This window comes from Megasphaera sp. NM10 (genome assembly GCF_000417505.1).
Lineage (GTDB): Bacteria > Bacillota > Negativicutes > Veillonellales > Megasphaeraceae > Megasphaera > Megasphaera intestinihominis.
Window position 1 is genome coordinate 1 of record NZ_APHY01000009.1, and the last position, 57228, is coordinate 57228.

Below are 57228 nucleotides of genomic sequence, written 5' to 3' on the forward strand. Positions count from 1 at the left end.
TTATGCCGGTTTCGTCTTTGCCGGCAAGAAGCGCCGCGTCAGCGACGACCAGGCCGCAGCCTCGCGCAAGGCCCTGGACCCGTCTATCCCGGCCGTCGGCGTCTTCGTCGATGACAGTCTGAAACACATAGGGCAGCTGGTGACGGCCGGGACCATCCAGATCGTCCAGCTCCACGGATGCGAAGACGACGCGATGATCGAAGCTGTCCAGCAGACCTTGAAGGTACGGGTCATCAAAGCCTTTTCCATCGCCAGCGAAGCCGATGTCCGGCAGGCCCGGTGCAGCCGGGCCGACTACATCCTGCTCGACCACGGCGCCGGCGGGACCGGGGACTGTTTCGACTGGGCCCTGCTGGCCCATATAGACAGACCGTACTTTCTGGCCGGCGGCCTCAATCCCGACAATGCCGCCCAGGCGGCAGCGCTCCAACCCTTTGCCCTGGATGTGAGCAGCGGCATTGAGACAGACGGCGTGAAAGACAAAGAAAAAATGAAACGATTCATGGCACAAGTACGTGCTTACAGGAGGTAACTACATGAGTACAGGAAGATTTGGCCCCTTCGGCGGTCAATACATACCGGAAACATTGATGAATGAAATCCAGCGCTTGGAAAAAGCGTACAGCCATTATAAGAGTGATCCCGATTTCCAGGCTGAATTGAAAGACTTGCTTGACAATTATGCCAACCGTCCGTCCCTGCTCTACTATGCCGAACGGATGACCAAAGATTTGGGCGGCGCCAAGGTTTACTTGAAGCGCGAAGACCTGAACCATACAGGCGCCCATAAGATCAACAACGCCCTGGGCCAGTGCCTGCTGGCCAAGAAGATGGGCAAGACGCGGGTCATCGCCGAAACCGGCGCCGGCCAGCACGGCGTCGCTACGGCGACGGCAGCGGCTTTCTTAGGCCTGGAATGTGAAGTATTCATGGGCGAAGAAGATACGATCCGCCAGGCCCTGAACGTCTACCGTATGGAACTCCTGGGCGCCAAGGTCCACGCCGTCACGTCGGGCTCGCGGGTCCTCAAGGACGCCGTCAACGAAGCCATGCGCGAATGGGTCAGCCGCGTCGACGATACGCACTACGTCATCGGCTCGACCATGGGTCCTCATCCCTTCCCGATGATGGTCCGCGACTTCCAGTCCGTCATCAGCAAGGAAGCGCGTCAGCAGATCCTCGAACGGGAAGGGAAACTGCCCTCGGCTGTCCTGGCCTGTGTCGGCGGCGGCAGCAATGCCATGGGGATGTTCTACCACTTCATCGGCGATAAAGACGTCAAGCTCATCGGCTGCGAAGCTGCTGGCAAGGGCATCGACACCAAGATGCATGCCGCTACTATGGCCAAAGGGGAAGTCGGCATTTTCCACGGCATGAAGTCCATTTTCTGCCAGAATGAAGACGGTCAGATTGACGAAGTCTATTCCATTTCGGCTGGCCTCGACTATCCGGGCATCGGGCCGGAACACGCTTATCTCCATCAGACCGGCCGTGCTCAGTACATCCCGGTCAAGGACGACGAAGCCGTCGAAGCCTTTGAATACCTGGCCCGGACGGAAGGCATCATCTGCGCTATCGAAAGCGCCCACGCCGTCTACGAAGCCATGCAGATAGCACCGAAGATGAGCAAGGACGACATCATCATCGTCTGCTTGTCCGGCCGCGGTGATAAAGACGTCGCCGCCATTGCAAGATATAAAGGGAGGGACTTACATGAGTAAGATTGGCAACGCCTTTAAGAACGGCAAAGCTTTTATCGGATTCTTGACAGCCGGCGACCCGTCGCTGGACAAGACGTATGAATATATCATGACCATGGAAAAGGCCGGAGCGGACCTCATCGAAATCGGCATCCCTTTTTCCGATCCCATCGCCGAAGGCATCGTCATCCAGGAAGCGGACCTGCGGGCTTTGAAAGCAGGGACGCGCATTGACGACGTCTTTGCCCTGGTCGAACGGGTCCGCAAGGAAACGCAGATTCCCCTGGTCTTTTTGACCTATCTCAATCCCGTCTTCCATTACGGCGCTGAAAAATTCTTTGCCCGCTGCCAGGAAACCGGCATGGACGGCATCATCATCCCCGATATGCCCTTTGAAGAACGCGATGAATGTGCCGCTGCCGCTAAGGCCCATGGCATCGACATCATCTCCATGATCGCGCCGACGTCGAAAGACCGTATCCAGAAAATCGCTAAAGTCGGCGAAGGCTTCCTGTACATCGTTTCCTCCCTGGGCGTCACGGGGACGCGGACGGAAATCAAGACGGACCTCAAGGAAATCATCGATACGGCTAAAGAAGTCACAGACGTACCGTGTGCCGTCGGTTTCGGCATCAACACGACGGAACAGGCCGAAAAAATCGGCCGCGTCGCTGACGGCGTCATCGTCGGCAGTGCCATTGTCAAAATCATCGCTAAATACGGCGACGATGCGGCTCCGCACATCTATGACTACGTCAAAGCCATGAAAGAAGCTACCATTCGCGGCTAACAGTTATGCTAGCCCCTAACAACTAAAAAAAACCGCCGTCTTTAAGACAGCGGTTTTTTTACGCTCTTAATGCTGAGCCGGTGCCGGCTGGGCATCGAGTTCAGAAGCTAAGTCGTGGTCGGTCATGGCACAGACGGCCGAGTCGGACCAGACGTTTTCGGCTGTTTCGATCATGTCGATGATGGTGTAGATCGGCAGGATGATACCCATGATGCCGATAGGCGCACCGATGCCGGACATGAGCGACAAAGTCAGGAAGTAGCAGCCCATGGGGACGCCGGCGTTGCCGATGGCAGCCAGGACGGCGACGAAGAGCCAGGCAATCATGGTGCCCATGGAGAGGTCGAAGCCGCCGTTCTGCATGAGGAACAGGGATGTGACCAGGATGAAGGCGGCACAGCCGTTCATGTTGATGGTCGTGCAGATCGGCAGGACGAAGCGCGATACCTGGGGATGGACGTTGAGGCGCTGTTCAGCCGAAGCCAGGGTGACCGGCAGGGTACCGGCCGAGCTCTTGGTGAACAGGGCGACGGCAATGGCCGGAGCCATCTTGCGGAAGACGTAAATCGGATTGAGGCCGCGGAGGACCAGGAAAATCGGCAGGACGATGAAGAACTGGATGAGGTTGCCGCCGAGGATGACCAGAGTATATTTACCCAGGGCACCGACGATGACCCCGGCTTCAATCTGAGCCGACAGCTGTGCCGAGAAAGCCAGGATGCCGACAGGCAAAATCCAGAGCAGGGCACGGATGAGGGTGAACAGGACTTCCTGTAAGCCCAGGAGGCCTTTCAGGAGGACGGCGCGGTTTTCTGTCTTAGGCATGAAGGCCAGGGCCAGGCCGACAGCAGCAGCGATGAGCATGACCGAGAGGACGTTGCCCGACAAGAACGGCTGGAGCATGTTATTCGGGATGACCGACAGGAAGTGGTCGTAATAGGTGACTTTTTCCAATTTCTGCGGGACATTGGAAACGCCGGAATTGATGAGGTCTACCGGCAGGTTGCCCGGGGCAATCCAGAGGTAGAGTGCCAGGCCGATGGCGGCGGCACAGATGGTCGTCAAGAGCGTGTACGTGACGGCATGGGCGAAGATGCGGCCCGTTTCTTTTTTGGCTCCCAGCGCCGATAAAGTAGTAATGACGGCTAAGGCGATAGTCGGTACGGCAATGAACTGGAATAAGCGCGTGAAAACTGTTGCAATGAAATCAAATAATTGGTTCAGTGCCGGAATGCCGAGCCAGCCTAAGATGGCGCCGATGATCAAGGCGCCCATCCACAAGGCGAATTGACGGCCGCGATGCTGGCCCTGGCTGCCGCGGATGGCTTCCCGGGCTTGTTCTTGGACCCGGTCTTGAGATTCGTTGGACATAATTGTCTCCCCCTTTGATAAATCTAAACGAATTCTATAGAATACCGTTTTAGTATATTATAGAAGAGGGGACGGTTTCTGTCAATGGAGAAGGGACAAGTCAGGTAAAAAAAACACGTAAAAGGACCGATACACACGCGACATATGTCTACCGGTCCTCTACGTTATAGGATTCATATTCATCTCGTTTTTGGTTCTGGTTACTTTAACCTCGTACAAAAATGTTGAAACAATAATCGTTCGTTGCGCTTGGATTTACTAGACTAACCTATTTGAAAAACATCACACCCATTCGAAAAGTTCGAAGCACTTCAATCAAGATAAGTTAATTCGTAATGTTCATCGACGAACGCTTGCTGATCCTATGGACATTATTTAGTTGTTAATGATCAACGCAATGAAAACTAAATCGTTCTGACTTTTGTTTTCCAAGCTGTGACCCTTACCATCTGATGTGTAAGTAACGTCTCCTGGTTTAACGGTCCGGATTTCTCCGTTGTCGTCATATTCTCCCTCTCCGGAAAGGATGTAATATGCTTCTGCGTTGTCACTGTGAACGTGATAGCCTAAGGAACATCCAGGTTTCAATGTGATTTCGGCGAACATACCTACCTTGTCTTTCAGCTCGGTGGCGCTCAGAAGTTTTCTCTTCAAGATGTACCCCTTACCGCCGGCGGCATGTTCTACTTTCTCTATTTCCACTGGACTCCCCCCTTTCTAATGCGCTTACAAAGGAAGCAACTTACTTGCGATTCCTTTCGCATCTCTTGGCTATATTATAGCATAGGATTTTACGCTTGTCATGAGGTATACGAAAATATATTATGTTATTTGCGCATTAAATAATAGATGCGTATAGCCTTTGGGAATAATGGGGGGGGGCGCGGTCCGCAGGTCGCAGGTCGCAGTCCGCAGGCCTCCCCTGATAGGGGAGGTGGCCTGAAAGGCCGGAGAGGTTGCATTTTCGAACCCGCTTGTGAAAATCCCGTAACCTGCACGGTGATTCAAAAAGCAATCTCGCAGTCAGCTGCGCTGACAGCTCTCCTATGAGGAGAGACTTGGGATAGGACATCAAAAGGCGCTGTCGCATAAAGACAGCGCCTTTTTGAGTATTAAGTTTGTAGTTTTTAGTGAAGGCTTTTAAATTTAAAGCCCTCTTCTACAAACTCTGTACTACAAACTTTCAGGAGAAAGGGGCCTTTCATGATGGTAAAAGCCTTCGTGCGCCCCCTACGGGTTATGGAATTAGGCGGGACGCCCAAAGGACGTCCCCTACGGGACCAATAATGAGGTTATTTGTCCTGTAAAATCGGCATGATTTTGGTGGCATGGGGCATGATGTTGATGGCGTAGTCCTTGTCTTTGCCCTGTTCTTTCAGTTTCTGCTGTGCCAGGTCCCATGCTTCCTGGACGGTTTCGACCGGAATCTGGCCAGTGCGGCGGATGTCGTTGAAGTTACGCGGCAGTGTGACCAGGATGACCGTGTCCTTATGAGTCAGGCAGAAGAGGTTGAAGGCGACGAAGAAGGGGATAGTGAAGTGTGCCCGCAGGGCTTTTTCCATGTCTTCCATCGTGTCGTATTTGAAGCTGTCCATGTAGATGGCCGGTTCTTTGATGTCCCGGGCTTCCATGATGGCGATGATGATGCCGCCGTCTTTGACAGCCATTTCAGCCGGATCGTAGCATTTGCAGCCCTGGTAGAGGCTGACGTCGCTGGGATAACCGCCGGCGCAGGCGATGACGACGTCCGATTTTTCTTTCATCGGGACGCGCTGGATGTCGAGGACGGCTTCCGTGCCGGCCCGCCATGCTTCGTACCAGTCGCCGCCGACCATGCGGCAAATTTCACCGTCGCCGTTGATGACGGAATGGACGAGGAAGCACGGATTGATCTTGCTGCAGGCTTCGACCATGTCATCGTTGAGCGGGTTGCCGTCGATCTTGAGGGCCCGCGTCTTGGGATTGATGCCGTGGCCGAATTCGTCAGCTAAAGCGTGGCAATGGTTGCGCTGGATCGTTTCAAAACCGGAGACGCCCGGCAGGATGAGCTTGCGGCCGCCGCCGTAACCGGCAAAGAGATGGGTCGTAATGCCGTCGACGATGATAACTTTGTCGGCGTCGACGACGTGTTTATTGAGTTTCAATGGTGTGCCGAGCTTGGTCGTACCGAAGTCGACGAGAGTCGGATCCATGCAGTCGTGCTGATAGGTCTTGATGCGGCGGACGACTTCTTCGCCGCAGACGAGGACGTCTTCTTCCGGCGTCTGGGCGCGGTGCGAGCCCTGGGCAAAGACGATGTAGATGTCGTCATCGGGGATGCCGGCCAGGTTCAGTTCGTCGATGATATAGATAAGGAATTGATTGGAATGGTTCCACGTGCGGGTGACGTCGGCGACGACGAGGCAGACCTTATCGCCTTTCTGGACTTTTTCCTGCAACGGGGCGCTGCCGATAGGATGACGCATGCAGTCGATCGTCGCCTGTTTGACGTCGACGGCAGGGACGTGTTTCCCTTCCATGACCCCGACAATGTGTTCTTCCGGGAGCTTGACAGTCTGCGTAGTTTCACCAATATTAAAAGTAAATTCCTTTAATGCCATTCTTTACCACCACTTCTTTTTAAAAATTAAAAATAAACTGTAACTTATTATATCATGTTCAAAACAGTGCGCAAGTTTAAACTTTACGATAATCGTTTAACGTACAAGGGATAGCATCAGCTAGACATTGCCTAGATAGACGTAGTGAAGATAAGGAATGGCCGCGGCCTGCAGCTTCTTCAGCGTTTCTACAGGTGTCACCGGGGCAGACCAGTGGTACTGCGGGAAATAGCGGGTCAGATGCAGGGGGATGTCCGGTAAAATGGATGCCAGCCAGCGGGCTTCGGCGTCCATCTGGGCCGGGTCATCGTTTTCGCCGGGAATGACCAGCGTCGTCACTTCGACATGGCTTACGGCAGCGGCCGCTTCGATCGTGTCCAGCACAGGCTGGAGAGATGCTCCGCAGAGGGACTGGTAGAAGTCCTGGGAAAATCCCTTGAGGTCGATGTTCCAGGCGTCGATATAGGGAAGCAGGGCCTGGAGTGGTTCTTTTTCGATATAGCCATTGCTGACCATGACGTTTACCAGGCCGGCTTTGTGGACGAGGCGGGCCGTCTGGATGATGAATTCATAGCTCAAGGTCGGTTCGTTGTAGGTGTAGGCCAGACCGATGCTGCCGTCGGCCCTATAATGCCGGGCCAGGGCCAGGGCCTGCTCCGGTGTCAGTTCCCGAAAGGCGCTTCCTGCTGGGAAATCTGCCAGTTCTGACAGAAGGGGCAGGTGAAATTGCAGCCCCACGAACCCAGGGACAAGATGGCAGAACCGGGATGGAAGCGATAGAGGGGCTTCTTTTCGATAGGGTCCAGGGCGATGGCCGTGCATTGGCCGTAGTTCAGGGCCTGGAGGTTCCTGCCATCGTAATAGCGGGTCTGGCAGCGGCCGCGATGGCCCTGGGCGATGTGGCAGTGATGGGGACAGAGACGGCAGCGCGCCTGGCCGGACGGGTCGATTTCATAATAAGCGGCTTCCATGGTCTCACCTACTTATAGCGCGTGACTGTGAAGCGGTAGAGGTCAGGCTGGACCTGAGGCGGGATGCCGGCTTTTTCCTTGGCAATGGCGATTTGCTGCTGGACCGTGTCGACGCCTTCCAGGTCGGGCAGTAAGAGGCCCGTCTGGGCATGGCTCATGACGATGACGCCGTACTTCTTGGAATCCAGGTCGGCTGGTGAAGCTACGGCTTCGGGCTGGCCCAGGACGTCGACGGAAATATCGATGTCTTTCAGTTCGTCCAGGCTGACCGGGTAGAAGCGCGGGTCCCGCGTCGCAGCCGATACGGCGTTGTGGATGATTTCACTGGCAATATTCATCTGCATGGGCAGGAAGGTGCCGATGCAGCCGCGCAGGCGGCTTCCCTTGTGGAGGGACACGAAGGCGCCGGCCTTGTCCTGCAGGTCTTCAGGCAGGTATTTGGGTACGTTCATGAAGGCATGGTGCGTCAGGTAGTACGAGATGCTTTCCCGGGCCAGGCGGACGCGGATGTCGGCGACAGCCGGTTTTTCAGCCCGTTTTTCCTGGCCTTCCGGCAGGTACAGGGCGACGCCATAGCCGACGCCGAAGGGCCCTTCATAGGAATAAATCGGCATGACCGGGCGGAAATGGCGCAGGGCGCCGAAGAGGAAATACACCGACGGCAGGCCGCACATGCCGGCTTCGTCGATGAGGCTGCGGCTCATAGTCTTTAAGATGGCCGGGTCCTGTTTTTGCAGGGCCTCCATGACGGTCTTGTCGAAGATGGCCCCTTTCGGCGTGTAGCCGTTCGGCGAACCGGGCAGGAGACGGTGCGACAAGTCGCCCGATGCGATGATGGCGATGCGCCGGCCCAGTCGGGCAGCGGCCTGGACGACGAGATCGCCTAAGAGGCTCATGCTGTCATAGTCGTCGAAGCGCGGCGCCATGAGGACGACCTGGCCCGTGAAGCCGGCCTGGCGAAGGTAATATAAGGGGACGAAAGTGCCCTGGTCGACGTAGAGGGGATGGCCGAAGCGGTCGCTCCAGGCGGCATCGAGTCGGTATACGTCGGTCTTGGGCGTGGCTGTTTCAAAGATTTCTTCGGCCAGGTCCATATCGGTGCGGACATCCATGGCCAGCTCCGGATAGCCGAAAGCGTCGAGGTTGCCGTAGAGGCGGGGCGTTTCCACGAGCGTTGCCCCGTCGGGGAAGACGTAGTTATGAGGCGACATGATGACCAATGTTTCCGGTTTCTGGCTGATGATCAAGCGGGCAGCCGCCTGTACGGCCCGGACCGTGGCGTCTATCTTTCGCAGTTCATCGCCGCCGATTTCCGGCAGCATAATCGGCGGATGGGGAAATAACCCCGCTGCGACACAAGCATGTTCCATAAAAAAACCTCCCTCATAATGGTATATGTCTATTATACCATTATGAGGGAGGTTTGACTAAAGGGCTTGTCGCACGACGACAAGCCCTTTAAAGTGGTTAGCGGCTAGCAGTTAGTTGTTAGCAGATGGCTTTAAATTTAAAGCTATCGCTTCAAACATCATACATCAAACATTAAAGAGAAAGGAATCATGCATGATGGCAGAAACCTTCGTACGACAGCGGCCTGTGAAAGCGGTTCAGGGGATTCCCGCAAGCGGGACGCCCTTTGCGGCCTGCGAACTGCGGGCCGCCTTAACAGGCCGGCCCCTACTAGTATTCCGTGTCTTCCATGAGGCTGGTCTTGCCGAAGCGGGTCTTCAGGTCTTTCCGTTCCATGCTCCATTTGGACGAGGCGATGGACATGGTCGGGTCGTAGTTCGGCGATTCCATGTTGAGGACGCCGCAGATGAATTCGTATTCCAGGTCGTTGGTGAAATACTTGTCCTTATTGGCCTTGATGGCTTTGACGACGTCGGGATTGCGCTGCTGGTAGCCTTCAGACAAGTAGCAGAACATGGGGATGCGCAGGACTTTGAAGCTGGCACTGTCTGGCTGGCGGGCGACGTCGGGATCGCTGCCGTGATCGGAGAAGTAGATCATGGCGTCGAGGTTGAGGTTATCCCGGGCGTAGTCGTAAATCTGCGACAGGACCCAGTCCGTATAGAGGACGGTGTTGTCGAAGTCGGCTTCCTGGTTAATCTTGCCGTCGTTGAATTTCTGGAACTCTTTCGGGTAGCGGTTGCGGTATTCGATGTGGCTGCCCATGACGTGGAGGACGACGAAGTTCTTTTCCTTCGGATCGACGCGTTTGAGGAACTGCAGGAGCGCGCCGTCCAGGGTCGATTCTTTCAGGTCCCGGTCGACCCATTCGGAGACGTCGGCCGTGTTGGCAACCAGCGTAATCGGTGTATCGGCGACGCCGACGGAGCCCTGGTTGCTGAACCAGTAGGTCTTATAGCCGGCCTTCTTGGCCATGTCGATGATGGAAATGGATTCGTTGAAAGGCTTATCGTTGTAGAAATTCGATTCCGTCAGGGCGTGTTCCAGGACGGGGACCGTGTACCAGACGCAGCTGTAGGCGTTGGTGAACAGCGTGAAGTCCGGATTCGATTTCATCGCCGTCAGCCACGGTGTATTGGGCACGTGGTCCGGATTGTAGGCATTCATCAGCGTCCGCGTTTCCGATTCGCCGATGACGACGATGACCGTGTTGGGATAGTCGGCCGGATGGAGCTGGACGGCCTGGAGGGCATTGTATTTTTCGTCGTGGTTTTCGGCATATAAAGCCGAGCGCTGCATGTAGTCGTGCGTGTCGATGAAGGTCCGGATCGGGAAGGCTTCCGGGAAGATTTCTTCGCTCAAGGCGCCGACAGACGGGGCGATGATGAGCAGCAGCGAAGCCAGGGGGATGATCTTGCGGTAGACGTGTGTCCGGGGCAGGATGTTCTGGCGATAGTTCAAGAGGAACAGGGCTCCCAGGATCAGGGCCAGGGCGACGGCGATGGCGGCTACCTTGAACAGACCCAGGGAGTGGAAGTATTCCAGCGTTTCTGCCGGTCCCGTCTGGAAGATGAGCAGGGCGCCGGACGTGGTGATCGACGAATTGTAGAGGAAATAGTAGACCCACTGCAGCAAAATGATGAAGAACGCTGCGAACTGGACGAGGGTCATGAAGACGGCCCCGATTTTGTGGGGGAGATACTGCCGGACAATCATGTTCAGGCAGAAAAAGATAGCAAAAAAGTATAGTCCTACATATATATCATATATATTGTTCAAGTAAATCGTATTCGTATTGATCAGGGAAATGTAACTCAAGTAAGGGCCCGTAATGATCCAGCCCAGGCCGATGAGGGCCGGCGGGATGATGGCGCCTGGTGACAAGTGCTTCCAGTACAGGGCCAGGGACAGGACGACAGCACCGACGCCGGGCAGCAGGCCGAACGTCATGTCTTCGATATTGTCGGGACCCATGCCCAGGGAGACGAGAAACTGCCATTCAAAGCAGAAGCCGTAGACTACGGCGAAGATGATAAGCAGCGGCAGGAGCCGATGACGACATTTGCTGATTGCCTTCGTTGCATGAACCATGTTGTTTGTTCTATCCTCTCTTAATCTCTTTGTAAAAACGGTGTAAACAAAGCATACCGGCTATATTATACATCAAATGTAGCCGATAACATAGAGGGATTTTCGGAATTATTGGAAAAAAAGATAAAAAAAGACTTGCCAAAAATGCCGTGTCATGGTAGAATAGTTTTCGTTGAGGCACTCCGTGCTGATACAATGGTGAAACGGCCCCGTGGTGTAGCGGTTTAACATGTCGCCCTGTCACGGCGAAGATCGTCAGTTCAAATCTGATCGGGGTCGCCACTTTTTTTGCTCAGGTAGCTCAGTCGGTAGAGCAGGGGACTGAAAATCCCCGTGTCGGCGGTTCAATTCCGTCCCTGAGCACCAACATCAATTACCTATCATGCGGTTGTGGCGGAATGGCAGACGCGCTACTTTGAGGGGGTAGTGAGCGAAAGCTCATGGGGGTTCAAGTCCCCCCAACCGCACCATAGCTTCTCACAAGAGGAGCGCTGAATAGAAACGGCCCCGTGGTGTAGCGGTTTAACATGTCGCCCTGTCACGGCGAAGATCGTCAGTTCAAATCTGATCGGGGTCGCCATATTCTTTTTTTAACAATTTTATATGCGGTTGTGGCGGAATGGCAGACGCGCTACTTTGAGGGGGTAGTGAACGAAAGTTCATGGGGGTTCAAGTCCCCCCAACCGCACCATGTAAAAAGGGCTTGTCGTATGACGACAAGCCCTTTTAAGTGATTAGTGGCTAGTTGTTAGTGGTTAGCGGATGGCTTTAAATTTAAAGCTTTTCTCTGCAAACTACAAACTCCGAACTATAAAGAGATAGGGACCACGCATGATAGCAACAGCTTTTGTGCGACAGTCCCTTTTTTAGCAGTTCGTGTTTCGTAGGGGCCACGAGCCACGAACCACGAGCCACGAGCCACGAACCACGAGCTACTGCTTACTATAAAATCAAAAAGGGGAATCCCTATGGATAAGGAACATATATTTTTTGAAAATTATGCCAGGAACTGGGACCGCGACCGCAAGGCCGACGCCAAAATCTTGTCGTCTTTCATGGAGCTGGCAGGGATACGGCCCGGTTCGGTCATACTCGATGCCGGCTGCGGGACAGGCGTGCTCCTGCCGTATTTGTCGGCGGCTGCCGGTGATGATGGGACCGTCGAGGGCTTCGATTATTCCCAGCAGATGATTGATGTGGCCAAAGAGAAATTTTCTTACCTGGCCAATGTCACTTTTACGACAGGCGATGTCCTGAAATACCATTTCCCGGAAAAACATTATGATGTCGTCTGCTGCCTTAATTTTTATCCCCATATCGCCAGTCACAGCCGCGACGTCATCCGTCGCCTCTATAAGGCCATGGTGCCGGATGGGACGCTGCTCATCATGCACGATATGCCCCGCAAGGCCGTCAACGCCATCCACGGCGGCCAGCCTGTGCTGCCGCCGGTCGATGTCCTGGAAGAGAAATTGATCAGCGCCGGGTTTTCCGTCGTCATCGCCATGGATACGGACCGGTTCTATCTCATCAAAGTCGTCAAGGAGGCTGACGAAGCCGATTTCGTCTACGACGACGAGGAACAGCCGGCCGGCGTGGCGTCCCATCCCCTCCATCACGGCCATCACCATACGGAAACGAAGCGTGTCCTCAACCGCCTGTCGCGCATTACGGGCCACGTCGAAGCCATCAAGCGCATGATCGAAGACGGCCGCGACTGCAGCGACGTCCTGGTCCAGCTGGCCGCCGTCCATTCGGCCGTCGCCGGTGTGAGCCGGGTCATCCTCAAGGACCATATCGACCACTGCATCATCGATGCCATCCGTGAACACGACGCAGATGCCGTAGAAAATCTCAAGAAAGCTATTAATACCTTTGTCAAGTAATGGTATAATAAGACCAGAGTATCCATTTGGAAAGGGTGTGACCACGATGCAGTTTCGTGTAGTATTAGGTGATTTATCGGAGTGGAAGGCCGACGGGATCGTATATTCTGCCAGCTCGACCCTCTTGCCAACGAATAGCGTCAGCAGTAAGATTCATCAGAAAGGCGGCTTGTCTTTTTCCGCCTCGTGCCGTACGATCGGCATGTGCCACGTCGGCAGTGCTGTCATGACCAAGGGTTATAAATTGAAGGCGCCTTTCATCATCCACGCTGTCGGGCCGTACTGGGTAGGCGGCAAGCGCGGTGAAGAAGGGGAATTGTTGTCGGCCTATAAGAAGGCCATCCATCTGGCCGATGAAAAGCATTTGAAGCACGTCGCTTTTGCTTCGCTGAGTACGGAAGAAAAACGCTACCCCCTGCAGCGCGCTGCCGCTGCCGTCGTCCCCTTGCTCCTGACCGACGGAACCGGCTTCGACCGCATCGACATGGTCTGCACGAGCCCGGAAGAACAGGAAGCCTATACGAAAGCGGCTGTCTTCTTCTGGCTCCGCCATCTCGGAGACGCTGCCGGCAATGAACAGGCGGCCATGATGGAAGAAGCCGGCGCTGCCCTGGCCCTGCTGCAGAGCCGCGATGATGCACCGGACCCGATTGCCTTGTCGGAAGAGGTCAAGAAAATCGAAGCCATCGTCCATCCTTTCTTGAAGTTGAGGAAACGCAGCCTCGTAGACATCGAACAGGCTGCATCGCAGATCATGGCCTTGTATCCGGCCAGCAGTGCGGAAGGAGTGTAACCCATGGCAAAAAGAAACGGAACCCATGATCTGGACGTCACCGTCCAGTGCCCGGCCTGTCATGAATACGGCGTCTTCCATACGTGGGATGTCATCGACACGGCTGATGCGAAATTGAGCGAACGCGTTCATTTCGACGAAAATCTATTTTTCTACACGTGCCCTCATTGCCACGCCAAGATCCACATGGAAAGCAAGTGCCTCTACATCGACCGGGACAAGAAGCTCCTGGTCTGGCACATCCCGGATCCGAAAGAACGGGTCACGTCGAAGGAAGTCCAGGATGCCCTGGGTTCGCCGTCCTTCACGACCTATACCTGCCGGGCTGCCCTGACCTGGGGCGAATGGCGGGAAAAGATCATCGAACTGGAAGGCTCTTATGATGACCGCCTCTATGAAATTATCAAATACGGCGCTTATCAGCTCCTGAGCCAGGAAGACAAGGAACGCCTGCCCCTGGAAGCCTATCACATCGACTATGCCGACGATAGCCACGATCCGGACAAGCTGGCCCTGGTCTTCATGCAGGAAGATGCCAAGGGTATGGCCTATGTCTATCCCATTACAGAACATTTGAAAGAAGTGACCAAGGATATCTTCCTGCCCATCATCGAACAGATCGCCGATGCCAACCGCAAGGCCCAGTTCGACCGTTTCGGCTATTCCTGGGCCCGCCAGTTCACGACGTACATCATCAAGGCCGCCGAAGAAGACAAGAACCGCGAAACCTATGGCAACCTCATCGGTTTCTGGGTCAAGACCATTGGCGACGAAATCTTCCGGGCCGAAGTGAAGCCGGAAAAATAATGGTTTGCGGCGGGCCGCCTTGACAGGACGGCCCCTACAAGCCACTAGCCACTAAAGAGGCTGTCGCATGACGACGGCCTCTTTTTATTGACAGATGTTTTAATTAAAAATATAATAAAAATAATGGGTTATTGTAGGATTTGTATTCCCTGGCAATTCATAATTTTGTTAGATAGGAAGGAGACATTGGATGTTTTCTATTTTAAAGCGTATTATGCTGACGACGGTCATTGCTGTCGGTTTTATGATTGGCTCCATGACGGTGACGGCTCAGGCCGATATGCCGCCGACGATTGCTGAATCGGCCTGCATGATCGACGTCGATACAGGTAAGGTATTATATCAGGTCTATCCGACCAAGTGGGTCCACCCGGCGAGCACGACGAAAATCGTCACCCTCATTACGGCCCTGGACCAATATAAGGATAAGCTGGACCAGCCCTTGCAAATTTCCTGGGAAGCTGCCAATACGGAACCTTCCTGCCTGGGGATTGCACCGGGCGATCCCATTTCTATCCGTGAAGCCCTGCGGGGCATGATGGTCGTTTCCGGGAACGATGCCGCTGTCGCCGTCGCCCAGACTTTAGGGGGTTCTGTCGCCGGCTATGCGGAAAAGATGAACCAGGAAGCGGTCAAAATGGGAGCTACCCATACGAATTTCGTCAATCCCAACGGCTTGACGGCAGCCCATCACCACACGACGGCCATCGACATGGCCAAGATGGCTGCGTACGGGATGAAGAACTTCCCTGAATTTCGTTATATTGTAGGACTCAAATCCTATGATGTAAAATACATGGATGGTCGGGAACCGAAGCACGTCACGACGACGAACCATTTCCTGACCAGCGGCTATCCCGGCGCGAACGGCGTCAAGACAGGCTTTACCAATGCTGCTGGCGAATGTCTCGTTGCTTCGGCAACGCGCGACGGCCATACGCTGGTCTTGGTCCTGTACAACGACGACAACCGCTGGACCGATGCACCGACCATTTTAGATTACGGCTTCCGGAGATTGCAGACGGGGAAATAGCCTGACCGGGAGCGCAACGAGGGGGTATAGTTATGGCGCACGTTTTGATTATTGAAGATGACAGTATGATCGCTGCCATCGAACGGGACTTTCTTGAGGCCAACGGCTTTGAAGTATCCGTAGCCATGACGGGAAAGGAAGGCCTGAAGATCTTTGATGGCGGAGCCATCGAAGCAGTCCTGTTGGACATCGGCCTGCCTGACACGGATGGCTTCCTGTTGTGCCGCAAACTGCGGGACATCAGCAACGTCCCCATCCTTTTCATCACCGCTCGGGGGAGCGACGACGATAAGATCAAGGGATTGGGACTCGGTGCTGACGATTATATCGTCAAGCCTTTCAATCCATCGGAAATGATGGCCCGCCTGAAGGCCCATCTGGAAATCCATCAGAGACTGTTAGGGGTACGTTTCCAGGATGCCGATGACAACAAACCGGATATCCAAGTCGGCGACTTGCGCATTTTCATCAAGCGCCACCAGGTTTTCCGGGGAAAAACAGAAATCAATCTGACTGGGAAAGAATTCAATCTGCTCTTGTTCCTGGCCCGTCATCCCAACCAGGTCTTCTCCAAGAAGTACCTCTTCGAGATGATATGGCATCTCGATGCCCTGGGCGAACTGGCGACGGTGACGGTCCACGTCAACCGCCTGCGGGACAAGCTCAACGAAGTCGAACCGGAATTCACGGCAATCGAAACCGTTTGGGGAAACGGTTATCGCTTCCGCGTAGAAGAATAAAAAAAAATAGGCTGTCGCAAATGCGACAGCCTATTTTTTACTGTAGGGGTCGCCGCGTGGGCGACCCGCTGGATATTTGGTGACAACCTCTCTGGCCGGAAAATCGCTCATGTTCTGGGGCGGGCTTGCCACGTGCAAGCCCCTACGAAGCTAGTCACCAGCCAGAGCTGCCAGCCAGAGCTACTAACCACGAGCCACGAACCACGAACCACTAAAAAAGGAGCTGTCGCAATGCGACAGCTCCTTTTTTCACTATTAGTAATTAACGTTGCGGAGTTCGAAGAAGGACTGGGGATGTGCACAGACCGGGCAGACTTTCGGAGCTTCGACAGCTTCTACGATGAAGCCACAGTTGCGGCAGATCCAGGTCTTCTTGTCGGATTTCTTGAAGACTTCCTGTTTTTCGACGTTAGCCAGGAGAGCGAGGTAGCGTTCTTCGTGGTGTTTTTCGATTTCAGCGACTTTTTCAAATAAGAAGGCGATTTTGTCGAAGCCTTCTTCACGGGCTTCTTTAGCGAAGGTCGGGTACATTTCCGTCCATTCGTAATGTTCGCCGGCAGCAGCGTCTTTCAATGCGTTGATGTCGTTGGGCAGTTCGCCGCCGTTGAGGAGTTTGAACCAGATTTTAGCGTGTTCTTTTTCGTTGTTAGCCGTTTCTTCAAAGAAAGCTTTGATCTGTTCGTAGCCTGCTTTTTTAGCTACGCTGGCATAATAGGTGTACTTGTTGCGGGCCTGGGATTCACCTGCAAAGGCAGCCTGTAAGTTTTTTTCTGTTTTCGAACCTTTTAATTCCATAATTCATTTCCTCCTTGATAAAAAAGTCATATTTGAAATTATTTTTTAGCACCTCTTTGGGTTGATTTCATTGTAGCACTTTTTAACTCTGATGTCAACGGATAATTATTATTCGTTAGTAGAAAACTTTTAACGGGCCCGGTTGTTGTCGTGGCCGTCTGCCGTATGGTCCCGGTCGCCAGCATGGCTGCTGTTCTGACTGCTGCTGCGGCTGTTCTGGCTCTGGCTGCTCCGGGAAGACGACGACTGGCTGCTGCGGCTCTGGGATTGGGAGCGGCTGTGGCTGGTGCTGTCGTCGCGGGTATAGGAATCCCACTTCGATTTGACCGTGTCGCCGGCATCTTCGGCCGAGTCCTTGAGGCTGCCGTATTTCGCCTTGAACTGGGCTTCAATCTGGTCCGCTTTTTCCGGGTACATGGCCTTCAGTTTAGCCAGGAGTTCGGCCTTGCTGGCATTTCCCTTATCCAAGGCACCCTGGATTTCTTTATACTCTTTATAATAGGCCATCCAATGCTTCAACGGGCCGTAATCGTTGCTCATGAAGGATGTGTAGCTGCCGAAGGCGCAGGCCAGTGTCAGGATGAGGAAGATGAGGACGCGCTTCATTTACTGCGCCCCCTTCCCGCGGGCTGCGGCGTGGCAGGCCTGGCTGGCCGAGCTGGCCGTCATGGCGGCGAAGAGGACCGTCAGGACGACGAGGACCCGCGTCACCAGGGAGAGCGTCGGCAAGGGCAGGAGGTCCGTATAGGCATAGGCCGGGATGAAGGAAATGCCGATGGCTGCCAGGATGACGATGGCCAGGGCCAGGTAAAGGAAACCGCTGAGGATACCGAAGAGGGTCCCCAGGACGTCCATGAAGGGGCTGGCGACGGCTTTGGCCGCTTTGCCCATCTGGCTGTCGCCGTCGTTCCAGTTGAAGTCCTTGCCCGTCTTGGCGGCTTCGGCGGCGTAGCGCTGGCGCATGACCTGTTCCCGGTCGTAACGGCGCTGCTGCTGGGCCAGCTGCTGCTGACAGTAGTATTCGTCGTCCCGGTCTTGGTCATAGAAGACGCGGTCTTCCACGCCCGGCCCGAAATCGCCGTAGGCGCCGTATTCGTTGCCGGGCATACGCGGGTTGTCTTCGGGGACGATGGGTTCGCCGATATAATAGCGGTAAATGTTCTTGGGATGTCCCAGTTTACAGCAGATTTCTTCTTCCGACCTGCCTTCTTTGGCACCGAGGCGGAACTGTTCTTCGCAGTCTTCGATGATGCCTTTTAAATCATTTTTGTCGCTCTTGCGAAAATAGTAGCGCAAGAGGTCCATAAATTCATTCTTTCTCATGCTTTACTCTGTCAGGCCCTTCCTTTCCCGTGAGTGCTTCATAGCGCTGGTGAAACGTCGCCCCGTACTGCCAGGCAGCGACGCTGATGGCGGCGATGGCGATGATGACGATGAAGATGGCAAATACCGGCATGTCCGGCAAAAAGGCGACCGATGCCAGGGGCTCTTTTTCCAGGGCGATGCAGATGGCCACCCAGGCCAGGAGCGCGATGGCGCAGACCGTGCAGATCGTGCCGATGATGTAACAGCTGAGATAGGACCGGCGCAGGCTCTGCCGGCTCATCGATGATTTCAAAGCAATTCCTCCTCTTCAATTCATTACCTGTTATCTTAACACAGGCACTATAGCAGGTCAATCACGGCGGCCCATTCCCTTGCGAAGGGGGGCCTGGGGCTATATAATGATATATAATTCTATTTGTCTTTTGAAGGAGGAATTTTGATGGCTGATTTTGTCCGTTATTATGTAGGTGATGTCGTTCAGATGAAGAAGGCCCATCCCTGCGGCTGCAATGAATGGGAAGTGCTGCGCATCGGCGTCGATTTCGTCATCCGCTGCACCGGGTGCGGCCACCGGGTCATGATTCCCAGGCCAAAATTTGAAAAGTCTGTAAAGGAACGATTAAAATGCGCTGGTGATGAAAGTGAAAAAGCGTAAAAAGTTAGAAAAAGGTATTTTTATTTTTAGGACTTTGTGGTACAATATTCAACAGCCAATATTTTAATGCTTTACTAGAATAAAGAATTAAAGAAAGGGAGGTCATAGGATGAACAACAATACCTTGGATGGAGTGAAGATGCTCCACCATGATGAAATGCGCAATTATGACCGGATCCAGGGGAAAATCATTTCTGTCATTATGAACCACGGCTGTAAGATTATTGAAACGCCGAGTTTTGAAGATTACGATGTATACCAGCACTTCTTTCCACAGCTCCGCCAGCAGATGGTCAAGACCATCGATACCGATGGCCGTGTCCTGGTCCTGCGGCCGGATGTGACGCTGCCTCTCGTCGAAACGGCAGCCCGCGAATTCCCGCGCTCGAACCAGCTGCTCAAGTTCGGTTATGTCAGTACAGTCTTCCGCGAATACTACGGCCGGTCGACGTATGGCAAGGATTTCCTGCAGGGGGGCATTGAAATCCTGGGCGACTCCAGCCCCGAATGTGACGGCGAAGTCATCGTCACGGCGGCTGAGATCCTCAAGGCCGTCGGCGTCGAAAACATCCGCATCGACATCGGTACGGCAGCCTATACGCAGGCATTGTTCGATGGCCTTCCCATTTCGGAAGAAGAGAAAGAAACGCTCAAAGGCTATATGGCCGACCGCAACCTCGTGGCCTGCAAGTCCTATATCGCCGCCCTGCCGGTATCGGCCGATGCCCGCAAGGCCCTGGAAGCCCTGCCGGTCCTCTTCGGGCCCTATGCCCAGACCCTGAGCAAGGCCCGAGATTACTCTATCAACAGCGGCATGCTCAACGCCCTGTCGCGGCTGGAACGGGTCTATGACTACATCCTTTATGCCGGCTATGCCGATAAGGTCCAGCTCGACTTCGGCTTTGCCAGCCGCCTGGGCTACTATACGGATACGGTCTTCAAGGTCTACGTCGACGGCGCTCTGTACGACATCATCGACGGCGGCCGCTATGACCAGCTGTCGTCGCGGTTCGGCGTCGACCGCCCGGCCTGCGGCTTCGGCATGAACATCAATTTATTGTATGAATACATGAACGATGCCGGCCTGTTGGAAGATACGGAACCGTCGTTCCAGATGGCCGTATCCTATACAGCCGGCGACCAGACCCTGGTCCGGGACCTCATGAACTGGCGCAGCCGCGGCTTCCGCGTCGCCGCCTATCCCGATTCGTCCTTCATCGACAGCGGCGATTACAGTATCCACGCTATTTACCGCAACGGCTCGTACTATAAGGACGGCAAGGCCATGACGGCCGAAGAATTGGAAGCACTCATGGGGAGGTTGTAACATGGCGATTCATATTGCACTGGCCAAGGGCCGTATTCATAAAGTGGTCATGAAGTATTTAGCCGAAAGCGGCTATGATTTCCCGACGTATTCCGAAGAGAGCCGCAAGCTCATCTTTGAAGACGCCAAGGGCCAGCTCAAAGTGACCCTGGTCAAGTCGCCTGACGTCGCTGTCTACGTCGAACGCGGCGCCGCTGACGTCGGTATCGTCGGCAAGGACGTCCTCATCGAAGAAGCGCCGGGCGCCGACGTCTACGAAGTCATGGACCTGGGCATCGGCCGCTGCCGCATGGCCGTCGCCGGTATCGCCGGCAAGAAGGTCGACATGACCAAGCGCATCACTATCGGCACGAAATATCCGCGCATTGCCCGCAGCTATTTCGAGGCCAATCATCACAGCGTCGACATCATCAAGCTCAACGGGTCCGTTGAACTGGCACCGATCGTCGGCTTGTCCGATGTCATCGTCGATATTGTCGAAACGGGCAATACTTTGAAGGCCAACGGCCTGGAAGTCCTGAAATACTTCATGGATTTCAGTGCCCGCATGATTTGCAATCCCGTTTCCTTTAAGATGAAATATAACGAAATCCAGCAGCTCATGGATGTCATCCGTGAACACAGCATGAAGGCATAACTAAGGGGGAGTTAGAGTGGAATGGATAGATGCACCCAGTGAAGGGTTGACCTTACGCGACATTCGCCGCATTACTAAACGGGACCAGGCAGAAAGTGAAGACATCCGCAAGGCTGTCGAAGCTATCCTGGCCGACATCGAACAGCGCGGTGACGCCGCTGTCCGGGAATATACGAAACGCTTCGATGGCGTCGACCTCGACAGTTTCCTCGTTTCGCCGGAAGAAATCGACGATGCCGTCGACATCGTCGGTCCCGATTTCATGGCCATTCTGGAAGAAGCGGCCGCCAACATCCGGGCCTATCATGAACGCCAGGTCGAACAGACCTGGATCGACACCTTCCGTCCCGGCGTCCGCCTGGGGGCCAAGTTCACGCCTATCCAGCGCGTCGGTGTCTACGTCCCCGGCGGCACGGCGGCCTATCCGTCGACGGTCCTTATGGACACCATCCCGGCCCACGTCGCCGGCGTCCCGTCCATCGCCGTCTTTACGCCGCCTGCCAAAGACGGGTCGGTCAATCCCTACATCCTGGCTGCGGCCCATGTCGCCGGCGCTACGGAAATCTATAAAGTCGGCGGTGCCCAGGGCATTGCCGCTGCCGCTTACGGTACGGAAAGCATCCCGCCGGTCTTCAAGATCGTCGGCCCGGGCAACGCTTACGTCGCCATGGCCAAGCGCCTGGTCTTCGGCACTGTCGGCATCGACATGATCGCCGGCCCCAGTGAAGTCGGCGTCCTGGCCGACCACGACGCCAATCCGGTCTGGGTCGCTGCTGACCTCCTGGCCCAGGCCGAACACGACCGCCGGGCCGCCGTCTTCCTGGTCACGCCCAGCGCCGCCTTTGCCCGCGAAGTCGAAGCTGAAGTCCGGCGTCAGCTGGAAGAACTGCCGCGCAAGGACATCGCTGCCGAATCCATTGAAAAACACGCCAAGTTCTTCATCGTCAAGGATAAGGACCAGGCCGTAGATATTATGAACCTCATCGCGCCGGAACACCTGGAAATCGCCTTCAGCGACGCCGAAACGTGGGCCAAGAAAATCGTCAATGCCGGTGCTATCTTCATGGGGCCCTATACGACGGAACCCCTGGGCGACTACTTCGCCGGCCCCAACCATACCCTGCCGACTATGGGGACGGCGGCTTTCTCGTCGCCCCTCGGCGTCTATGATTTCGTCAAGCGCAGCAGCCTCCTGGAATACGATAAGGACGCTTTCACAGCTGTCGCCGACAAGGTCATGCGCTTCGCCAATGTAGAAGGATTGCAGGCTCACGGCCTGGCTGTAAGGAGGAGAATCGATGAATAATAACTGGCTTCGCAATACCATCCGCTCTTTTGAACCCTATGTCGTCCCGGAAATCCGGGAGCATACGGTCATCAATGCCAATGAAAGTCCGTACAACCTCTTTGATTTCCCCAAGGTCAAAGCCGATTTCCTGGAACGCCTGGCCAAGACGCCGTCGTACCACTATCCGGACCCCTTTGCCGAAGAACTGCGGGCAGCCCTGGCGAAATACGTCGGCTGCCAGCCTCAGGAAGTCCTCGTCGGCAATGGCGGCGATGAAATCATCAGCCTCATCATGAATACCTTCCTCAATCCCGGCGATACGCTCCTGACCCATACGCCGACCTTCGACATCTACGGCATCGACGCCGAAGTCCTCGGTGCCAAGGTCGTCACCGTGTCCGACCTCGACGGCTACCGCCGCAATCGCGACGGCCTCCTGGCCAAAGTGAAGGAACTCCAGCCGAAAGTGACGGTCCTCTGCAACCCGAACAACCCGACAGGGGAACTGCTGCCCCTGGATTACGTCGAAAGCCTGGTCCAGGCTGCCGACAATATCGTCGTCGTCGATGAAGCGTACTTGGAATTTGCCGGCGCGCCGAGCATCATTACCAAACTTGCCCAGTACGACAACCTCATCGTCATCCGCACCTTGTCCAAGGCCTTCGGCCTGGCCGGCTGCCGCGTCGGCTATGGTGTGGCTCAGAAGGAAGTCATCGACGCCCTGGGATTGACCAAGCTCGTCTATAACATGAACATCCTCTCGCAGAACGCTGCCCTGGCCGCCATGGACTATGCCGATGACATCCTGGCCCACAACATCCCGCCGACCCTGGCAGCGCGCCAGCATTTCATGGACGCCTTAAAGGACGTGCCGAATCTTACGGTCTATCCCAGTGCGACCAACTTCGTCCTGGTCCGCGTCCCCGACGGCCCGGCCATGGTCAAGGCCCTGCACGACGCCGACATCTGCGTCCGCTCCTATAAGGCGGCAGACCTCAAGAACTGCCTGCGCATCACCATCACCACGGACGACGTCGTCCGCCGCGGCGTCGCCGTCATGACCGAGGAGGCGAAGAAATATGCGTAGTGCCCAGGTCGAACGGGAAACGGCAGAGACGCAGATCGCCGTCTCCCTCAACATCGACGGCTCCGGTACCTTCGGTGGCACGACGGGCATCGGTTTCTTCGACCACATGATGAACCTCCTGGCCTGCCACAGCGGCATGGACATTACTCTCCACGTCCACGGTGATCTCGACGTCGACACGCATCACACCATCGAAGACCTGGCCATCGTCTTTGGCGACGCCCTGACCCGGGCCCTGGGCGACAAGAAGGGCATCAACCGCTACGGCATGTTCTACTGCCCCATGGACGAAGCCCTGACGCGGGTCGTCATCGACCTCAGCGGCCGGCCCTACCTGGTCTACGACGTGAAACTCGCCGTCGAACGCATCGGGACCTTTGAAACGGAAATGCTCAAAGAATTCCTCTATGCCCTGGCCGTCCACGGCCGCATGAACCTGCACGTCACCAATCTCTATGGCGAAAATGCCCACCACATCGTCGAATCGGTGTTCAAAGGGCTGGGCCATGCCTTGAAGGAAGCCGTCCGCATCGAAGGCGACGAAACGAGTGTCTTGTCGACAAAAGGGGTGTTATGATGAAGATTGCGATTATCGATTATGAAGTTGGCAACCTGGCCAACGTATACAATGCCTGGAAACGCCTGGGCATCGAAGCGGCCATTACCCGCGACCCGGCTGTCATCCGCGACGCTGATTTGGTCGAACTGCCCGGCGTCGGTGCCATCCGCGATGCCATGGGGAACTTACAGAAATTCGACCTCATCCCGCTCCTGCAGGAACAGGTCCAGAGCGGCAAGTTCTTCATGGGCGTCTGCCTGGGCATGCAGGCCCTCTTTGAAAAGAGCTACGAAGGCGGCACCTACGACTGCCTGGGTTTCCTGCCCGGCGACATCGTGCCCTTCCACACGAAACTGAAAGTGCCCCACATGGGCTGGAATGAGTTGGAATTCCGCCAGGAACACTGGCTCCAGAAAGGACTGCCGGCTCATCCTTACGTCTATTTCGTCCATTCCTACCATAAATCGCCAGTGGATACGCCCGACGTCATCGCTACGGCCGATTACGGCCAGCCCGTCCCGGCTATCTGCGGCAAAGACAATGTCCTGGGCTTCCAGTTCCATCCGGAAAAGAGCGGCCGCGTCGGCGAACAGCTCCTCCGGAACGTCGTCGATTACGTCATGAAGAAAGGGTGAGACTATGATCGTATTTCCCGCTATCGATATCCAGAACGGCCATGCTGTCCGCCTGCGCCAGGGCGTCAAGGACGACAGTACGACCTATTTTGAGAACCCCGTCGACGCTGCCGTCAAATGGTGCGACGAAGGGGCCATGTTTCTCCACGTCGTCGACCTGGACGGCGCCTTTTCGGGCAAACTGACCAATGCCTCGATCATCGGCGACATCTGTGAAGCCGTCGATATCCCCGTCGAAGTCGGCGGCGGCATCCGCAGCGAAGAAGCTATCGAAACGTATCTGGAAGCCGGTGTTAACCGCGTCATCATCGGGTCCAAAGCCGTCGAAGACCCGGAATTCATTACGGCTATGGCCAAGAAATACGGCTCGTCCCTGGCCGTATCCATCGACGCCAAGGGCGATGTCGTCGCTACCCGCGGCTGGGTCGACGGCAGTGACAAGAAGGTCCTGCCCTTTGCCCAGTCCATGCTCGACATCGGCATCAATACCCTGGTCTATACGGACATCAGCCGCGACGGCATGCTGACAGGGCCGAACTTTGAAATGCTCAGCCAGCTCCAGCAGCTGCCCTTCATCCGCCTCATCGCGTCCGGTGGCATGAGCAGCATCGCTGATCTGAAGAAATTACAGGCCATGGGCGTCTACGGTGCCATCACCGGCAAGGCGCTCTACGAGGGGAAAATCACGATGGCCGAAATCCGCGCATTAGGGGGAATGTAAGATGTTGGCAAAACGTATTGTACCGTGCCTGGACGTCCGCGATGGCCGCGTCGTCAAAGGCAAGCAGTTTAAACATATCCAGGACGTCGACGATCCCGTCAAATTGGGGAAATTCTATTCCGACCAGCTCGCCGATGAACTCGTCTTCTACGACATCACGGCGACCCATGAAAAGCGCCATATCTTCATCGACGTCGTCCGCGCCGTAGCCGAAGCCATTACCATTCCCTTTACCATCGGCGGCGGCATCAGCAGCATCGACGACTTCCACCAGGTCCTGCGGGCCGGTGCCGATAAGGTATCGGTCAATTCGGCTGCCGTCCGCCGTCCCGAACTGATACGCGAAGCGGCCCAGCGCTTCGGCAGCCAGTGCGTCGTCCTGTCCATCGATGCCAAGCGCGATAACCACGGCAGCTGGCAGGTCTACGTCGAAGGGGGCCGCAAGAATACGGGCATCGACGCCATCGCCTGGGCCAAACAGGGCGTCGCCCTCGGTGCCGGCGAAATCTGCATGAATTCCATGGACGCGGACGGCGAAAAGGCCGGCTTCGACCTGGAACTGAACCGCCGCCTGGCGACGGAACTGCCTGTGCCCATCATCGCTTCCGGCGGTGCCGGCACGATGCAGGATTTCAAGGATGTCTTCGACGTCGGCGTCGATGCCGCCCTGGCCGCTTCGGTCTTCCACTTCGGCCAGATCGACATCCCCGATTTGAAGACCTATTTACAGGGACAGGGAATTCCCATGAGAGGGGCAGAAAAATAAATGGAAAGTGTATCGATGAAAGACATTAAATTTGATGAAAAGGGCCTCGTGCCGGCCGTCGTCCAGGAAGGATGCAGCGGCAAGGTCCTCATGGTGGCCTATATGAACGCCGAAGCCCTGAAGCGCACCGTCGAAAGTGGCGATGCCTGGTATTACAGCCGCAGCCGCCAGGAATTGTGGCATAAAGGCGAAACGTCGGGACATTTCCAGCACATCCGCTCCATCGCCGTCGACTGCGATGCCGACACGATCCTCCTGACCGTCGACCAGGTCGGCGCCGCCTGCCATACAGGCCACAAATCGTGTTTCTTCCGGTCCATGACGGAATGGGAAAAGACCTATACGGGCAACTTGTCCATGCTGTCGGACCTGCGCGAAGAAATCAAGGAAAAACGCATCCATCCGACAGAAAAATCCTACACGGCTTACCTCCTGCAGACGGGCATCGACAAGATCTGCAAGAAAATCGGCGAAGAATCGTCGGAAGTCATCATCGCCGCCAAGAACGCCGACCCCGTCGTCAAGGATACGTCGGAAGCCGCCGACAACCTGCGCCTGGAAGTCTGCAAGGAATCGGCCGACCTCTTGTATCACCTGTCCGTCCTCTGGGAGGACACGGGCGTCACCGTCAACGATGTCATGAAGGTCCTGGAAGAACGGTCCCATGTCAAGGGCAATAAGAAGACTGTCGGCCATTTGGACAAGACATTTTAAGCAAGAGGAGGAAGGCGCGATGAAGAAAGTGATTTTTGACGTCGATGGCGTCTTGCTCAGTGAAAAACGCTATTTCGACGTATCGGCCTGGTAGTCTGGGAATGGTATTACAGCCCGCGCTACATGCACCTCAAACCGGAACGGATCACGGCCGACCTTGACGATGATACCATCGCCGCCCTGCGGGCCCGCTTCTGGAGGAACGACGATATCTTATTGTGGCTCAAGAAACACGGCGTCAACAGCAACTGGGACATGGTCCACGCCCACATCGTCGTCACCTTGTGGCTCATGCTGGAAAAGTATGTCGCCGACCACGGCGGTCTGGAAGGGAGCCTGAAGAAAATCGACGATATCCAGTACCTGGGCTCTCTCCTGCGGGGCTATCCCGTACCGACGGCCGACGACGTCTATCGCCGCCTGAGCAATGTCATCCCCGAACGGGCCGGCAAGGACGAAGTCTTTACCTATCTGGCCAATGCCGTCCAGTCGTCCCTGGGACCGGGCTCCAAGCAGTGGACGCCCCTCGATTCGCCCTTGTGGCAGCTGGAATTCGAGGCCTTCCAGGACTGGTATTTCGGCGACGAGCTCTATGAACAGACGTATGGCAAGAAACCTTATGCACCGGGGAAACCGGGCTTTTTGACGCGGGAAGAACCACTGGGGACTGTTGACGGCATCCGCAACATGTTCCGGGAATTGAAGAAACGGGGCTATCAGATTGCCATCGCCACGGGCCGGTCGAAAATGGAAATGGAGATTCCCTTCCGGACCTATGGCTGGCTCGACGAATTCGACGAACACTACGTTGCGACCTATAGCGACATCGAAGAAGCCGAAGCCATGCTGCACATGTCCCTGGACAAGCCCAACCCCTTTGCTTATTACCTCGGGGCTTTCGGCAAGAATAAGAAACATTACCTCGATTACGTCAGCCATCCCGACGACTTCAAGAAGGGCATCTACTACGTCGTCGGCGACTCCCTGGCCGACGTCTGGTGCGCCCGGGCCATGGGAGCCACCATGATTGGGACCCTGACCGGCATCGACGGGCCGGCGGCCAAGCCCATGTTCCAGAAGGAGCACGTCCGCTACATCGTCGATTCAGTCGAAGAGATTTTAGATATTTTACCGTAGGAATTATCATGAAGATTACAGCTATTGAAATCGGGAAGATCGCCATTCCCTTGAAGACGCCGTTCATCACGGCCCTGCGCCGCGTCGACGTCGCCGAAGACCTGGTCGTCAAGGTCCATACCGACGACGGCCACACGGGCTACGGCAACGCACCGGCGACGGTCGTCATCACCGGTGACAGTCACCAATCGGTCGCCGCTGCCATTAAATATACCATCGGGCCGAAACTCATCGGCCGGGATATCGACGACCGCGAAGATATCCTCGACACGATCCATCAATCTATGGTCCACAACACGTCGGCCAAGGCCGCCCTGGACATGGCCGTCCACGACCTCTTCGGCCAGCGTTACGGCCTGCCCTTGTACCGCTTCTTCGGCGGCCGCAAGACGCGCATCGCCTCGGACCTCACCATCAGCGTCAACGCGCCGGACACGATGGCTTCCGACGCCGTCCAGGCCGTTTCTCGCGGCTACAGCCACTTGAAACTGAAAGTCGGCATCGACCCGGCCATGGACTTCCAGCGCGTCGCCGCCATCCGCAAGGCCGTCGGGCCGGACGTCACTATCCGCCTCGACGCCAACCAGGGCTGGAAGCCGAAAGAAGCCATCCGCCTCATCGGCCGCATGGAAGACGCCGGCCTCGCTATCGAACTGGTCGAACAGCCCGTGGCAGCCGCTGACTTCGACGGCCTGAAACAGGTCACGGACCACGTCGCGACGGACATCATGGCCGACGAATCGGCCTTCAGCCCGCGCGACGTCTTCCGCCTCCTGGCCATGCGGGCCTGTGACCTCATCAACATCAAACTCATGAAGGCCGGCGGCCTGGCCCCGGCTGCCCAGATCGCCGCCATGGCCGACGCCGCCGGCGTCGCCTGCATGATGGGCTGTATGCTGGAAAGCAAAGTCGGCATCACCGCCGCCGCGGCCCTGTCTGCCGGCAAGGCCGTCATCACCAAGAACGACCTCGACGCCGCCGACCTCATGGCCGCCGACCCCGTCCGGGGCGGCATCACCTATGACAAAGACCACCTCGTCGTCCCCGACGCACCGGGCCTGGGCATTACGGCCATTGATGGCTGGCTGCCATTAAAAGATTGACACCGGCGCCGACATTTTTTATAATTAAATAAGTCTGAAAAAGTTAGTCATGGAACCCTTCGGCTTGTACAGCAGGTCTGAAGGGTTCTTGTACGATGAATCGTTTTTTACATAGGAGGTATAATGCGTTTACGAAGAAAACCGTGGATTGACGAGGCTATCAAGGATTATAGTGATTTTCTCCATCTGGAAAGCTGCGAAAGCTATAAGGGAAAATGGCGTTCCCTCTTTAAGAATCCCGATGCGCCGCTGTGGGTCGAATTGGGGACGGGGAAGGGGAATTTCATTTCCCAGATGGCCCAGATCCACAAGGATGTCAATTTCATCGGCATCGAGATCCAGGTCGGCGTCCTCTATTATGCCGGCAAGAAGTGCGCCGCTGCCGAAGTGGACAATGTCCAGCTCCTGCGCTTTGACGTAGCCCGCCTGGAAGATATTTTTGCCCCAGGGGAAGTGGACCGCTTCTTCATCAACTTCTGCGATCCCTGGCCCAAGAAGCGCCATGCCAAACGGCGCCTGACGTACCGCGGTTTCCTCGACCGCTACGCACGGCTCCTGCGGGAAAATGGCCAGATTTACTTCAAGTCCGATAATGCCGGTCTCTTCGATTTCACCCTCGACGAGTTCCGCGAATGTGGCTGGCCCTTGTCGGAAGTGACTTATGATCTGCATAACAGCCCGATTTTGAATGAAGCCATGACGGAATATGAAGCGAAGTTCAGCGCCAAGGGACAGCCCATTTTCCGTTGTGTCGCTACGCGTCCCAAGGAAGTGATTGCTCATGTTAAAACCCAGACTGACCGTCCGGACCCGGCGCCGGAGGACTAACGTCCTCTGGCTGGTGGGTATCTTTTCGTGCCTTGTCGTCATCGGCATGGAAAATATCCTCAGCTCGACCTTTGTCCTCGATGGCGGCAGTACGGTCTATGGTTATCTCTTGAAACAATTGGGCTTCCTGGTGATGGGCCTGCTGGCGTCTGCCGGCGTCTGGCACCTGGGCTATCCGTGGCTGCGCCGCTGGTGCGGTACGCTGGTCCTGATCAGCGCCGTGCTGCTCTTTGCCGTCAAGGCCATCGGCATCACCGTCAACGGTGCTCAGCGCTGGCTGGGCTATGGGGCCGTGTCTTTCCAGCCGTCGGAATTTGCTAAGCTGGCAGCCATCATTTGCACGGCTGCGGCGCTGACTTTCTTTTGGGAATGTCACGGTGACCAGCAGACTGTCGTCGAACGATTCACTAAAAAATGGCGCATCGAGCACTTGGCGCCGTCATTATTGGCAAAGAAGAAGCTCTTCAAGAGCTATGGTCTGCTCTGCCTCTTGCCGGCTCTCTTCCTCTCTGCTATTATCTTGATTCAGCCTGATGCCGGCACGGCTATCGTGCTCTTTGTGCCGTCGGCGTTCATGCTCTTTTGCAGCGGCATCCCACTCTATGACCGGCACTGGTCGTATAAGAAAATCGGCCTGTGGACCCTTGCGGCAATCGTTATCGGCGTCCTGGCTTTTTATTTCTTTGGTCATGATTACCAGAAAGACCGCATCCGGGCCTGGATATACCCTGAGGACTACAAGAAGACCATCGGCTATCAGATAACCCAGAGCCTCATCGCCATCGGTTCCGGCGGCGTCTGGGGCCAGGGCATGGGGACGGGCATCAGCAAGTTCAGTTACCTGCCCGAAGCCCATACGGACTTCGCTTATGCTATCCTTTGCCAGGAATGGGGCTTTTTGGGCGGTGTCCTGGTCTTATTCCTGTTTTTCGCCCTGATTTATTTTGGCGTCCAGGCGGCAGGCTCCTGTCAGGACCGGTTCGGCATGTTCCTGGCCATGGGAATTACCTTTTCTCTCGGCGGCCAGGGCCTGGTCAACATGGCTATGGTTACGGACCTGTTTCCCGTCGTCGGTGTCCCGCTGCCCTTCATCAGTTACGGCGGGTCATCCCTTATTTTGAACCTGATTTCTGCGTCGCTCCTGCTGCGCGTCAGCTATGATAATTACATGGCCGCGGCCAAGGCGCAGGACTTGAGTGCCCAGCAGGCCCGGCAGGCTTTGCGTCCGCCCTTTATGGGGCATTGAATTTAGGAGGATTTTGATTTTATGGAACAACGAAGAATTATACATGTGGAAGAACGGCTGCCTATCTTGCCGACGATTCCCCTGAGTTTACAGCATCTCTTTGCCATGTTCGGCTCGACGGTCCTGGTCCCGTTCCTGCTCCACGTCGACCCGGCGACGGCCCTGTTCATGAACGGCGTCGGTACGCTCATTTATCTGACCATTTGTAAATGGCGCCTGCCGGCCTACCTCGGTTCGAGTTTCGCCTTCATTTCGCCGGTCCTGGCTGTCTGCGCGACACCGGGCATGTCCTATGGCGACGCCCAGGGGGGCTTCATCGTCTTCGGCCTGTCCTTCATGATCCTGGCGGCCATTGTCGACAAGGTCGGCACCAAGTGGATCGACGTCCTCTTCCCGCCGGCTGCCATGGGCTCCATCGTAGCCATCATCGGCCTGGAACTGGCGCCGCTGGCCATGAATATGTCCGGTTATATGGGCGAAGTCCAGGGCATGTCCAATGAAACGGCCATGATCATTTCGACGTTCACCCTGGTCGTCACCATCCTGGCCACCGTCCTCGGCCGGGGCTTCATCGGCATCATCCCCATCCTCATCGGCGTCATTGCCGGCTATATCCTGTCGTTCTTCATGGGCGTCGTCGATTGGACCCATGTCCAGGAAATGCCATGGGTCGCCTTTCCGACCTTCTATAAGCCGGAATTCAATCTCAGCGCTATCATGATGATCATGCCGGCCCTGTTCGTCGTCCTGGCCGAACACCTGGGCCATCTCTTCGTCACCAGCGATATCGTCGGCCGCGACCTCATCAAGGACCCGGGCCTGCACCGGTCGCTCTTTGCCGACGGCTTGTCCAACGTCCTGTCCGGCCTGGTCGGTTCGACGCCGAATACGACGTATGGTGAAAACATGGGCGTCATGGCCATTACCGGCGTATACAGTACGTGGGTCATCGGCGGCGCTGCTGTCTTTGCCATCCTCTTTTCCTTCGTCGGCAAGATCGCAGCCCTCATCCACGCCATCCCGACGCCGGTCATGGGCGGTGTCTGCATTCTCCTGTTCGGCTTCATCGCCGCTTCAGGCCTGCGTATGCTCGTCGAAAAGAAAGTCGATTATACGCGCTCGAAGAACCTCATCCTCACGGCTGTCACCATGATTTCCGGCCTCAGCGGGGCGACTATCGTCCTCGGTCCGGTCCAGCTCAAGGGCATGGGCCTGGCTACGGTCGTCGCCATGGTCATGAGCCTCATCTTCCTTTTCTTTGAAAAGATTCATTGGGCCAACGAATAGCAGGCCATCTGAAAGGAGTTCCGTCTATGACTATTCCACAACCGAAAACCCGCGACGATTTGATCGCGCTGCTCTCGATTACCGATCCTGATGAACTCCAGGCGCTTTATGATGCGGCTTATGCCGTCAAGGCCGCCGGTGTGGGACGCGTCGTCTATTACCGGGGCCTCGTCGAATTTTCCAATTACTGTATCAAAGACTGCAAATACTGCGGCATCCGCAAGAGCAATGACGAAGTAGAACGCTTCGATACGCCGCGCGAAGACATCCTGGCCATGGCCCGCTGGGCCTGGGAGAACCGCTACGGCTCCCTGACCCTCCAGTCCGGCGAACGGCAGGATGAAGAGTTCATCGACTACGTCGAAGGCCTAGTCCGCGACATCAAGGCCTTGAGCCACGGCGAACTGGGCCTGACCCTCTGCGTCGGTGAACAGACGGAAGAAACGTACCGCCGCTGGTTCGACGCCGGCGCCCACCGCTATCTCCTGCGCATCGAAACGAGCAACCCCGACCTCTACGCGACGCTCCATCCCCAGGACGGCCATCACCGCTGGCAGGTCCGCAAGGACTGCCTGGACAGCCTGCGCCGCATCGGCTACCAGGTCGGGACAGGGGACATGATTGGCCTGCCCGGCCAGACCCTGGGCGATTTGGCCGATGACATCCTCTTTTACCGGGACATGGACATCGACATGATCGGCATGGGTCCCTACGTCGTCCATCACAATACACCGGTCGGCAAAGACGTCATGGCTGCCGGTATGGACAGTGCCGAAGAAAAGAAACGGCGCCTGGAACTGGGCCTCAAGATGATTGCCGTCACGCGCCTCTTCCTGCCCGACGTCAACATCGCCGCTACGACGGCCCTCCAGGCCCTCCATCCCCTGGGACGGGAACTGGGCCTCAAAGCCGGGGCCAACGTCCTCATGCCCATCGTCACGGTCCCCAAATATCGCCCACAGTACCTCTTATACGACAACAAACCCTGTGTCGACGAAGTACCGGACCAGTGCAAGAACTGCCTCAGCGCCCGCGTAGCCTCCGTAGGCGACACCATCGGCCTGGGACAATGGGGCGATTCGCCACACTTTTTCCATAAGAAATAGTAGAGGGCGCCCAGAGTGCGCCCTGCCGGACATTTGAACGGTTCTCTAAAAAACTAATTGGATAATCGCACATATCCTGAATCGGGCTTGCCACGTGCAAGCCCCTACAGATTGTAAATCATAAAAAGGCCCCGATTGGGGGCCTTTGCTAATTCCTAGCCACTAAGCTGCTAACCACTCAAAAAGCCCTGTCACCTACGCGACAGGGCTTTTTGGAAATTGGCGGAAAGGGTGGGATTCGAACCCACGGTGCGTTGCCGCATCACTAGTTTTCAAGACTAGCTCCTTAAACCACTCGGACACCTTTCCATAACGAAACTATTATAGCAGAGTTTTCACAACTCCGTCAAGGACGGCACAGGGACTTGCTAATTGACTTTTATATGGTATATAATTAAGTGTATCTTTATGTCTAAATCTTTTGTTTATAGAAAAGGGGCAGTGATAATGTATCACATAAGTGTTTTGACAGGACGTCAGGATGAAGATGATTTTGGAGAGAGACTGCGCGATGTAGCGCGCGTTGAATATTGTCCTCCCGGAGATGAAGAAGAATTGGCCGACAGGCTCGAAGATGCAGATGTCATCATCTGTAAGTCCGAACCGATTACGGCATCCCTTCTGGAAGAATTGGACGATCTGAAATTGATCGTCGTCTTATCGACGCGGTCGGATAATGTCGACTTGGCGGCTGCCCGGGAAAAGGGTGTCATGGTCATCAACAATACGTCGTACTGTGTCGACGATATTGCCGACCATACGTGTGCCATGATCCTGGCCCTCATCCGCCAGCTGCCGGAGTACCAGAGCGATATCCGCACCAACAGCCGTTGGGAATACGGGTCCGTTCCCTGGCCTATCCACCGTGTCAGCAGCAATCTCATCGGCCTCGTCGGGTTTGGCCATGTCGGTCGTGCCGTCGCCGCCCGTCTCCAGGCTTTTGGATGCAAGATCCAGGCTTATGATCCGTTTGTCAGCGAAAAGGTCATGATGGAACGCAGCGTCCGTCCCGTCGACTTCGACAAACTTCTCCAGACCAGCGACGTCGTATCACTTCACATGCCGCTCAACGAAACGACACGCTACATATTCCAGGACGAACAGTTCGAGGAAATGAAGGAAGGCTCCATGTTCGTCAACTGCTGCCGCGGCGGCCTGGCGGACGAAGCGGCTCTTTATCATGCTGTCGACGACGGCCATATCCGCAGTGCCGCCCTCGACGTATTGTCCATGGAACATCCGAGCCCGATGCTGCTCAAGATGATCGCCCGGCCGGAATTCCTGCTCACGCCCAGCGTCTGCTTCCATTCCGTCGAAGCCGACAAGGCCGTCCGCGATGATGCCGAACGGTACATCCGCCTGTTCCTGGCTGGCCATTACGATGAGCTGCCCGTTGTGACCTTGCGGGACAACGAAGAATCTTAACGAGAGGGGCTGTACAATTTGCGTATATGGAAACTGGCCTGCCTGGCCATCCTGTGCTGCTTCCTGCTGGTCGGCTGCACGCCGACGCAGAGCGGCGATACGGCCAAGGCCGACAAGGCACCGCAGGCGCAGGTGGAAATGGCCGTGCCCAAGCAGGGTATCCCGGTCCTGATGTATCACATGATAGGCGATGTCCCCGATAACGATGCGGTCCTCTTGGAATCGCACTTCCGGGAACAGATGAAGTTCCTGAAGGATAATGACTTCCATCCCATTACCCTGGACCAGCTCTATGACTATATGGTGCATAACAAGCCCGTACCAGTCCGGCCGGTCGTCCTCACTTTTGACGACGGCTATCCCGATACGTACAGCATCGTCATGCCTGTTTTGAAGGAATACGGCTTTGCCGGGACGGTCTTCGTGCCGACGTATGACACGGACCAGGGAACGCGCCTGAACTGGCAGCAGGTCAAGGAAATGCAGGCTGCCGGCCTGACCATTGCCTCCCACAGTTATCACCATGAACGGGCGACGGAAATGACAGGGCGCACCTTTGCGGATGAAATCAAGAAGAGCCAGGCTGAACTCAAGGAACAGCTGGACATTACCAACGAATATTTCTGCTATCCCTATGGCGGCTATACGAAAAGCGCCGGCGACGCGTTGAAGGCAGCCGGTATCAAACTGGCCTTTACCATGGATCCGGGCTGGGCCAAATACGGGGACAACCCCTATGCGGTCAAGCGCATCTGGATCGGCAATGCCGTCGATATAGAAAACTTCAAGCAGCGCGTCACGACACCGCAGTATGAAGAACGCTAACTTTATTATTTTCGAGGTTACTTATGAGGAAACACGTAAAAGAAATCGGTAAGTTTTTTGTCTTTGTCGCCATTTTCTTTGCCTTGACATCGCCGTTTGTCGTCCTCTTCGGCCCCTTCGACAACCTGAAGCGCACCGTCATCGGGGCTATCCTGAAGAGCCGTCATCCCCAGTACATCACCTGGCTTTTTTCGCAGGAAGAAATCGACGAAATCCTGGGCGGCATCAGCTCGACGCCGAAGCAGGAACTGTTCAAGTTCAAAGCCCGGACGGACTCGACACTTACCCTGAAGAATATTGATTCCAGCCGTTTCAAGGGATTCCTCCTGGAAATCCCGGACCCGCACCGCGTACAGGTCGCGACGGCTGAAAATATGGATGAAAAAGGCGACACGACCAGCGGTATTGCCGAACGCGTCGGCGCCGTAGCGGCCATCAATGCCGGCGGCTTCTATGATGCCAACGGGACCGGTACGGGCCGCCAGCCTTACGGTTTCATCCTCCACGATGGCAAATATCTCCTCGGCCAGGATGCGTCCGATGAGGAAGAAAATGAATTCGTCGGCTTCACCAAGGACGGCAACCTCATCGTCGGCAACTACTCCAAGGCCGAACTGAAAGAAAAGGACGTCGTCGAAGGCATTTCCTTCGGGCCGGCCCTCATCGTCAACGGTGAAAAGATGATCACCCACGGCGACGGCGGCTGGGGCGTCGGTCCCCGCACGGCCATCGGCCAGCGCAAAGACGGCACGGTCCTCTTCCTGGTCATCGACGGCCGCCAGCCTGGCTATTCCGTCGGGGCGACACTGCGCGACATCCAGAACATCATGTATGAAGAAGGCGCCGTCATTGCGGCCAACCTGGATGGCGGGTCGAGCTCGACGCTGTATTATAATGGCAAAGTCATCAACAAACCGGCGGACCTCTTAGGTGAACGCATGATTCCGACGGCGTTCGTCGTCAAGTAGGAGGCAGGCTATGAAATTACGAAAGTTCATTGCAGTCTTTCTGGCCGGCATCGCCGTCCAGGCTGCTATTTATCTCTACCTGGACCAGGTCTTGTTCGCGCCGACGTCGGATTTCCAGATCGGCGGCACGAACCAGCAGGAAGCCATGGGCGAAGGGACAGAACCGAACGGCCGCAGCTTCTATTCCTATGACAAGCGCTTCATGGCGACCATCGTCGACGACAGGGTCACCATTTACGAAGCCGGCAAGAAGAACGATCCCCAGCGCATCAATCTCCACGGCCGCAAGGTCTCCTTCTTTGAATGGCTGCCCGACCGCAACCTGGCTATCTTCGCCACCTATGGCCGCGACAGGAAGACCGGCAAGTACGGCGTCTACATCGCCCAGTACAACCCGATTTATCCGGACCGCGAACTCGATACGCCTATCGAAGATGCCCCGGTCGACAGTAAGATCACCGATGTCGCCTATTCGACGGCGACCAATGTCGTCTACATGAAGCTCCAGGTCGGCGACAATAAATACCGCATCTACCGGACCGACGCCAACTACGACACGCGCCGCATCCACGTCCAGGCAGAAAACATCGGCCGCATCGCCGTATTCTACGATTCGGATACGTTCTTCTACGACAACCTGCGGACCGGCGTCGTCTACATGTTCGACGGGGCGACCAGCAGCTGGCGTGAAATCTCGCCGAGCGGCAATTTCCGTCTCATCGGTATCGATGGACAGGAAATCTACATCGCCGAAATGAACCACGACGACAAGGTCGTAGCCGCCTACCGCGGCCGCCTGCGGGTCGGCTTCAAGAAGATAGCGACGTACAAGACGCCGGAAGACTTCAATAAGATTACCCTTAACAGTATGCACGAAGCATCGGAAAAATCCGATAAAATGGAAAAGAAGTAGGTGATTGTCATGGCAAAACATAAGATTCCCAAGAATCGCTCTATCGAAGACATGTTCCAGGGCGTCGAAGAAGAATCGACCTTTGAAACGACGGGCTGGGAAGACGACGAAGTGAGCGTCCGCCGGCCGCAGGCCAAAAAGACGGCTAAGAAGCAGACCGCCTCGGACTTCCGCCGCCAGTTCTTCACGGACGACCTCCAGGAAAAAGTCGGCTCTATCCTCCTCGATATCAAGATGGCTTACTTCAAGGACGGCGTCGGCGACATCTCCCTGGAAGTCGTCAAGGACGGCCGCAACGTCGTCATCAAGACGGCACCGAAGACGAGCAAAAAACTGAGAAAATGAAACAGGCAGACCTGGAAAAGCATTTCCGCTGTGGTCCCGTCGAGGCGGCCTATGAGAACTCGAAATGGTTTTCCGGCTTCATGAAGGTCCTCTTCCTCATGGTGGCCATCTACTTCTTCTGGCTCATGACGGGGGAAGCGCACCTGGTTGAACACCTCGACAACTGGGCCGTCCTGGCCTTTTGCCTGTGGCGCATCCATCGCCAGGACGACGTCATGTGCTACGTCACCCGGAAGGGCCTCATCGTCCGCCGCCAGTTCCGGTCGCTCCATGAATTCTACGACGACCAGTTCCATGAGGAGCGGAGCCTCATCTTCCTCCCGTATAAGGACATCTTCGTCATCAGCGACAACTGGCAGGAAATCCAGCTGGGCGAAGCCGAAGAAGGCGGCCTGGCCGTCCTGCCCGTGCACCTGCAGTTCCTGTCCAAGCGCAACAAACAGCGCATCATCGACCGCATCAAGCAGGCCCATGAAACGGACGATGACGAAAGCGCCCATTGACAGGACCTGTCCTATGTGCGATATGCATGAATCGGCATGGAGACATGCCGATTTTTTATACCCAAAAGCCTTTATCTTTTTAACGAAATAAAGTAAAATAGGGCATGTACACAACGGTACGCCTAGATGATCTCAAGGGGAGAGCGATAATCATGGAATGGAAAAAATACGCAGCTGCCGGTATGGCGGCAATTCTGACAGCAACTTTCGTCGCCGGCTGCGGCGGGGACAAACAGGCCGACAAGGGGACGGCTGCCAAGAGGGATAAGATTGTCATCGGCCTCGATGACAACTTCCCGCCTTTTGGGTTCCATGATGAAAGCGGCGAGCTCGTCGGCTTTGACATCGACATGGCCAAGGAAGCCTCCAAGCGCCTGGGCATGGAAGTCGAATTCAAGCCCATCGATTGGGACAGCAAGGAAACGGAACTGAAGAGCAAAAAAATCGATGCCATCTGGAACGGCCTGTCCATCACGCCGGAACGGGAACAGAACATCCTCTTCTCCCGGCCCTATGAAAACGGCCCGCAGATCCTGTTGGTCAAGAACGACTCGCCCATCCAGGGCAAGGCCGACCTGGCCGGCAAAATCGTCGGCACCCAGCAGGGCAGCACCGGCCTGGAAGCCATCGAAGCCGAACCGGAACTGCGCGATTCCTTTAAGGAACTGAAACAGTATTCGGACAACGTCACGTCCTTCATGGACCTGGAAGTCGGCCGCATCGATGCCGTCGTCGTCGCCCAGACGACAGCGGCGTACTTCATCAAGAAGAACAACGCGCCGTTCCGCATCATCGACGTCGGCTATCCCGACATCCCCAGCGGTGTCGGCATGCGCAAGGACGATACGGCACTGAAGGCCCAGCTCGACAAGGTCCTGGAAGACATGCACAACGACGGCACGTCGAAGAAGATTTCTGAAAAATGGTTTGGCATCGACGTCACGATGTAAGGAGGAATTCACATGAATTGGAAAAAAGCACTGGCTGCGGGTACACTGGCCGTAGCAGCCGTTACCATGGTCGCCGGCTGCGGCGGCAATGCAAATAAACAGGCAGAACAGAAACTGCCCGATAAGATCGTCATCGGCCTGGATGACAACTTCCCGCCCATGGGCTTCCGCGATGACAGCGGTCAGCTCGTCGGCTTCGACATCGACCTGGCACAGGAAGCGTCCAAGCGCCTGGGCATCCCCGTCGAATTCAAGCCCATCGACTGGGACAGCAAGGAAGCAGCCCTCAAGAGCAAACAGGTCGACATGCTCTGGAACGGCCTGACCATCACCGATGAACGGTCCCAGCAGATCGCCTTCTCCAAGCCCTATATGAACAACGCCCAGCTCCTCGTCGTCCGCGCCGATTCGCCCATCAATGACCGGGCCGGCCTGGCAGGGAAGGTCATCGGCACCCAGGAAGGGAGCAGCTCCATCGACGCCCTGGAAAAGAACGCCGAATTCAAGGATTCCCTGGCAGAAGTCAAGAAATACGGCGACTTCGTCAACGCCTTCATGGACCTGGAAATCGGCCGTACTGACGGCATCCTCGTCGACAGCGTCGTCGGCCGTTACTACATGGCCAAGAAACCGGGCAAGTTCAAAGTCATCGACGACAAGATGGGCGACGAAAAATTCGGCGTCGGCATGCGCAAGGAAGATACGCTCTTGCAGGATAAACTCAACGACGTCTTGAAACAAATGAGTGAAGATGGTACAATGACTAAGTTGTCCCAGAAGTGGTTTAACGAAGATATTACCATTAAAGTACAGTAAGCGAAGCGGGATGTAACGACGATTCGTAGGGGCCGCCCAAAAGGGCGGCCCGCCTTGCGTATATACGTATCCTATGCTGTATATGTGTCAATCCGCCCACCGTAGGGGCTCGCACGTGGCGAGCCCGTCACAGGATTTGGGGGATGTCCCACTTCTATATATGTGTCAATTCCAAAAAAGGAGCCAACATGGATTATTTATTTCACATCGTGCCTGTCGTTGCCGTAGGCCTGCAGATTACCCTGAAAATTTTCATCATCACCATCGTCCTGAGCCTCGCCCTTGGGCATCCTCATGGCTATCGGCCGTATTTCCAAGATCGCCATCCTGCGTAAGGCCATGTACGCCTATATCTACGTCATGCGCGGCACGCCGCTCATGCTGCAGATCCTCTTCATCTACTACGGCCTGCCCTTCATCATCGACGGCCTGAAACTGCCGGCCTTCCCGGCGGCCATCATCGCCTTCGTCCTCAACTATGCCGCCTACTTTGCCGAAATCTTCCGCGGCGGCATCCAGTCCATCGACCGCGGCCAGTATGAAGGGGCGAAAGTCCTGGGCATGACCTACGTCCAGACCATGCGCCGCATCATCCTGCCCCAGGTCATCAAGCGCGTCCTGCCGCCGGTCTCGAACGAAACGATCAACCTCCTCAAGGATACGTCCCTGGTCTACATCCTGGCCATGAACGACATCCTGCGCATTACGCGCTCCATCGTACAGCGCGACTTCGACACGACGGCCTTCCTGGTCGCTGCCGTCTTCTACCTGTTCTTTACCTTTATCCTGACCAAGGTCTTTGGTTATCTGGAAAAACGCTATGCCGTTTACGATGAATAAGGAGGATTATCATGAGTTTTATTGAAATGGACCATATCCGCAAGAGCTTCGGCAGTCTCGAAGTCTTGAAAGACGTCACCCTCCACGTTGAAACGGGGGAAGTCATTTCCATTATCGGCCCGTCTGGCAGCGGCAAGAGTACCTTCCTGCGCTGTCTCTGTCAGCTGGAAACGATCAACAGCGGCTCCATCGTCGTCGACGGCCAGACCATGGTCAGCACGCCCGAAGGGAGCAGCCGTGCCGTCTACGCCCCGGCAGCCGACGTCCGGACCATCTGCCGCCGCATGGGCATGTGCTTCCAGCACTTCAACCTCTTCCCGCACATGACCGTCCTGGACAACATCCTGGAAGCGCCGCGCATCGTCAAGAAGATGAAGACCGAAGAAATCATGCCCAAAGCCGAAGAACTCCTGAAAAAAGTCGGCCTCTGGGATAAACGCGATGCCTATCCGTCGCGCCTCTCCGGCGGCCAGCAGCAGCGTGTGGCCATCGCCCGCGCCCTGGCCATGGACCCGGACATCATGCTCTTCGACGAACCGACGAGCGCCCTGGACCCGGAACTGACCGGCGAAGTCCTGCGGACCATCAAACAGCTCGCCGACGAACACATGACCATGATCATCGTCACCCACGAAATGGCCTTCGCCAAAGAAGTCGCCGACCGGGTCATCTTCATGGCCGACGGCATCATCCAGGAACAAGGCAAACCGGAAGACGTCTTCGAACACCCGCAGAACGAACGGACCCAGAACTTCCTCAAATCCATGCTCCATTTTTGATGGTAAAATCATAATTCGCAGTTCGCAATTCGCAGGCCGCAGGCCGCAAGGCTCCTCTAATAGGGGAGCTGGCCGCCAAAGGCGGTCTGAGAGGTTGCCCATGGACCGCTTGTGGGAATCCCGTGGATCGTATTGTAGGGGCGCCTACGTGGGGCGCCCGCCGGTATATAAAGGAATCCCGTTATCAACCATTTACGTGAGCGGGCTCGCCACGTGCGAGCCCCTACAGCAAAAGGACTTGTCGTCATGCGACAAGTCCTTTTTCCACATCGGACCGTTCGCCGTCCAGGAGGTAGCCCGTGCGCCCCGTTTTGTGCTATAATGATTTCATACGCGAATATGACATTATTCTATCGAAAGGTAGGGAACTTACATGACTCAATTAAAATTACGTTCTGGTTTTACTTTTGACGTAACCAACCTTTATGGTCCCAAGGCCGTCACTGAAGAAGAAGTCAAGGCTTTTGAACCCGTTTACACCAAGGCTCACGAAGCCGTTATGAATATGCGCAAGACCGGCATCATGCCGGGCCATCTCTCGAAAGACGGAGAACCGGAAGAAGTCCTCTTCCCGCAGCTGCCGTACATCGAAGAAGGCAACATCAACAGTCCGGAACGCATCTTTGCCCTGGAAGAACTGGCACGGACGACGCGCAACCGCGTAGACACCGTCGTATTCCTCGGCATCGGCGGTTCCTATCTCGGTGGCAAGGTCCTCTTCGACGTCCAGTGCGGCGAATTCTGGAACCTCAAGAGCACGGAAGAACGCAAGGGCTTCCCGAAAGCCTTCTTTGCCGGCAACAACGTCGACTCCCATAAGATGACGGGCCTCATCCATTTCCTCAAGGCCGACAGCCACACCAAACCGAACTACACGGTCATGGCCGTCGTCATTTCCAAATCGGGCTCGACCATTGAACCCATGTCCAACTACATGGTCCTCAAACAGGCCATGAACGATGCCGGCATCGCCCTGGAAACGGTAGCCGTTACGGACCCCCACGACGGCGGCGAAAAAGAAACATTGCTCCACGGCCTGGCCAAGAAATCGGGCTGGCCCATCTTCTACGTTCCCGATGGCGTCGGCGGCCGTTTCAGCGTCTTCTCCGAAGTCGGCCTCATCGTCGGTGCCCTCACGGGCTTTGACATCCGTCAGTTCCTCGACGGCGCCCGCGACATGGACCACGCCTGCCAGAACCCGGATATATGGCAGAACCCGGCCCTGCTCAACAGTGTCCTCAAATTCCTGGCCGGCAAGAACCACGGCCGCGACCTGGAAGTCCTCATGCCCTATGCGGATAACCTGAAATCCTTGTCCGAATGGTACATCCAGCTCCTGGCTGAATCCCTGGGCAAACGCCTGGACAAACAGGGCAACGTCGTCAACTACGGCCGCACGCCTATCGTCGCCGTCGGCACGACGGACATGCACGCCCAGACCCAGGAACATCAGGAAGGCCCGCAGGACAAAGTCGTCCAGTTCGTCTCCGTCGAAAACTGGCCCGACGACGTCACGGTACCCCATCTCTATGACGAATACCCGAAACTCGCTGCCTTCAGCGGCCTGCCTTTGAGCCAGATCCTGGAAGCGGCCCGCAGCTCCAACGCCGAAGCCCTCGCCGGTGACGGCCGTCCCAGCGCCAACTACATCCTGCCCGCCCTGACCCCGTATCACCTGGGCGAATTGATGTTCATGCTCTGCCTGTCCATCGCTTACGAAGGCGAATACGCCAACGTCGACGCCTTCAACCAGCCCGGCGTCGAAGTCTACAAGAAATTCCTCGGCGGCCGTCTGAAAAAATTACAGGAAAAATAATTTATAATCCGCAGAAACATTATCGTAGGGGCTCCCACATGGGGAGCCCGCCCAGTATACCGTAGGGGCTCCCGCGTGGGGAGCCCGCCCAGTATATCGTAGGGGCTCCCGCGTGGGGAGCCCGCCCAATAAATAACGAAAGGCAGACTCTCAATGAATATTCTCGTTACCGGCGGCGCCGGCTACATCGGCAGCCATACGGTCAAAGCCTTATTGGCTCAGGGCCACAACGTCGTCGTCATTGATAATCTTTCGCGCGGCCATCGGGCAGCCGTCCCGGAAGAAATCCCTTTTTACGTCGTCGACATCCATGACATCGACCGGGTACGGCACATCATGGAAGACATGAACATCGACGCCGTCATGCACTTCGCCGCCCATAGCCAGGTCGGCGAATCCATGGAAAACCCGACAATTTATTACGACAACAACGTCGTCGGCTCGTACTGCCTCCTGGAAGCTGTACGCCGGGCCGGCGTCAAATACTTCGTCTTCTCGTCGACGGCCGCCGTTTACGGCGAACCGGAACAGACGCCGATCACCGAAGACATGCCCTACCATCCGACCAACGTCTACGGCCAGACCAAGCTCATGATCGAAACCATGCTGGCCCAGTTCAGCCGGGCCTATGGCCTGCGCTACGTGGCCCTGCGCTACTTTAATGCCGCCGGGGCCGATGGAAGCGGCACCATTGGTGAAGACCACACACCGGAAACACACCTCATCCCCCTGATCCTGCAGACGGCCCTGGGCCAGCGGGACAGCATCAAGATTTTCGGCACCGACTATCCAACGCCCGACGGCACCTGCATCCGTGACTACATCCACGTCACAGACCTCGCAGACGCCCACGTAAGGGTCCTCAAGTACCTCGCCGAAGGGGGAGAATCGCAGTACTTCAACTTGGGCTCTCAGAACGGCTTCAGCGTCCGTGAAATGATCGAAGCCGCCAAGAAAGTCACGGGCAAAGACTTCAAAGTCGAAGAAGCACCGCGCCGCGCCGGCGACCCGGCCATCCTCATCGCCGGATCCGAAAAGATCCGCCGCGTCACAGGCTGGCAGCCGACACACAGTAAGGTAGAACAAATCATTGCCGATGCCTGGAACTGGCATCAGCATCATCCGCAGGGCTATGGAGATAAGCAATAAGGTCTTGTCCGCTCTGCAAAAGGTAAGGAACGGTATCGTTCAACATCGCAAGACATGGCTTCCCTATATAGGGATACTTGTCTGCCTTGGCGCCATCTGGACGTGGTGGGACGAGCCGTCGCAAGGACAAGAACACATGAAACGGGATGCCGCTCAGCATGAAGCTGGGTCGCATCCCGTTTTTTCTGCTTCTGACGAAGCGGAACGGGGAAACGGTAAAGGAAACCTCGTCTATGATGTCCGACCGGCCTTGCGCTATAAGCCCTTACCGGATTTGTTTGCCGGCAGTCTGCCGAAGAAGACTGCTGCGCCTGAAGCGGTACCGCTGACCGTTCCGGCGGCTGCGCCTGAAGAAGTCAAGGAACAACCGGAAAAAGAGAAAAAAGAAGGGACGCTGCCCGTCGTCTGTGGTGCCGTCCATGAAGGAGATATTCACCTGGTCATTTTGAAGTGGCAGGGACAGACGGCGACTTGTGCTGCCGGGGAATGGTGGAACGGCTGGTACATCGCCTATGTCAACCGTCAGGCCGCAGGCCTGCAGCGGGACGGACGAGTTTTTGAAATCCCTTTGTAAAGAAAGGCAGGGAACATCATGAAGGAGTGGAAGAAATGGCTGACTGCCGGTATCTGTTGTCTTTGTCCCTGGACGGCCGGGGCTGTCGATGTCCAGGTCCGGGATGTGCCGACACGGACGGTACTGGAAGGGCTGGCCCGGTCAGGAAATATCAATCTTGTCGTCGATGACAGCGTGCAGGGCTCGTTGACGATGAACCTCCACGACGTCACCTTGGAAGAAGCCTTGCAGGCCATTGCTGACAGCCAGGGCTTGTATTACGAACAATCCGGCCCTATCCGTACGATGAGCGGGGCGAAATCGGGAAAAGGGGTCAAGACTTTTCATACATGGTCGCTACGCCATGCCGACCCGGCCGTTTTGAAGGAGGCCGTCCAGGCAGCGGTACCGGAAGCCGATGTGCGCTGCCATGGCGATACGAATACCCTCGTTGTCGGCGGAACGCATCAAGTCCAGGCGGCTGTCCAGTCCCTGGTGAAGCGTCTCGATGTGCCGGCACGGCAAGTCGATGTTTCCGTAGAGGTTGCCTCCGTCGATGACAGCTTGCTGAAGCAGACCGGTGTCGAGTGGAACTGGTCGACTGTAGAAGGCGGGGCGGACCACGGCGTCTTTTCCCTGGCCGGGACGATCCACGCCCTCGAAGAAAAGGGACGGGCCCATATTTTGGCTTCGCCGCACATGGTCGCTACTAATGGCCGGGAAGCGCATATCCTCATCGGCGATAAAGTCCCCGTCCAGACAGAGCATCTGTCCGGCAAGGAAACGACGGTGAGTACGACGTACGAAGAGGCGGGCATTAAATTGACCTACACGCCGCAGATCCATCCCGATGATTCGGTGACGGCCCAGTTGGTGGCAGAAGTGAGTACGCCTGTGTTTGTGCCGGAAATGAAGGCCTACCGCATTGCGACGCGCCAGGCCCGGACGGTCGTGCGTCTGCGCGATGGCGAGCCTTTGGTCATCGGTGGTCTGATTCGCCGGGAAGAGGTCGAGCATTTCCGCAAGGTGCCGATTCTGGCGTCATTGCCGGTGTTGGGGAAATTATTTCGCTATCACTATAAGTCGCATAAAAACACAGAGATTGTGTTGATTCTCAGGTCGCACGTTTTACCTAATTCGTAGTACGTTTTACGTGATTTTCTTTCGATTTTTTCGTCAGATTTCGATTTTTTCGTCAGATTTTGCTTGACTTTATTTTATTTTCCTGTATAATCATGGTCAACAACAGATTTCCTGATAACAGTTGTGATGGAAAAAAGTAGTGTCTTTGAGCTTTTCAGAGAGTCTCCGGCCGGTGTGAGGGGACAGGGGAGAGGGCATGAAGTTCATTCCTGAACTGTACGGCTGAACGTGAGTAGGCTGTACCGGGGCGGCTGCCGTTATACGGCCATGAGTTGATCGATTCGAGATAATTAGGGTGGTACCGCGGAATCTTCCGTCCCTGGCGTACCACTCTTTTTTTTATCCATATATCGATAAATTGGGTGGTACCGCGACTGAGTCGTCCCTTTTGTGAGGGGCGGCTTTTTTTTTCGGGAAATTATTTTAGAGAGGAGTTTTTACTATGGGAACTACAGGGATTCAAGTCTTCATCATTTTAGTGTACATCGGCGTTCTCTTCGGTATCAGCTGGTACGTCAAGCATAAGGCTGCCGCATCGGCAGAAGCGTATGTGCTGGCTGGCCGCAAATTGACGACGCCCCTCATCATGGTATCCATCGTCGGCCTGGCTGTCGGCGGGGCTTCGACCATCGGCGTTGCCGAACAGGCTTATAAAGTCGGTCTGTCGGCCGGCTGGTATACGGCTGCCTGGGGCATCGGCGCCATCGTCATGGGTCTGACGGTTGCCAAGAAGTATCGCCAGCTCAATATTACGACCGTACCGGAACTGCTGGAACGGTATTATGACCGCCGCAGCATGATCGCCGGTATCGGCTGTCAGGTCCTGGTACAGCTGGTCATCATGAGCCTGCAGTACGTCGCAGGCGGCGCTATCCTGGCTGCCCTGATGCCGAATATCTTCACGCCGGTCACAGGGATGCTCACCAGTGCCGTCGTCTTCATCGGCATTACTCTTATCGGTGGTATGTGGTCGGCCAGCCAGTCTAACGTCCTCAATGTTACCTTGCAGTACATCGGCATTACGGTTGCTGCTTTCCTCATCCTGGGCATGGCCGGCGGCATCGACGTCGTCGCTATCCAGGCTCCGTCCATTACGTCCATGGACCTCATCAGCGGTGTCGGTCCCATGACCATCATCACTTGGATCGTCGTCCTCATTACGGTCAATGTATCGCTCCAGGCTATCATTCAGATTTCTCTCGGTGCCAAGGATGTCCAGACGGCCCGCAAAGGTTTCATCATCGGTGGTCTGGTCATGCTGCCTGTCGGTTTCATCGCCGCTCTCCTCGGTGTCATCGCTGCCGAAATGTATCCGGCTATTTCGCCGACGACGGCACTGCCGAAGCTCATCATGTCCCTCAATCCCTGGATTGCCGGCGTGACTTTGGCTTCGCTGTGGGCTGCTGATGTCAGCACGGCTTGCAATCTCCTGCTGTCGGCTGCGACGCTGTATTCCCATGATATTCATAAACAGTTCATCGACCCCAATATGTCCGATAAGAAATACATGACCGTAACCCGTATTTCCGTCCTGCTCCTGGGCCTGTTGACCTTGGGCTTCGCCCTGACCATCAGCGGCATCATTTCGACCCTCATGGCCGGCTTGTCGCTCATGACGGCTTTCGCAGTCATCGTCCTCATGACCATGTATGCGCCGAAATACTGCTCCCGTCAGGCTGCGTTCTACACCATCCTGGCTTCCATCATCGTCCTCGTCGCCTGGATGTTCGTACCGGCTGTCCGCGTACTGCCGCACGTCATTTATGCCGAATGGATTGTCTGCGCCGTCACCTTCTGCGGCATCAGCTTCGTATCCAAGAAAGCCATCGCAACGGACGGACTCGTAGAAGAAACGAAACCTGTCGGCGCACCGGCACAGCATTAGGAGTATCGGCCGGCCGTCTGCTTATTGCGCAAATCTGACCGGCTCTGCACGCTGGAGACTGCGTTGTCGTCAGTCGACGTAGCTATGGCTACGCCTCCTTCCTCCGCCTTGCCCCAGCGCGCATATCCAGCCATCTTAGCGCAAACGCAACCGGTCGGCCGATACGGCGATTAAACTAAAAACTACAAACTTAAAAAGAGGCTGTCTTAATGCGACAGCCTCTTTTTTTGCTCCCTTGAGAGGTTGTTTTTAAATCACCGTGTGGAAATTCAACCTCTCCGGCCCATTGGGCCACCTCCCCTATGAGGGGAGGCTTTACGGCCTGCGGGGCTTTCCCAAGGCTCGCCTCATAGGAGAGCTGTCAGCGCAGCTGACTGAGAGGTTGCTTTTGAAGTAGTATGTGGTAATTCAACCTCTCCGGCCCGTTGGGCCACCTCCCCTATGAGGGGAGGCTTGCGACCTGCGACCTGCGGGCCGCTCTGGCGGCCCTTCTCTCATCCCCACAAGGCGTTGCCGGTGGCGAAGCCAAGCCAGCAGCAGACGAAGCCGCCGATGACGTTGAACGAGAAGTAGGCCAGGCTGGGAAGACGGCGCCAGTACGGACGAAGGTGAGGAGTTCCATGTTGTACGTCGAAAAGGTCGTGAAGCCGCCCAGGATACCTGTGACGAAGAAGAGTTTGACGATGGGCGACAGGTCGCTGCTTTCGGAGAAGAAGACGAAGAGGATGCCGATGCAGAAGGACCCGATGAGGTTGGCCAGGATGGTGCCGTATGGGAAGAATACGCCGCCGTGGAGGTTGGCCAGTTCTGTGAGTAAATAGCGCAGGGCTGCGCCGATGCCGCCGCCGAGGGCGACGAAGAGGACTTTTTCCATGAATAGGACTCCTTTTTTATGAAATAAGCGGGCCGCCCTTTGGGACGGCCCCTACGGAAGCGGTCCGTGGGACCGCGGCGGCCTGAGGGGTTCTTTCAAAAGGCTCGTCTCATAGGAGAGCTGTCAGCGCAGCTGACTGAGAGGTTGCTTTTGCAACGCGGCCTGCGGTAATTCAACCTCTCCGACCCGTTGGGCCACCTCCCCCTATAAGGGGAGGCTTTGCGACCTGCGGCCTGCGGCCTGCGAACATCAATTAATACCATAACACGATGGGAGCGGCGATGCAAGACACGGCTGGCCCATCGGGACATTCTGTGATACAATATAGGATACCTAACGAACGATGAATGAAAGGAGGGGGATGCATGAGCTGGCAAGTAGAGAAAGCGCTGGATGATCTGATGGCCCAGGAAACGGGGGCTGTACAGTATCCTTTCGGCACGCGTCATGCCATGGCTATCTGTTATCCCAATACGTATGACGTGGCCATGAGCAATCTGGGGATGCAGATCATCTACCGCGAAGTGAACGGCCGCGAGGACTGGCTCTGCGAACGGGCTTTCCTGCCGGACAAGGACCTCATGAAGGTCTTCGAGAAGACAGGGGAACCGCTCATTTCCCTGGAGAACCGCCGGCCCCTGTCGGATTTCGAAATCCTCGGTCTGTCGGTCAGTTTTGAAATGGACTATTTCAACGTGCCGACGATCCTGGAAATGGGGCGCATCCCCGTCCTGGCCGCTGACCGCGATGATGACGATACGCTCGTCGTCATGGGCGGGCCTGTCGCCTTTTTCAATGCCGAACCGCTGTCGCCTTTTGTCGACGTCGTCCTGGTCGGCGAAGGGGAGCGATTCATCCATACCTTCCTCGACGCCTATGGAGAAGGTAAGGCCCAGGGCCTGTCCCGTCACGACCTGCTTCGCTATCTGGCTATCCATGTCCCCGGCGTCTATGTGCCGTCCCTGTACCGCCATGAATACGATGACGACGGCCACGTCGTGCGCATTGTCCCGGAAGAGGGCATCCCGGCCAAGGTCGATCGCCAATGGCACGAGCTGACCCAGCCGGCGGAAACGGTCATCGCCACGCCGAATACGGAGTTCGGCGCCATGTACCTCATCGAGATTGCCCGGGGCTGCGGCCGTCACTGCCGCTTCTGCATGGCCGGCTACTGTTACCGCCGTCCCCGCGTCCGTCCGCTGGAATACGTCAAGTCCGCCGTCCTGCGCGGCAAGGCCCTGGGCAAGAAAATCGGCCTCATGGGCGCGGCCATTTCCGATTATCCCTATATCGACGAACTGGTCACCTTCATCCGCGACCAGGGGCTGGCCTTTTCCTGTGCGTCCCTGCGGGCCGACTCGATTACGCCGGCCATCGTCAAGGGCCTGGCCGAAAGCGGCCAGAAGACGATTACCCTGGCGCCGGAAGCGGGCAGCAAGCACATGCGGGACATCATCAACAAGGGCATCACGGAAGAGCACCTGCTCCATTCCATCGACCTGGCGACGGCAGCCGGTATCCGCCACGTGCGCATGTACATCATGGTCGGCCTGCCCATGGAAACCGATGATGATATCCAGGGCATCGTCGATATGACCCGCCGCGTCCAGCAGCACATGGCGGCCATCGGCAACCTGAGCCGCATCACCCTGAGCATCAACCCCTTCATCCCCAAGCCCTTCACGCCTTTCCAGTGGATGGCCATGACGGAAAAGAAGGTCGTCGAGAAACGGCTGAATTTCCTCAAGAAGGCCTTGAAGGACAAGCAGATCGAGCTGCTCATCGAGCCCCTGCGCTCGGCCTATATCCAGGGCGTCCTGTCCCGGGGCGACCGCCGCGTCGGCGACCTCCTGGTCAAGGCCCATGAATACGGCGGCGTCAAGGGCTGGAAACGGGCGGCCAAGGAGCTTCATTTCGATATTAAAGGATTTTTATATGACCAGCGGCCGACAGACGCCGTCATGCCCTGGGATACGATCGACACGGGACTGGTGCCGACGTACCTGACGGACGAGCTGAAAAAAGCCAAAGACGGGGAATTCACCATCCCCTGTTTCGACGGCTGCCGACGCTGTCACATTTGTGGAGGATATCATGACTAAGTGGGTAGAACATGGTAATGGAATCTGTTGGGAAGAGAGCACCCTCCTGGCAGATGCCGGCCTGCGCCATGGCGTGACCGGCAAGAGCGGCGGCGTCAGCGAGGCACCGTTCACGTCGCTGAACCTGGGGCTCCACGTCGGCGACCAGCCCAAGGCCGTCCTGGAGAACCGGCGCCGCCTCTGTGCCCTCCTGGGCTATCCCATGCAGAAGCTGACGACGGCTCAGCAGACCCACGAAGACCACGTCGTCGCCGTGGGACCGGCAGAGATCGGCTGCGGTGCCGGCAGTTATGCCGATGCCCTGGCCCATACGGACGCCATCATGACCAACCTTCCCGGCGTGCCGCTCATGCTCTGCATCGCCGACTGCGTGCCGGTCATCGTCTACGATCCGGTGAAGCGGGCCGTCGCCGTCATCCACGACGGCTGGCGCGGTACGGTCCAGCGCCTGGCGGCCAAGACGGTCTTTGCCATGCGCCTGGCCTACGGGTCGGACCCGAAAGACCTCCTTGCCTATGTGGGGCCTTCCATTTCCCGGGCCCATTACGAGGTCAGCGAGTCTACGGCCATGGCCTTCCGCCGCCTGGGGACGGCTTATGGGAACTGCGCCGGCGAAAAAGATGGCGTCTGGTCCGTCGACTTGTGGCAGGCCAACCGGCTGCTCCTGGAGGAAGCGGACCTTCGGCCGGACCACATCGAAGTCACGACGAGCTGTGCCTTTGCCGAGGAAGGGAAGTTCTTTTCCTATCGCCGCGACGGCGGTCATACGGGCCGCATGGGGGCCTTTGCCGTCCTTTGAAAAGCAGATGGGACAAATTTTTAAATATGACTAGCTTTTATAGCTTTAACTATATATAATAAAAGAAGTGTAATGTTTTATAAATATATGAATATATATAATCACATGCACTACGGAGGGATAGGCTTGATTAAGGAAAATCTTGAGGCAGTAAATAAGAGAATTGCCGATGCAGCTGCCCACGTCGGCAGGACTGACAAAATTACGCTTGTCGCAGTCACGAAGAATCATCCCGTAGAAATGATGGAAGAAGCCGCTAAATGCGGTGTCACCGACGTCGGTGAAAATCGGGTCCAGGAAGCACTTCAGAAGCTGGAAGCGTTCCCGGATAACCATTTGACCTGGCACTTAATCGGTCATTTGCAGACCAATAAGGCCAAACATGCCGTCGAACACTTCGACCTCATCCACTCGATCGATTCCGAACACCTGCTCAAAGCTGTGGATAAGGAAGCCGGCAAGATCGGCAAAGTACAGGATATTCTCCTGCAGGTCAATGTGGCCCGCGAAGAAAGCAAATTCGGCATGGAAGTGGAAGACTTCCCGGCTATGTGCGAAATGGCCAAGACCATGGAACACGTCCGCGTCCTGGGCCTCATGTGCATCGCCCCGAATTACGACAACGTAAAGGATGTACGGCCTGTATTCCGCATTGCCCACGCTTTGTATGAAGACATGAAGCCGAAGTTTCCGGAAGGTCAAATCCGTTACCTGTCTATGGGCATGACCCATGATTTTGAAATAGCAATCGAAGAAGGCGCCAATGTCGTCCGCGTAGGTACGGCAATCTTTGGGCCCCGTAATTACTAAGGAGGAGTATTCACCATGGGAGTAAAGAAAGTTTGGGATAAATTAGTAGGTACTGTAGGCGGCGTCAACGAAGACGACGAATTTGAAACAGACGAATACGAGGATGAAGAAGAAATGGAAGAAGAACGCGCACCGCGCCGCACGCCGGCTGTAGCCCCGCGCCGTTCCGGCGTCAATTATGCAGCACCCCAGGAAAAACCGCTGCGCATGGTCATCGTCGAACCGGAAACCTTTGACGATTCCCAGAGCATCGCCGATTATATCCGCGACCGCAAACCCGTCGTCATCAACTTTGAATCGACGCCGGACGACATTGCCAAACGCGTCGTCGATTTCGTCAGCGGCGCTACGTATGCCCTGGACGGCAACATCCAGAAGGTCGGCAAGGAAATCTTCCTCTGCGTACCGAGCAATGTCACCGTCGACCACGGCAAGCGTGACGACTACGGCGATTTCAATACGCCGCCCCTGGCCTGGAACAGCAACAACAATAACAACAACGGCAGCAGCACGCCGCAGCACTAGTAATTGAGGGATTAGCTTGAAGAACAGAGATCGGATTATCCGATATTATCAGGGAACCGATAATGGCGAGCTCGCCGCCCGCCTTATCGACTTGGCCGACAGCACGGCCAAGGGCCGCCCTTATGCGGTCAGTGAGTTCGTATCTCCCGGCGCCGTCCAGATCGGCGAGACCATCCAGGCCCACGTGCCGTCCCTGGTCCTCAAGACCTTTGGCGGCTATGAAGGGGCAGAACGGGTCAAGCTGGCTTTCGTCAGCGCCGATTACGACGGGCCTGTCGATTTCGGCATCACCGCCTGCCGCCTGTCCTGGGATGACCGCTACCGGCTCCTGGGGCACCGCGACGTCCTGGGCTCGCTCATGAGCCTCGGCGTCGGCCGCGAACGCTTCGGCGACATCATCATGCAGGATGCCGGCGCCGTCCTCTTGGCCGATACGAAACTCGTCCCGTATTTACAGCAGAATTTCACTAAAATTGCCATGGTATCCATTGCCATCGAAGAGATGCCCCTGTCGGACATTGCGCCTCGCCAGGAAAAGGTCAAGGAAATCAAGACGACCGTCGCATCGCTCCGCCTCGATGCCATTGCATCTTCGGGCTTTGGCATTTCCCGTACCAAGGCGGCCGAAGCCATCAAGGGCGACCGGGTCCAGGTCAACTGGCAGCCTGCCAAGGGACCGAGCCAGGACGTCAGTCAGGGCGATGTCATTTCGCTGCGCGGCAAGGGCCGGATGGAACTGGCCGAGATCACGGGTACGTCCAGGAAGGGCCGTATCGGCGTCTTGCTGAAGCGGTATATGTAATTCCCTTTCACACGGAGGAAATACCATGCTTACACCAATGGATATTCACAACAAAGAATTTAAACGCGGCTTCCGCGGGTACAGCGAAGAAGACGTCGATGCTTTCATGAACAACATCGCCGGCGACTACGAAAAGGTATACCGGGAATACTGCGAATTGAAGGAACGCTGCGACAGCCTGCAGGACAAGCTGACGCAGTATGAAAAGATGGAAGCTACCATGAACAGTACGCTCATGCTGGCCCAGCAGACGGCGGAAAACGTCAAGGTCTCGGCCCGCAAGGAAGCCGACCTCATCCTGCAGGAAGCGGAAAGCAAGAAGAAGCAGATGCTCGACGAAACGATGATGAATCTGCAGCAGTCCCGGCAGGAATGGGAAAAGCTCAAGGCCCAGACCGGGGCATACCGCGCCAAGTGCCGTGCCATCCTGACCAGCCAGCTCAAGCTGCTCGACGACATGGCCCTCGATGGCGAAGGTGCGGCACCTGTCGCTGCGGATAAATCGGTCGCCGTCAAACCGGCAGCCCCGGCTGTCGCCGTTTCGACCGAAGCCGCGCAGAAAGCCGTACCCGATCATGGCAGCCACGATGACAGTGATGCCAAAAAGGACGCTAAAAAAGCCCAATAATACGTATTTTATGGATATGCTCTCTTTCAGGTATGACGCACGTTAGACCCGGCAGGGAGTATATTTGTTTATAGAGGGGGACAACGATGAAACGATTCTTTCTTTTGCTGGCAGCCTGGTGCTGCCTGGGGCTCAGCGCGGCCCTGGCCTATAATCCCTATGCGCCGAACCAGTTTGACGCCGTAGACCGCAATACCTGGGAATACAAGGCCGTCTACGACCTGTCCAAGGCCGGCCTGACGGGGGTGCCGATGACGCGCTTTGCGCCGTCGTACAACCTGACGCGCTATGAAGTGACGGAAATGATCGCCGCTGCCATGAAGAACCGCAGCAAAGCCACGGCAGACCAGCAGCGGGAAATCGATAAACTGGCCCAGAGCTATGCCGACGACCTGCAGTACGTCAGCGACGCGCCGAAGGAAGCCGAACCTTCCAGTCAGGGCGTCGTCTTCGACTGGAAGGGGGACAAGGCCTGATGAAGCCGGTAAAGATGATCACCATCGACCTCGATGGGACGCTCCTGCGCAGCGACGGCAGCGTGTCGGACCGGACGGTCCGCACCTTGCAGGCAGCCCGCGATAAGGGCGTCGTCGTCGCCATCGCCACGGGACGCATGTACCAGACGGCCCGGCCTTACGGCGACCGCCTGGACCTCGGCGACAGTCCGCTGCTGCTCTTTGCCGGCGGCCTCATCGAGACGCTGGAATCGAAGAAAATCCTCTTCCAGCAGGCCATTCCGCAGCAGACGGCACAGGAACTGGTCGACCTGGCCCGGGAAAAGGGCTGGCAGATGCAGACCTATATCGACGACGTCCTGCGCACGGCCAAGGATGATAAGTGGATCCGCGGCTATGAAGAAATCACGCACAGCAAGGCCTGTATCTGCGGCGACGAATTCTACCGCGTCCAGGGCGACTGCAACAAGCTTCTCAGCCGGGGCGAGCACGACGACCTGGTGGCCCGCAAGGCCCTCATCGAGGAGCGTTTCCCCGGTCAGTTCAACATCCTCTTTTCCATGCCGACGTTCCTGGAAATCATGCCCAGCGGCGTCGACAAGGGCAAGGGTATCCGCCGCCTGGGCGAGCTCTACGGCATCACGGCCGATGAGATCATGGCCCTCGGCGATTCCCAGAACGATTTGGATATGCTCAAAGCCGCCGGTTTCCCCGTGGCCATGGCCAATGCTGTCGACGAAGTAAAGGCCGTCGCGTCTTACGTCACGGCGTCCAACAATGACGACGGCGTCGCCGCGGCGGTTGAGAAATTTGTATTGTAACATTGTCTATATAGGAGGTTCTTATGGACCATTTTCATTTGATCATTGTCACCGGCATGTCCGGTGCCGGTAAGAGCCATGCTGTCCAGGTATTGGAAGACATCGGCTATTTCTGCATCGACAATATCCCGCCGGTCCTGATTCCCAAGTTCGCGGAATTGTGCATCAAAGGCGGCGAACGGGTCCGCCACGTGGCCCTCATCGCCGATATCCGGGGCGGTGAATTCTTTGACGCCATGAGCCAGTGCCTGAAAGACCTCAAGGCCGAAGGCATTTCCTACGAAATCGTCTTCATCGAGGCTTCGGATCAGGCCCTGGTACGGCGCTATAAGGAAACGCGCCGCGTCCATCCCCTGGCCCCGCATGGCCGCATCAGCCAGGGCATCGCCGAAGAACGCAAGCGCCTGGCCTCGCTGCGCCAGAAAGCGGATTTCATCATCGACACGTCGAATCTCAAGCCGAAGCAGCTCAAGGAGATCCTGGTCAAGCGCTATGCCATTACGGACAGCAAGAAGAGCATGACCGTTACCGTCGTGTCCTTCGGCTTCAAGCACGGCATGCCCATCGATGCGGACATCGTCGAAGATGTGCGCTTCCTGCCCAATCCTTATTATATTGAAGAATACCGACATAAATCGGGCCGTGTACCCTGTGTGCGCGACTATGTCGAAAGCTTCCCCATTACCCAGACGTATAAGGAAAAGTGGTTCGATATGATCGACTTCCTCCTGCCCAACTATGAACGGGAAGGCAAGAGCCAGCTGGTCATCGCCGTCGGCTGTACGGGCGGGATGCACCGCAGTGTCTGTATGGCCGAAGCCATGTATAAACATCTCAGGGATAACGGTGTCGACGTATCCATCGAACACCGGGATATCCAGAAGAACGACGTCGAAGAAGATGCGCCGGGGTACGAAGGCGAAGCGTAGGAGGTGCTGTCATGCGTTTTATGAAATGGCTGCATCCGGGCTTGCACATCAAGCGATGGCTCTTTCTCTTCGGCCTGGGCATGATGTGCTCCAGCTTCGGCATTATCCTGACCTTTAACTACCAATGGCTGGGGTCGCTGGAAGAATGGGCTTTCCGCCTGCTC

The 57228-nt window shown here is 56.2% G+C and carries 60 protein-coding genes, 6 tRNA genes, 1 pseudogene and 1 other annotated feature (1 of these 68 only partly in view); of the genes and pseudogenes, 54 read left to right on the plus strand and 13 right to left on the minus strand.

Features of this window, described 5'->3' with window-relative positions; genetic code table 11:
• The 3 genes from NM10_RS01855 to trpA all read left to right on the plus strand — a co-directional run.
• The coding region (locus NM10_RS01855) for a phosphoribosylanthranilate isomerase (RefSeq protein ID WP_020309926.1) at window positions 1-532 on the plus strand (532 nt) is incomplete at its 5' end.
• Between the two features lie 4 nt (window positions 533-536).
• On the plus strand, window positions 537-1721 hold the full coding sequence (trpB, locus tag NM10_RS01860; protein WP_020309927.1) for a tryptophan synthase subunit beta: 1185 nt from the start codon (window positions 537-539) through the stop codon (window positions 1719-1721).
• Complete coding sequence (gene trpA / locus NM10_RS01865) at window positions 1714-2490, plus strand: tryptophan synthase subunit alpha (RefSeq protein ID WP_020309928.1); 777 nt, start codon at window positions 1714-1716, stop codon at window positions 2488-2490. Before trpB ends, trpA begins: the two co-directional genes overlap by 8 nt.
• Window positions 2491-2556: 66 nt before the next feature.
• Here the strand turns inward: trpA and NM10_RS01870 are convergent, their stop codons facing one another.
• From NM10_RS01870 to NM10_RS01900, 7 genes are all read right to left on the minus strand, one after another.
• Window positions 2557-3861 (minus strand): dicarboxylate/amino acid:cation symporter, encoded by a 1305-nt coding sequence (locus tag NM10_RS01870; protein WP_020309929.1) that lies wholly within the window; start codon window positions 3859-3861, stop codon window positions 2557-2559.
• Between the two features lie 375 nt (window positions 3862-4236).
• The gene (locus NM10_RS01875) at window positions 4237-4563 is read right to left on the minus strand and encodes a cupin domain-containing protein (protein WP_020309930.1); all 327 of its coding nucleotides are present in this window, start codon (window positions 4561-4563) and stop codon (window positions 4237-4239) included.
• A 590-nt stretch (window positions 4564-5153) separates the two neighbouring features.
• Window positions 5154-6461 carry a nickel-dependent lactate racemase gene (gene larA / locus NM10_RS01880; RefSeq protein WP_020309931.1) on the minus strand — a complete coding sequence of 436 codons (1308 nt, stop codon included), beginning with the start codon at window positions 6459-6461 and terminating at the stop codon, window positions 5154-5156.
• Between the two features lie 120 nt (window positions 6462-6581).
• Complete coding sequence (locus NM10_RS01885) at window positions 6582-7199, minus strand: radical SAM protein (protein WP_239639559.1); 618 nt, start codon at window positions 7197-7199, stop codon at window positions 6582-6584.
• Window positions 7124-7432, minus strand: coding sequence for a radical SAM domain protein (locus NM10_RS13955; protein ID WP_020309933.1), 309 nt, complete (start codon window positions 7430-7432; stop codon window positions 7124-7126). The genes NM10_RS01885 and NM10_RS13955 overlap by 76 nt, the downstream gene beginning before the upstream one ends.
• Before the next feature lie 8 nt (window positions 7433-7440).
• Window positions 7441-8802: an AmmeMemoRadiSam system protein A gene (gene amrA, locus NM10_RS01895; RefSeq protein WP_020309934.1), complete on the minus strand. Its 1362-nt coding sequence runs from the start codon at window positions 8800-8802 to the stop codon at window positions 7441-7443.
• A 310-nt stretch (window positions 8803-9112) separates the two neighbouring features.
• The gene (locus NM10_RS01900; protein WP_020309935.1) at window positions 9113-10933 is read right to left on the minus strand and encodes a phosphoethanolamine transferase; all 1821 of its coding nucleotides are present in this window, start codon (window positions 10931-10933) and stop codon (window positions 9113-9115) included.
• A 205-nt stretch (window positions 10934-11138) separates the two neighbouring features.
• On the opposite strand from NM10_RS01900, the gene NM10_RS01905 reads away from it, so the two are divergent.
• The 10 genes from NM10_RS01905 (at window position 11139) to NM10_RS01950 (ending at window position 16192) form a co-directional block, all read left to right on the plus strand.
• Window positions 11139-11215, plus strand: a tRNA-Asp gene (locus NM10_RS01905).
• 8 nt (window positions 11216-11223) lie between these two features.
• A tRNA-Phe gene (locus NM10_RS01910) sits at window positions 11224-11299 on the plus strand.
• A gap of 18 nt (window positions 11300-11317) precedes the next feature.
• Window positions 11318-11403, plus strand: a tRNA-Leu gene (locus tag NM10_RS01915).
• Window positions 11404-11436: 33 nt separating this feature from the next.
• A tRNA-Asp gene (locus NM10_RS01920) sits at window positions 11437-11513 on the plus strand.
• A 25-nt stretch (window positions 11514-11538) separates the two neighbouring features.
• Window positions 11539-11624: transfer RNA gene (locus tag NM10_RS01925), tRNA-Leu, on the plus strand.
• A gap of 277 nt (window positions 11625-11901) precedes the next feature.
• Window positions 11902-12819, plus strand: coding sequence for a metal-sensing transcriptional repressor (locus tag NM10_RS01930; RefSeq protein WP_020309936.1), 918 nt, complete (start codon window positions 11902-11904; stop codon window positions 12817-12819).
• Between the two features lie 46 nt (window positions 12820-12865).
• On the plus strand, window positions 12866-13612 hold the full coding sequence (locus NM10_RS01935; RefSeq protein WP_020309937.1) for a macro domain-containing protein: 747 nt from the start codon (window positions 12866-12868) through the stop codon (window positions 13610-13612).
• Between the two features lie 3 nt (window positions 13613-13615).
• Window positions 13616-14419 carry a CpXC domain-containing protein gene (locus tag NM10_RS01940; protein ID WP_020309938.1) on the plus strand — a complete coding sequence of 268 codons (804 nt, stop codon included), beginning with the start codon at window positions 13616-13618 and terminating at the stop codon, window positions 14417-14419.
• Between the two features lie 190 nt (window positions 14420-14609).
• Window positions 14610-15452 (plus strand): D-alanyl-D-alanine carboxypeptidase family protein, encoded by an 843-nt coding sequence (locus tag NM10_RS01945; RefSeq protein WP_020309939.1) that lies wholly within the window; start codon window positions 14610-14612, stop codon window positions 15450-15452.
• Between the two features lie 32 nt (window positions 15453-15484).
• A complete protein-coding gene (locus tag NM10_RS01950; protein WP_020309940.1) occupies window positions 15485-16192 on the plus strand; it encodes a response regulator transcription factor in 708 nt (235 codons plus the stop codon).
• Window positions 16193-16447: 255 nt separating this feature from the next.
• Here NM10_RS01950 and rbr read toward each other — a convergent pair whose 3' ends face one another.
• The 4 genes from rbr to NM10_RS01970 form a co-directional block, all read right to left on the minus strand.
• Entirely contained in the window at window positions 16448-16987 is a 540-nt protein-coding gene (gene rbr, locus NM10_RS01955) for a rubrerythrin (RefSeq protein ID WP_020309941.1), read from the minus strand.
• 129 nt (window positions 16988-17116) lie between these two features.
• On the minus strand, window positions 17117-17593 hold the full coding sequence (locus tag NM10_RS01960; RefSeq protein WP_020309942.1) for a hypothetical protein: 477 nt from the start codon (window positions 17591-17593) through the stop codon (window positions 17117-17119).
• On the minus strand, window positions 17594-18310 hold the full coding sequence (locus NM10_RS01965; protein ID WP_020309943.1) for a DUF1700 domain-containing protein: 717 nt from the start codon (window positions 18308-18310) through the stop codon (window positions 17594-17596).
• Window positions 18297-18605 (minus strand): hypothetical protein, encoded by a 309-nt coding sequence (locus NM10_RS01970; protein ID WP_239639560.1) that lies wholly within the window; start codon window positions 18603-18605, stop codon window positions 18297-18299. The genes NM10_RS01965 and NM10_RS01970 overlap by 14 nt, the downstream gene beginning before the upstream one ends.
• 147 nt (window positions 18606-18752) lie before the next feature.
• On the opposite strand from NM10_RS01970, the gene NM10_RS01975 reads away from it, so the two are divergent.
• From NM10_RS01975 to hydE, 16 genes are all read left to right on the plus strand, one after another.
• A complete protein-coding gene (locus tag NM10_RS01975) occupies window positions 18753-18968 on the plus strand; it encodes a DUF951 domain-containing protein (RefSeq protein ID WP_020309945.1) in 216 nt (71 codons plus the stop codon).
• A 109-nt stretch (window positions 18969-19077) separates the two neighbouring features.
• On the plus strand, window positions 19078-20295 hold the full coding sequence (locus NM10_RS01980) for an ATP phosphoribosyltransferase regulatory subunit (RefSeq protein WP_020309946.1): 1218 nt from the start codon (window positions 19078-19080) through the stop codon (window positions 20293-20295).
• A 1-nt stretch (window position 20296) separates the two neighbouring features.
• The gene (hisG, locus tag NM10_RS01985) at window positions 20297-20932 is read left to right on the plus strand and encodes an ATP phosphoribosyltransferase (RefSeq protein ID WP_020309947.1); all 636 of its coding nucleotides are present in this window, start codon (window positions 20297-20299) and stop codon (window positions 20930-20932) included.
• Between the two features lie 16 nt (window positions 20933-20948).
• Window positions 20949-22238 (plus strand): histidinol dehydrogenase, encoded by a 1290-nt coding sequence (hisD, locus tag NM10_RS01990; protein ID WP_020309948.1) that lies wholly within the window; start codon window positions 20949-20951, stop codon window positions 22236-22238.
• A complete protein-coding gene (gene hisC, locus NM10_RS01995) occupies window positions 22231-23307 on the plus strand; it encodes a histidinol-phosphate transaminase (protein ID WP_020309949.1) in 1077 nt (358 codons plus the stop codon). The genes hisD and hisC overlap by 8 nt, the downstream gene beginning before the upstream one ends.
• Window positions 23300-23884, plus strand: coding sequence for an imidazoleglycerol-phosphate dehydratase HisB (gene hisB, locus NM10_RS02000; RefSeq protein WP_020309950.1), 585 nt, complete (start codon window positions 23300-23302; stop codon window positions 23882-23884). Before hisC ends, hisB begins: the two co-directional genes overlap by 8 nt.
• The gene (gene hisH / locus NM10_RS02005) at window positions 23881-24501 is read left to right on the plus strand and encodes an imidazole glycerol phosphate synthase subunit HisH (RefSeq protein WP_239639561.1); all 621 of its coding nucleotides are present in this window, start codon (window positions 23881-23883) and stop codon (window positions 24499-24501) included. The genes hisB and hisH overlap by 4 nt, the downstream gene beginning before the upstream one ends.
• Before the next feature lie 4 nt (window positions 24502-24505).
• Window positions 24506-25222: a 1-(5-phosphoribosyl)-5-[(5-phosphoribosylamino)methylideneamino]imidazole-4-carboxamide isomerase gene (gene hisA, locus NM10_RS02010; protein WP_020309952.1), complete on the plus strand. Its 717-nt coding sequence runs from the start codon at window positions 24506-24508 to the stop codon at window positions 25220-25222.
• A gap of 1 nt (window position 25223) precedes the next feature.
• A complete protein-coding gene (hisF, locus tag NM10_RS02015) occupies window positions 25224-25988 on the plus strand; it encodes an imidazole glycerol phosphate synthase subunit HisF (protein ID WP_020309953.1) in 765 nt (254 codons plus the stop codon).
• 15 nt (window positions 25989-26003) lie between these two features.
• Window positions 26004-26702, plus strand: coding sequence for a bifunctional phosphoribosyl-AMP cyclohydrolase/phosphoribosyl-ATP diphosphatase HisIE (gene hisIE / locus NM10_RS02020; protein ID WP_239639562.1), 699 nt, complete (start codon window positions 26004-26006; stop codon window positions 26700-26702).
• 123 nt (window positions 26703-26825) lie between these two features.
• Complete coding sequence (locus NM10_RS02025) at window positions 26826-27839, plus strand: HAD family hydrolase (RefSeq protein ID WP_020309956.1); 1014 nt, start codon at window positions 26826-26828, stop codon at window positions 27837-27839.
• Between the two features lie 8 nt (window positions 27840-27847).
• Window positions 27848-28942 (plus strand): mandelate racemase/muconate lactonizing enzyme family protein, encoded by a 1095-nt coding sequence (locus tag NM10_RS02030; RefSeq protein WP_020309957.1) that lies wholly within the window; start codon window positions 27848-27850, stop codon window positions 28940-28942.
• 123 nt (window positions 28943-29065) lie between these two features.
• Complete coding sequence (trmB, locus tag NM10_RS02035; protein ID WP_020309958.1) at window positions 29066-29770, plus strand: tRNA (guanosine(46)-N7)-methyltransferase TrmB; 705 nt, start codon at window positions 29066-29068, stop codon at window positions 29768-29770.
• On the plus strand, window positions 29724-31016 hold the full coding sequence (locus NM10_RS02040) for an FtsW/RodA/SpoVE family cell cycle protein (RefSeq protein ID WP_020724114.1): 1293 nt from the start codon (window positions 29724-29726) through the stop codon (window positions 31014-31016). Before trmB ends, NM10_RS02040 begins: the two co-directional genes overlap by 47 nt.
• A 21-nt stretch (window positions 31017-31037) precedes the next feature.
• Window positions 31038-32303: a uracil permease gene (gene uraA, locus NM10_RS02045; protein WP_036201230.1), complete on the plus strand. Its 1266-nt coding sequence runs from the start codon at window positions 31038-31040 to the stop codon at window positions 32301-32303.
• A gap of 26 nt (window positions 32304-32329) precedes the next feature.
• Entirely contained in the window at window positions 32330-33409 is a 1080-nt protein-coding gene (hydE, locus tag NM10_RS02050; protein WP_020309961.1) for a [FeFe] hydrogenase H-cluster radical SAM maturase HydE, read from the plus strand.
• 220 nt (window positions 33410-33629) lie between these two features.
• On the opposite strand, the gene NM10_RS02055 is transcribed toward hydE, so the two are convergent.
• Window positions 33630-33718, minus strand: a tRNA-Ser gene (locus tag NM10_RS02055).
• A 138-nt stretch (window positions 33719-33856) separates the two neighbouring features.
• On the opposite strand from NM10_RS02055, the gene NM10_RS02060 reads away from it, so the two are divergent.
• The 15 genes and pseudogenes from NM10_RS02060 (at window position 33857) to NM10_RS02130 (ending at window position 48319) form a co-directional block, all read left to right on the plus strand.
• Window positions 33857-34834, plus strand: a complete 978-nt coding sequence (locus tag NM10_RS02060) for a C-terminal binding protein (protein WP_036201227.1) — start codon at window positions 33857-33859, stop codon at window positions 34832-34834.
• Window positions 34835-34852: 18 nt separating this feature from the next.
• A complete protein-coding gene (locus NM10_RS02065; RefSeq protein ID WP_020309963.1) occupies window positions 34853-35659 on the plus strand; it encodes a polysaccharide deacetylase family protein in 807 nt (268 codons plus the stop codon).
• A gap of 23 nt (window positions 35660-35682) precedes the next feature.
• Window positions 35683-36627, plus strand: coding sequence for a phosphodiester glycosidase family protein (locus NM10_RS02070; RefSeq protein WP_020309964.1), 945 nt, complete (start codon window positions 35683-35685; stop codon window positions 36625-36627).
• Window positions 36628-36637: 10 nt separating this feature from the next.
• Window positions 36638-37540 carry a hypothetical protein gene (locus NM10_RS02075; RefSeq protein ID WP_020309965.1) on the plus strand — a complete coding sequence of 301 codons (903 nt, stop codon included), beginning with the start codon at window positions 36638-36640 and terminating at the stop codon, window positions 37538-37540.
• A 9-nt stretch (window positions 37541-37549) separates the two neighbouring features.
• Entirely contained in the window at window positions 37550-37885 is a 336-nt protein-coding gene (locus NM10_RS02080; protein WP_192813534.1) for a hypothetical protein, read from the plus strand.
• The gene (locus tag NM10_RS02085) at window positions 37882-38388 is read left to right on the plus strand and encodes a hypothetical protein (RefSeq protein WP_020309967.1); all 507 of its coding nucleotides are present in this window, start codon (window positions 37882-37884) and stop codon (window positions 38386-38388) included. The genes NM10_RS02080 and NM10_RS02085 overlap by 4 nt, the downstream gene beginning before the upstream one ends.
• A 152-nt stretch (window positions 38389-38540) precedes the next feature.
• Entirely contained in the window at window positions 38541-39338 is a 798-nt protein-coding gene (locus tag NM10_RS02090) for an amino acid ABC transporter substrate-binding protein (RefSeq protein ID WP_020309968.1), read from the plus strand.
• Window positions 39339-39350: 12 nt separating this feature from the next.
• Window positions 39351-40154 (plus strand): amino acid ABC transporter substrate-binding protein, encoded by an 804-nt coding sequence (locus NM10_RS02095; protein ID WP_020309969.1) that lies wholly within the window; start codon window positions 39351-39353, stop codon window positions 40152-40154.
• A gap of 188 nt (window positions 40155-40342) precedes the next feature.
• Window positions 40343-40994 (plus strand): annotated as a pseudogene (locus tag NM10_RS02100) (amino acid ABC transporter permease).
• Between the two features lie 11 nt (window positions 40995-41005).
• Window positions 41006-41773 carry an amino acid ABC transporter ATP-binding protein gene (locus NM10_RS02105; protein WP_020309972.1) on the plus strand — a complete coding sequence of 256 codons (768 nt, stop codon included), beginning with the start codon at window positions 41006-41008 and terminating at the stop codon, window positions 41771-41773.
• A gap of 373 nt (window positions 41774-42146) precedes the next feature.
• A complete protein-coding gene (locus NM10_RS02110) occupies window positions 42147-43589 on the plus strand; it encodes a hypothetical protein (RefSeq protein WP_020309973.1) in 1443 nt (480 codons plus the stop codon).
• 153 nt (window positions 43590-43742) lie between these two features.
• Complete coding sequence (galE, locus tag NM10_RS02115) at window positions 43743-44738, plus strand: UDP-glucose 4-epimerase GalE (RefSeq protein ID WP_020309974.1); 996 nt, start codon at window positions 43743-43745, stop codon at window positions 44736-44738.
• Between the two features lie 136 nt (window positions 44739-44874).
• Complete coding sequence (locus NM10_RS02120) at window positions 44875-45312, plus strand: hypothetical protein (protein WP_020309975.1); 438 nt, start codon at window positions 44875-44877, stop codon at window positions 45310-45312.
• Window positions 45313-45330: 18 nt separating this feature from the next.
• Window positions 45331-46434, plus strand: a complete 1104-nt coding sequence (locus tag NM10_RS02125; protein ID WP_020309976.1) for a type II secretion system protein GspD — start codon at window positions 45331-45333, stop codon at window positions 46432-46434.
• A gap of 114 nt (window positions 46435-46548) precedes the next feature.
• Window positions 46549-46758 (plus strand) — a binding site (T-box leader).
• A 118-nt stretch (window positions 46759-46876) separates the two neighbouring features.
• The gene (locus NM10_RS02130) at window positions 46877-48319 is read left to right on the plus strand and encodes a sodium:solute symporter family protein (protein ID WP_020309977.1); all 1443 of its coding nucleotides are present in this window, start codon (window positions 46877-46879) and stop codon (window positions 48317-48319) included.
• Window positions 48320-48758: 439 nt separating this feature from the next.
• Here NM10_RS02130 and crcB read toward each other — a convergent pair whose 3' ends face one another.
• Complete coding sequence (gene crcB, locus NM10_RS02135) at window positions 48759-49193, minus strand: fluoride efflux transporter CrcB (protein ID WP_020309978.1); 435 nt, start codon at window positions 49191-49193, stop codon at window positions 48759-48761.
• 365 nt (window positions 49194-49558) lie between these two features.
• On the opposite strand from crcB, the gene NM10_RS02140 reads away from it, so the two are divergent.
• The 10 genes from NM10_RS02140 to NM10_RS02185 all read left to right on the plus strand — a co-directional run.
• A complete protein-coding gene (locus NM10_RS02140; RefSeq protein ID WP_020309979.1) occupies window positions 49559-51295 on the plus strand; it encodes a radical SAM protein in 1737 nt (578 codons plus the stop codon).
• The gene (gene pgeF, locus NM10_RS02145) at window positions 51288-52094 is read left to right on the plus strand and encodes a peptidoglycan editing factor PgeF (RefSeq protein ID WP_020309980.1); all 807 of its coding nucleotides are present in this window, start codon (window positions 51288-51290) and stop codon (window positions 52092-52094) included. Before NM10_RS02140 ends, pgeF begins: the two co-directional genes overlap by 8 nt.
• A 126-nt stretch (window positions 52095-52220) precedes the next feature.
• Window positions 52221-52904 (plus strand): YggS family pyridoxal phosphate-dependent enzyme, encoded by a 684-nt coding sequence (locus NM10_RS02150; protein ID WP_020309981.1) that lies wholly within the window; start codon window positions 52221-52223, stop codon window positions 52902-52904.
• Window positions 52905-52919: 15 nt separating this feature from the next.
• Window positions 52920-53429, plus strand: a complete 510-nt coding sequence (locus tag NM10_RS02155) for a cell division protein SepF (protein WP_020309982.1) — start codon at window positions 52920-52922, stop codon at window positions 53427-53429.
• 16 nt (window positions 53430-53445) lie between these two features.
• Window positions 53446-54231, plus strand: a complete 786-nt coding sequence (locus NM10_RS02160; RefSeq protein WP_020309983.1) for a YlmH family RNA-binding protein — start codon at window positions 53446-53448, stop codon at window positions 54229-54231.
• 25 nt (window positions 54232-54256) lie between these two features.
• On the plus strand, window positions 54257-54859 hold the full coding sequence (locus NM10_RS02165) for a DivIVA domain-containing protein (RefSeq protein ID WP_036201224.1): 603 nt from the start codon (window positions 54257-54259) through the stop codon (window positions 54857-54859).
• Between the two features lie 86 nt (window positions 54860-54945).
• On the plus strand, window positions 54946-55335 hold the full coding sequence (locus tag NM10_RS02170; protein WP_020309985.1) for a hypothetical protein: 390 nt from the start codon (window positions 54946-54948) through the stop codon (window positions 55333-55335).
• Window positions 55335-56135 (plus strand): Cof-type HAD-IIB family hydrolase, encoded by an 801-nt coding sequence (locus NM10_RS02175; protein ID WP_020309986.1) that lies wholly within the window; start codon window positions 55335-55337, stop codon window positions 56133-56135. The genes NM10_RS02170 and NM10_RS02175 overlap by 1 nt, the downstream gene beginning before the upstream one ends.
• A gap of 23 nt (window positions 56136-56158) precedes the next feature.
• Window positions 56159-57064, plus strand: coding sequence for an RNase adapter RapZ (gene rapZ, locus NM10_RS02180; protein WP_020309987.1), 906 nt, complete (start codon window positions 56159-56161; stop codon window positions 57062-57064).
• Between the two features lie 11 nt (window positions 57065-57075).
• Window positions 57076-57228 carry the 5' end (the start) of a gluconeogenesis factor YvcK family protein gene (locus NM10_RS02185; protein ID WP_020309988.1) on the plus strand. It continues 1194 nt past the right edge of the window, so 153 of the gene's 1347 nt are visible here — the first part of the coding sequence; the start codon lies at window positions 57076-57078; its stop codon lies beyond the right edge, outside the window.

Bases quoted from the DNA above. Each gene is read 5' to 3' on its own strand.
- trpB (WP_020309927.1), top strand. From the start codon at position 537: ATGAGTACAGGAAGATTTGGCCCCTTCGGCGGTCAATACATACCGGAA.
- trpA (WP_020309928.1), top strand. From the start codon at position 1,714: ATGAGTAAGATTGGCAACGCCTTTAAGAACGGCAAAGCTTTTATCGGA.
- NM10_RS01870 (WP_020309929.1), bottom strand. From the start codon at position 3,861: ATGTCCAACGAATCTCAAGACCGGGTCCAAGAACAAGCCCGGGAAGCC.
- larA (WP_020309931.1), bottom strand. From the start codon at position 6,461: ATGGCATTAAAGGAATTTACTTTTAATATTGGTGAAACTACGCAGACT.
- NM10_RS13955 (WP_020309933.1), bottom strand. From the start codon at position 7,432: ATGGAAGCCGCTTATTATGAAATCGACCCGTCCGGCCAGGCGCGCTGC.
- amrA (WP_020309934.1), bottom strand. From the start codon at position 8,802: ATGGAACATGCTTGTGTCGCAGCGGGGTTATTTCCCCATCCGCCGATT.
- NM10_RS01900 (WP_020309935.1), bottom strand. From the start codon at position 10,933: ATGGTTCATGCAACGAAGGCAATCAGCAAATGTCGTCATCGGCTCCTG.
- NM10_RS01930 (WP_020309936.1), top strand. From the start codon at position 11,902: ATGGATAAGGAACATATATTTTTTGAAAATTATGCCAGGAACTGGGAC.
- NM10_RS01935 (WP_020309937.1), top strand. From the start codon at position 12,866: ATGCAGTTTCGTGTAGTATTAGGTGATTTATCGGAGTGGAAGGCCGAC.
- NM10_RS01940 (WP_020309938.1), top strand. From the start codon at position 13,616: ATGGCAAAAAGAAACGGAACCCATGATCTGGACGTCACCGTCCAGTGC.
- NM10_RS01945 (WP_020309939.1), top strand. From the start codon at position 14,610: ATGTTTTCTATTTTAAAGCGTATTATGCTGACGACGGTCATTGCTGTC.
- NM10_RS01950 (WP_020309940.1), top strand. From the start codon at position 15,485: ATGGCGCACGTTTTGATTATTGAAGATGACAGTATGATCGCTGCCATC.
- rbr (WP_020309941.1), bottom strand. From the start codon at position 16,987: ATGGAATTAAAAGGTTCGAAAACAGAAAAAAACTTACAGGCTGCCTTT.
- NM10_RS01960 (WP_020309942.1), bottom strand. From the start codon at position 17,593: ATGAAGCGCGTCCTCATCTTCCTCATCCTGACACTGGCCTGCGCCTTC.
- NM10_RS01965 (WP_020309943.1), bottom strand. From the start codon at position 18,310: ATGAGAAAGAATGAATTTATGGACCTCTTGCGCTACTATTTTCGCAAG.
- NM10_RS01975 (WP_020309945.1), top strand. From the start codon at position 18,753: ATGGCTGATTTTGTCCGTTATTATGTAGGTGATGTCGTTCAGATGAAG.
- NM10_RS01980 (WP_020309946.1), top strand. From the start codon at position 19,078: ATGAACAACAATACCTTGGATGGAGTGAAGATGCTCCACCATGATGAA.
- hisG (WP_020309947.1), top strand. From the start codon at position 20,297: ATGGCGATTCATATTGCACTGGCCAAGGGCCGTATTCATAAAGTGGTC.
- hisC (WP_020309949.1), top strand. From the start codon at position 22,231: ATGAATAATAACTGGCTTCGCAATACCATCCGCTCTTTTGAACCCTAT.
- hisB (WP_020309950.1), top strand. From the start codon at position 23,300: ATGCGTAGTGCCCAGGTCGAACGGGAAACGGCAGAGACGCAGATCGCC.
- hisH (WP_239639561.1), top strand. From the start codon at position 23,881: ATGATGAAGATTGCGATTATCGATTATGAAGTTGGCAACCTGGCCAAC.
- hisA (WP_020309952.1), top strand. From the start codon at position 24,506: ATGATCGTATTTCCCGCTATCGATATCCAGAACGGCCATGCTGTCCGC.
- hisF (WP_020309953.1), top strand. From the start codon at position 25,224: ATGTTGGCAAAACGTATTGTACCGTGCCTGGACGTCCGCGATGGCCGC.
- hisIE (WP_239639562.1), top strand. From the start codon at position 26,004: ATGAAAGACATTAAATTTGATGAAAAGGGCCTCGTGCCGGCCGTCGTC.
- NM10_RS02025 (WP_020309956.1), top strand. From the start codon at position 26,826: ATGCACCTCAAACCGGAACGGATCACGGCCGACCTTGACGATGATACC.
- NM10_RS02030 (WP_020309957.1), top strand. From the start codon at position 27,848: ATGAAGATTACAGCTATTGAAATCGGGAAGATCGCCATTCCCTTGAAG.
- trmB (WP_020309958.1), top strand. From the start codon at position 29,066: ATGCGTTTACGAAGAAAACCGTGGATTGACGAGGCTATCAAGGATTAT.
- NM10_RS02040 (WP_020724114.1), top strand. From the start codon at position 29,724: ATGTTAAAACCCAGACTGACCGTCCGGACCCGGCGCCGGAGGACTAAC.
- uraA (WP_036201230.1), top strand. From the start codon at position 31,038: ATGGAACAACGAAGAATTATACATGTGGAAGAACGGCTGCCTATCTTG.
- hydE (WP_020309961.1), top strand. From the start codon at position 32,330: ATGACTATTCCACAACCGAAAACCCGCGACGATTTGATCGCGCTGCTC.
- NM10_RS02060 (WP_036201227.1), top strand. From the start codon at position 33,857: ATGTATCACATAAGTGTTTTGACAGGACGTCAGGATGAAGATGATTTT.
- NM10_RS02070 (WP_020309964.1), top strand. From the start codon at position 35,683: ATGAGGAAACACGTAAAAGAAATCGGTAAGTTTTTTGTCTTTGTCGCC.
- NM10_RS02075 (WP_020309965.1), top strand. From the start codon at position 36,638: ATGAAATTACGAAAGTTCATTGCAGTCTTTCTGGCCGGCATCGCCGTC.
- NM10_RS02080 (WP_192813534.1), top strand. From the start codon at position 37,550: ATGGCAAAACATAAGATTCCCAAGAATCGCTCTATCGAAGACATGTTC.
- NM10_RS02085 (WP_020309967.1), top strand. From the start codon at position 37,882: ATGAAACAGGCAGACCTGGAAAAGCATTTCCGCTGTGGTCCCGTCGAG.
- NM10_RS02090 (WP_020309968.1), top strand. From the start codon at position 38,541: ATGGAATGGAAAAAATACGCAGCTGCCGGTATGGCGGCAATTCTGACA.
- NM10_RS02095 (WP_020309969.1), top strand. From the start codon at position 39,351: ATGAATTGGAAAAAAGCACTGGCTGCGGGTACACTGGCCGTAGCAGCC.
- NM10_RS02105 (WP_020309972.1), top strand. From the start codon at position 41,006: ATGAGTTTTATTGAAATGGACCATATCCGCAAGAGCTTCGGCAGTCTC.
- NM10_RS02110 (WP_020309973.1), top strand. From the start codon at position 42,147: ATGACTCAATTAAAATTACGTTCTGGTTTTACTTTTGACGTAACCAAC.
- galE (WP_020309974.1), top strand. From the start codon at position 43,743: ATGAATATTCTCGTTACCGGCGGCGCCGGCTACATCGGCAGCCATACG.
- NM10_RS02120 (WP_020309975.1), top strand. From the start codon at position 44,875: ATGAAACGGGATGCCGCTCAGCATGAAGCTGGGTCGCATCCCGTTTTT.
- NM10_RS02125 (WP_020309976.1), top strand. From the start codon at position 45,331: ATGAAGGAGTGGAAGAAATGGCTGACTGCCGGTATCTGTTGTCTTTGT.
- NM10_RS02130 (WP_020309977.1), top strand. From the start codon at position 46,877: ATGGGAACTACAGGGATTCAAGTCTTCATCATTTTAGTGTACATCGGC.
- crcB (WP_020309978.1), bottom strand. From the start codon at position 49,193: ATGGAAAAAGTCCTCTTCGTCGCCCTCGGCGGCGGCATCGGCGCAGCC.
- NM10_RS02140 (WP_020309979.1), top strand. From the start codon at position 49,559: ATGAGCTGGCAAGTAGAGAAAGCGCTGGATGATCTGATGGCCCAGGAA.
- pgeF (WP_020309980.1), top strand. From the start codon at position 51,288: ATGACTAAGTGGGTAGAACATGGTAATGGAATCTGTTGGGAAGAGAGC.
- NM10_RS02155 (WP_020309982.1), top strand. From the start codon at position 52,920: ATGGGAGTAAAGAAAGTTTGGGATAAATTAGTAGGTACTGTAGGCGGC.
- NM10_RS02165 (WP_036201224.1), top strand. From the start codon at position 54,257: ATGCTTACACCAATGGATATTCACAACAAAGAATTTAAACGCGGCTTC.
- NM10_RS02170 (WP_020309985.1), top strand. From the start codon at position 54,946: ATGAAACGATTCTTTCTTTTGCTGGCAGCCTGGTGCTGCCTGGGGCTC.
- NM10_RS02175 (WP_020309986.1), top strand. From the start codon at position 55,335: ATGAAGCCGGTAAAGATGATCACCATCGACCTCGATGGGACGCTCCTG.
- rapZ (WP_020309987.1), top strand. From the start codon at position 56,159: ATGGACCATTTTCATTTGATCATTGTCACCGGCATGTCCGGTGCCGGT.